44 protein-coding genes and 5 tRNA genes (2 of these 49 only partly in view) are annotated in these 57671 nt (G+C 29.1%); 33 read left to right on the top strand and 16 right to left on the bottom strand.

What is annotated here, in order from left to right:
• Window positions 1–1088, top strand: the 3' portion of a protein-coding gene (gene thrS / locus AB6T46_RS04025) for a threonine--tRNA ligase (RefSeq protein WP_370930875.1). It extends 874 nt beyond the left edge of the window; 1088 of the gene's 1962 nt are visible here — the last part of the coding sequence; its start codon lies beyond the left edge, outside the window; it ends in the stop codon at window positions 1086–1088.
• A 43-nt stretch (window positions 1089–1131) separates the two neighbouring features.
• Here thrS and AB6T46_RS04020 read toward each other — a convergent pair whose 3' ends face one another.
• Both AB6T46_RS04020 and erpA read right to left on the bottom strand, forming a co-directional pair.
• Window positions 1132–1992 (bottom strand): hypothetical protein, encoded by an 861-nt coding sequence (locus AB6T46_RS04020; RefSeq protein WP_370930874.1) that lies wholly within the window; start codon window positions 1990–1992, stop codon window positions 1132–1134.
• A 66-nt stretch (window positions 1993–2058) separates the two neighbouring features.
• Entirely contained in the window at window positions 2059–2382 is a 324-nt protein-coding gene (gene erpA / locus AB6T46_RS04015) for an iron-sulfur cluster insertion protein ErpA (RefSeq protein WP_370930873.1), read from the bottom strand.
• A 236-nt stretch (window positions 2383–2618) separates the two neighbouring features.
• Between erpA and argS the strand changes: the two genes are divergently transcribed.
• Window positions 2619–4388, top strand: coding sequence for an arginine--tRNA ligase (gene argS / locus AB6T46_RS04010; protein WP_370930872.1), 1770 nt, complete (start codon window positions 2619–2621; stop codon window positions 4386–4388).
• A 122-nt stretch (window positions 4389–4510) separates the two neighbouring features.
• Window positions 4511–6664 carry an SPOR domain-containing protein gene (locus AB6T46_RS04005; RefSeq protein ID WP_370930871.1) on the top strand — a complete coding sequence of 718 codons (2154 nt, stop codon included), beginning with the start codon at window positions 4511–4513 and terminating at the stop codon, window positions 6662–6664.
• A 99-nt stretch (window positions 6665–6763) separates the two neighbouring features.
• On the opposite strand, the gene purN is transcribed toward AB6T46_RS04005, so the two are convergent.
• Window positions 6764–7381 carry a phosphoribosylglycinamide formyltransferase gene (gene purN, locus AB6T46_RS04000; protein ID WP_370930870.1) on the bottom strand — a complete coding sequence of 206 codons (618 nt, stop codon included), beginning with the start codon at window positions 7379–7381 and terminating at the stop codon, window positions 6764–6766.
• Window positions 7382–7391: 10 nt separating this feature from the next.
• A complete protein-coding gene (gene purM, locus AB6T46_RS03995; protein ID WP_370930869.1) occupies window positions 7392–8459 on the bottom strand; it encodes a phosphoribosylformylglycinamidine cyclo-ligase in 1068 nt (355 codons plus the stop codon).
• Window positions 8460–8581: 122 nt separating this feature from the next.
• Here purM and AB6T46_RS03990 point away from each other — a divergent pair, with 122 nt between their 5' ends.
• From AB6T46_RS03990 to AB6T46_RS03955, 8 genes are all read left to right on the top strand, one after another.
• On the top strand, window positions 8582–9667 hold the full coding sequence (locus AB6T46_RS03990; protein ID WP_370930868.1) for an AI-2E family transporter: 1086 nt from the start codon (window positions 8582–8584) through the stop codon (window positions 9665–9667).
• Window positions 9668–9704: 37 nt separating this feature from the next.
• Window positions 9705–10412: a hypothetical protein gene (locus AB6T46_RS03985; RefSeq protein WP_370930867.1), complete on the top strand. Its 708-nt coding sequence runs from the start codon at window positions 9705–9707 to the stop codon at window positions 10410–10412.
• Window positions 10413–10495: 83 nt separating this feature from the next.
• Window positions 10496–10572: transfer RNA gene (locus AB6T46_RS03980), tRNA-Pro, on the top strand.
• Between the two features lie 16 nt (window positions 10573–10588).
• On the top strand, window positions 10589–10894 hold the full coding sequence (locus AB6T46_RS03975; RefSeq protein WP_370930866.1) for an ETC complex I subunit: 306 nt from the start codon (window positions 10589–10591) through the stop codon (window positions 10892–10894).
• 36 nt (window positions 10895–10930) lie between these two features.
• Window positions 10931–11007, top strand: a tRNA-Arg gene (locus tag AB6T46_RS03970).
• Between the two features lie 500 nt (window positions 11008–11507).
• Window positions 11508–11636, top strand: coding sequence for a hypothetical protein (locus tag AB6T46_RS03965; protein ID WP_370930865.1), 129 nt, complete (start codon window positions 11508–11510; stop codon window positions 11634–11636).
• A 1090-nt stretch (window positions 11637–12726) separates the two neighbouring features.
• The gene (locus AB6T46_RS03960) at window positions 12727–13455 is read left to right on the top strand and encodes a hypothetical protein (RefSeq protein ID WP_370930864.1); all 729 of its coding nucleotides are present in this window, start codon (window positions 12727–12729) and stop codon (window positions 13453–13455) included.
• 163 nt (window positions 13456–13618) lie between these two features.
• Complete coding sequence (locus tag AB6T46_RS03955) at window positions 13619–14491, top strand: hypothetical protein (protein WP_370930863.1); 873 nt, start codon at window positions 13619–13621, stop codon at window positions 14489–14491.
• Window positions 14492–14518: 27 nt separating this feature from the next.
• Here the strand turns inward: AB6T46_RS03955 and AB6T46_RS03950 are convergent, their stop codons facing one another.
• Window positions 14519–14812, bottom strand: coding sequence for a hypothetical protein (locus tag AB6T46_RS03950; RefSeq protein ID WP_370930862.1), 294 nt, complete (start codon window positions 14810–14812; stop codon window positions 14519–14521).
• 234 nt (window positions 14813–15046) lie between these two features.
• On the opposite strand from AB6T46_RS03950, the gene AB6T46_RS03945 reads away from it, so the two are divergent.
• Window positions 15047–15136, top strand: a tRNA-Ser gene (locus AB6T46_RS03945).
• A gap of 865 nt (window positions 15137–16001) precedes the next feature.
• Window positions 16002–16520, top strand: a complete 519-nt coding sequence (locus AB6T46_RS03940) for a short-chain dehydrogenase (protein WP_370930861.1) — start codon at window positions 16002–16004, stop codon at window positions 16518–16520.
• Between the two features lie 526 nt (window positions 16521–17046).
• Here the strand turns inward: AB6T46_RS03940 and AB6T46_RS03935 are convergent.
• Window positions 17047–18660 (bottom strand): ATP-binding cassette domain-containing protein, encoded by a 1614-nt coding sequence (locus tag AB6T46_RS03935; protein ID WP_370930860.1) that lies wholly within the window; start codon window positions 18658–18660, stop codon window positions 17047–17049.
• 856 nt (window positions 18661–19516) lie between these two features.
• Here AB6T46_RS03935 and AB6T46_RS03930 point away from each other — a divergent pair.
• Window positions 19517–20812 (top strand): MFS transporter, encoded by a 1296-nt coding sequence (locus tag AB6T46_RS03930; protein ID WP_370930859.1) that lies wholly within the window; start codon window positions 19517–19519, stop codon window positions 20810–20812.
• Window positions 20813–21224: 412 nt separating this feature from the next.
• Entirely contained in the window at window positions 21225–22943 is a 1719-nt protein-coding gene (locus tag AB6T46_RS03925) for an ATP-binding cassette domain-containing protein (RefSeq protein ID WP_370930858.1), read from the top strand.
• Window positions 22944–23615: 672 nt separating this feature from the next.
• Here AB6T46_RS03925 and AB6T46_RS03920 read toward each other — a convergent pair.
• Window positions 23616–23692, bottom strand: a tRNA-His gene (locus AB6T46_RS03920).
• Window positions 23693–23767: 75 nt separating this feature from the next.
• On the bottom strand, window positions 23768–24850 hold the full coding sequence (locus tag AB6T46_RS03915) for a quinone-dependent dihydroorotate dehydrogenase (RefSeq protein ID WP_370930857.1): 1083 nt from the start codon (window positions 24848–24850) through the stop codon (window positions 23768–23770).
• Between the two features lie 155 nt (window positions 24851–25005).
• Between AB6T46_RS03915 and mscL the strand changes: the two genes are divergently transcribed.
• A complete protein-coding gene (mscL, locus tag AB6T46_RS03910) occupies window positions 25006–25431 on the top strand; it encodes a large conductance mechanosensitive channel protein MscL (RefSeq protein WP_370930856.1) in 426 nt (141 codons plus the stop codon).
• A gap of 465 nt (window positions 25432–25896) precedes the next feature.
• Here mscL and AB6T46_RS03905 read toward each other — a convergent pair.
• A tRNA-Lys gene (locus AB6T46_RS03905) sits at window positions 25897–25972 on the bottom strand.
• 210 nt (window positions 25973–26182) lie between these two features.
• Between AB6T46_RS03905 and AB6T46_RS03900 the strand changes: the two genes are divergently transcribed.
• The 3 genes from AB6T46_RS03900 (at window position 26183) to glmS (ending at window position 30152) form a co-directional block, all read left to right on the top strand.
• Entirely contained in the window at window positions 26183–26929 is a 747-nt protein-coding gene (locus AB6T46_RS03900) for a cytochrome c biogenesis CcdA family protein (protein ID WP_370930855.1), read from the top strand.
• A 10-nt stretch (window positions 26930–26939) separates the two neighbouring features.
• A complete protein-coding gene (gene glmU, locus AB6T46_RS03895; RefSeq protein WP_370930854.1) occupies window positions 26940–28262 on the top strand; it encodes a bifunctional UDP-N-acetylglucosamine diphosphorylase/glucosamine-1-phosphate N-acetyltransferase GlmU in 1323 nt (440 codons plus the stop codon).
• A gap of 66 nt (window positions 28263–28328) precedes the next feature.
• A complete protein-coding gene (gene glmS, locus AB6T46_RS03890) occupies window positions 28329–30152 on the top strand; it encodes a glutamine--fructose-6-phosphate transaminase (isomerizing) (protein ID WP_370930853.1) in 1824 nt (607 codons plus the stop codon).
• Here the strand turns inward: glmS and recG are convergent, their stop codons facing one another.
• Window positions 30153–32246: an ATP-dependent DNA helicase RecG gene (gene recG, locus AB6T46_RS03885; protein WP_370930852.1), complete on the bottom strand. Its 2094-nt coding sequence runs from the start codon at window positions 32244–32246 to the stop codon at window positions 30153–30155.
• A gap of 84 nt (window positions 32247–32330) precedes the next feature.
• On the opposite strand from recG, the gene AB6T46_RS03880 reads away from it, so the two are divergent.
• Window positions 32331–32588, top strand: a complete 258-nt coding sequence (locus AB6T46_RS03880) for a succinate dehydrogenase assembly factor 2 (protein WP_370930851.1) — start codon at window positions 32331–32333, stop codon at window positions 32586–32588.
• A 1-nt stretch (window position 32589) separates the two neighbouring features.
• Complete coding sequence (gene mfd, locus AB6T46_RS03875; RefSeq protein ID WP_370930850.1) at window positions 32590–36093, top strand: transcription-repair coupling factor; 3504 nt, start codon at window positions 32590–32592, stop codon at window positions 36091–36093.
• Here mfd and AB6T46_RS03870 read toward each other — a convergent pair.
• A complete protein-coding gene (locus AB6T46_RS03870) occupies window positions 36090–37295 on the bottom strand; it encodes an FAD-dependent monooxygenase (protein WP_370930849.1) in 1206 nt (401 codons plus the stop codon). The genes mfd and AB6T46_RS03870 overlap by 4 nt on opposite strands.
• Before the next feature lie 70 nt (window positions 37296–37365).
• Here AB6T46_RS03870 and AB6T46_RS03865 point away from each other — a divergent pair, with 70 nt between their 5' ends.
• The 5 genes from AB6T46_RS03865 to AB6T46_RS03845 are packed head-to-tail and all read left to right on the top strand — an operon-like array spanning window position 37366 to window position 41417.
• Window positions 37366–38088, top strand: a complete 723-nt coding sequence (locus tag AB6T46_RS03865) for a phosphatidylcholine/phosphatidylserine synthase (protein ID WP_370930848.1) — start codon at window positions 37366–37368, stop codon at window positions 38086–38088.
• Between the two features lie 3 nt (window positions 38089–38091).
• Window positions 38092–38991: a metal ABC transporter substrate-binding protein gene (locus AB6T46_RS03860; RefSeq protein ID WP_370930847.1), complete on the top strand. Its 900-nt coding sequence runs from the start codon at window positions 38092–38094 to the stop codon at window positions 38989–38991.
• A complete protein-coding gene (locus AB6T46_RS03855) occupies window positions 38991–39743 on the top strand; it encodes a metal ABC transporter ATP-binding protein (protein ID WP_370930846.1) in 753 nt (250 codons plus the stop codon). Before AB6T46_RS03860 ends, AB6T46_RS03855 begins: the two co-directional genes overlap by 1 nt.
• Window positions 39737–40594, top strand: a complete 858-nt coding sequence (locus AB6T46_RS03850; protein ID WP_370930845.1) for a metal ABC transporter permease — start codon at window positions 39737–39739, stop codon at window positions 40592–40594. The genes AB6T46_RS03855 and AB6T46_RS03850 overlap by 7 nt, the downstream gene beginning before the upstream one ends.
• Window positions 40578–41417, top strand: a complete 840-nt coding sequence (locus AB6T46_RS03845) for a metal ABC transporter permease (protein WP_370930844.1) — start codon at window positions 40578–40580, stop codon at window positions 41415–41417. Before AB6T46_RS03850 ends, AB6T46_RS03845 begins: the two co-directional genes overlap by 17 nt.
• On the opposite strand, the gene AB6T46_RS03840 is transcribed toward AB6T46_RS03845, so the two are convergent.
• Window positions 41418–43847 (bottom strand): ribonuclease E/G, encoded by a 2430-nt coding sequence (locus AB6T46_RS03840; protein ID WP_370930843.1) that lies wholly within the window; start codon window positions 43845–43847, stop codon window positions 41418–41420.
• A 371-nt stretch (window positions 43848–44218) separates the two neighbouring features.
• Between AB6T46_RS03840 and AB6T46_RS03835 the strand changes: the two genes are divergently transcribed.
• Window positions 44219–44980: an N-acetylmuramoyl-L-alanine amidase gene (locus AB6T46_RS03835; RefSeq protein ID WP_370930842.1), complete on the top strand. Its 762-nt coding sequence runs from the start codon at window positions 44219–44221 to the stop codon at window positions 44978–44980.
• Window positions 44981–45032: 52 nt separating this feature from the next.
• Here the strand turns inward: AB6T46_RS03835 and gltS are convergent, their stop codons facing one another.
• Entirely contained in the window at window positions 45033–46289 is a 1257-nt protein-coding gene (gene gltS / locus AB6T46_RS03830; protein ID WP_370930841.1) for a sodium/glutamate symporter, read from the bottom strand.
• Between the two features lie 595 nt (window positions 46290–46884).
• On the opposite strand from gltS, the gene AB6T46_RS03825 reads away from it, so the two are divergent.
• Window positions 46885–49350, top strand: a complete 2466-nt coding sequence (locus tag AB6T46_RS03825; protein ID WP_370930840.1) for a penicillin-binding protein 1A — start codon at window positions 46885–46887, stop codon at window positions 49348–49350.
• A 16-nt stretch (window positions 49351–49366) separates the two neighbouring features.
• Window positions 49367–50468, top strand: a protein-coding gene (gene prfB, locus AB6T46_RS03820) for a peptide chain release factor 2 (RefSeq protein ID WP_370930839.1) whose coding sequence is annotated in 2 segments (ribosomal slippage) — window positions 49367–49435 and window positions 49437–50468 — 1101 coding nt in all. Because the reading frame shifts where the segments join, the coding sequence is not laid out codon by codon here.
• Between the two features lie 7 nt (window positions 50469–50475).
• On the opposite strand, the gene AB6T46_RS03815 is transcribed toward prfB, so the two are convergent.
• The 3 genes from AB6T46_RS03815 to AB6T46_RS03805 are packed head-to-tail and all read right to left on the bottom strand — an operon-like array spanning window position 50476 to window position 52915.
• Window positions 50476–50955 (bottom strand): peroxiredoxin, encoded by a 480-nt coding sequence (locus AB6T46_RS03815; RefSeq protein WP_370930838.1) that lies wholly within the window; start codon window positions 50953–50955, stop codon window positions 50476–50478.
• Window positions 50956–50968: 13 nt separating this feature from the next.
• Window positions 50969–52216: a tyrosine--tRNA ligase gene (gene tyrS / locus AB6T46_RS03810; RefSeq protein WP_370930837.1), complete on the bottom strand. Its 1248-nt coding sequence runs from the start codon at window positions 52214–52216 to the stop codon at window positions 50969–50971.
• A gap of 15 nt (window positions 52217–52231) precedes the next feature.
• A complete protein-coding gene (locus AB6T46_RS03805; RefSeq protein WP_370930836.1) occupies window positions 52232–52915 on the bottom strand; it encodes an alpha/beta hydrolase in 684 nt (227 codons plus the stop codon).
• 152 nt (window positions 52916–53067) lie between these two features.
• On the opposite strand from AB6T46_RS03805, the gene AB6T46_RS03800 reads away from it, so the two are divergent.
• The 4 genes in view from AB6T46_RS03800 to sufD are tightly spaced (at most 23 nt apart) and all read left to right on the top strand, a layout consistent with a single transcriptional unit that may run on beyond the window.
• Window positions 53068–54207: a cysteine desulfurase family protein gene (locus AB6T46_RS03800; RefSeq protein ID WP_370930835.1), complete on the top strand. Its 1140-nt coding sequence runs from the start codon at window positions 53068–53070 to the stop codon at window positions 54205–54207.
• An 8-nt stretch (window positions 54208–54215) separates the two neighbouring features.
• Window positions 54216–55721, top strand: coding sequence for a Fe-S cluster assembly protein SufB (gene sufB / locus AB6T46_RS03795; protein WP_370930834.1), 1506 nt, complete (start codon window positions 54216–54218; stop codon window positions 55719–55721).
• Between the two features lie 23 nt (window positions 55722–55744).
• Window positions 55745–56500, top strand: a complete 756-nt coding sequence (gene sufC, locus AB6T46_RS03790) for a Fe-S cluster assembly ATPase SufC (protein WP_370932046.1) — start codon at window positions 55745–55747, stop codon at window positions 56498–56500.
• A gap of 9 nt (window positions 56501–56509) precedes the next feature.
• Window positions 56510–57671 carry the 5' portion of a Fe-S cluster assembly protein SufD gene (sufD, locus tag AB6T46_RS03785; RefSeq protein WP_370930833.1) on the top strand. 104 nt of this gene lie beyond the right edge of the window, so 1162 of the gene's 1266 nt are visible here — the first part of the coding sequence; it begins with the start codon at window positions 56510–56512; its stop codon lies beyond the right edge, outside the window.

Raw genomic sequence — 57671 nt, 5'->3', positions numbered from 1 at the left:
ATCAAGAAGTAAATGCTCCGCAAATATTAGATAAATCTTTGTGGGAAGCATCTGGACATTGGGAATGGTACAGGGAAAATATGTTTAAAGTAACTTGTGCTGGAGATGATGCTGATGATATGAGGCAATATGTTTTAAAGCCCATGAATTGCCCAGGTCATGCACAAATTTTTAAGTATGGTCTTAAATCTTATCGTGATTTACCATTGCGTTTATCTGAATTTGGTAAAGTTCATAGATATGAACCATCAGGATCTTTACATGGTATAATGAGAGTGAGAGGTTTTACTCAAGATGATGCACATGTATTTTGTACAGAAGAACAGATGGCGGCTGAGTTTTTACATATAAATGACTTAATCTTAAGCTGTTATGCTGATATGGGATTCCATAATATTACAGTTAAACTTTCTACTAGACCGCTAAAAAAAGTAGGAAGTGATGAAGTATGGGATCATGCAGAGAAATTGATGGCAGATGTTTTGAAAATTATAGAGCAACAGTCAGAAAATAAAATAAAAATAGAGATTTTTCCGGGTGAGGGAGCTTTTTATGGTCCTAAATTCGAGTATACTTTAAAAGACGCTATTGGAAGAGAATGGCAATGTGGTACTACGCAGTTAGATTTTAATTTACCAGAAAGATTTGGTATTTTTTATATCGATAAAAACTCTGAAAAAAAAGTTCCTGTTATGATCCATAGAGCAATTTTTGGCTCCATGGAAAGATTCTTAGGTATTTTATTGGAGCATTATGCTGGTAATTTGCCTTTATGGTTAGCGCCGGTACAAGTTGTAGTTGCTAATATAGCCGAAACATCAGAAGATTATGCAGCGGAGGTTTTTGCTAAATTACAGGCTTTAGGTGTTGAAGTGGAGTTTGATAATCGTAACGAAAAAATAAATTATAAAATTAGAGAACATTCATTAAAAAAAGTACCTATAATTTTAATTTGTGGTAAAAAAGAAGCCGAAGAAAATAATGTTAACTTGCGTTATTTAGGTTCTCAAGAGACAAAAATAATGGCATTAGATCAATTTTTAGATCAGATTAAAATTGATATTCTTCCTCCAGATTTGAAAAATTAAATTACTATCATCAGTCTAATTAATAGGCTGATGATAAGTTATTTTATTGCACTTTATCAATAGAAGTTATTAAAGTTACATTTTTATGTTCACCAGATTTTACCATAATATTCTTTTGGTATAATTCGCCATCATATTTTGCCATCACAGTATATGTGCCTGCAATTAGCATTGGACTGATATAAGAACTGGTTTTTTCATACACTAGGTCGTTAGTTTCGGTTATGATTGACCAAGAAGTACCAGCTAGAGCTTCACCAGATTCACTATTAGCTAAACTTACGGTAATTTGTGCTGAATCTAGTTTTACATCTGCTTGAGTATATTTTCCCGCTACAATATTTAATTCATTTTTTGCGGCTATTTCTCCTCGATAATATGTTGTTATATTATAAAAGCCTTGTTTAATAATTATTGGCGTTTCCGGTAATATTTTATCTATAACCACTATTTCTGAGTCTTGTTCTTCATTAATTAATGATATACTAAAAGAAAAATCTTTAAGCTCTTGTTTTTTAATGTTTTTTTTATCTTTAAAATAAGGAGATAAAGATAATATTCCTGCATTTAAATTTATATTTTTCTTATAATTATCATTAGTTATGTTTAAGTAACTAATATCTTTAGCATATCCATATAGGGTAACTAAAATATAGTCTCCTTTAGGTATCGTTAATACTTCAGATCCTCCTTTTTTTTGAAAGATCAATTTTGGCTTATTTTCATTATTAGTGAATAAAAACCAATTTACATTATCCTTTAAAAAGTCGTTATTATCAGTTATTGAAGCATTTAAAGATAATGTAGTAACATTTTGTTGTTTTGCTTGGAGAGAAGGAGTACTTATTGTAATTATTAATATTAGATAAATAGAATATTTAAAGTAATATCTTAACTTTGACATTTAGCCGATCCTTATTAATAATTCTTATTTAATTTTCTTATATAAGCAATTGATTTTAAAGTTTTTTTATATAGAGAAGCTGACACCGCATCCGCAGGCAGAGCTGGAATTAGGGTTATTTATTTGAAAATATTTTCCCATAAGATCATTGATAAAATCTACTTCTGATCCTTGCAAAAAAGGTAAGGATATAGGATCTATTACAATAGTAGCATTATTTTTAGCAATTATTATATCATCTTCAGTTGCTTTTTCTTCTAACTGATATTTATAGGAAAATCCAGAACATCCTCCACCTTCGACTTTAATTCTTAAAGCTGATTTTGCTGGGTTTTTTGCTAAAATTAGTAATATCTGTTTGGCCGCAGCATCAGTAATAGTTATTGACATTTCTATCCTATTTATGTTAATTTCTGAATAGAATTATACATATATTTCTGTCTTTTTTAAAGATTTATTCAAATAAATGCAATATATTTTCTCTCTATGACCATAACAAACAGCTATTAATTGACTTAATACCTTAAAAATATGTTGTTTTATTAGGTTTTTCCTTGTTTTTTTAGCATAAAAAAGGTTATCTTGGTATTAGTGATCTTTAACAATATTTTAGTGGAATAAAAATTATGGATATTTTCTCTGAATGGGAGCAAAAAATAAAATTAGCTTTAGAGCAGTCAGAAATAGCTAATGCTGATTTACTAAATGCCAATCTCACATCTAAAATAGTTGTTGAAGTACCACGCGATCCTCAGCATGGAGATCTTTCTACTAATGTAGCTATGGTATTAACTAAAGTTTTACAAATTAAACCTCGTGATATCGCGCAACATTTAATTAATATTTTGAGTAAAGATCCTGAAATTGATACTATAGAAATAGCCGGGGCTGGTTTCATTAATTTTCGCTTAAAAGCAAGCTATTGGCATAAAATATTGTCGCAATTATTGATAAAAGATACCAACTACGGACGTACAAATTACGGTGATAATAAAAAAGTTAATGTAGAATATGTATCTTGTAACCCTACTGGACCTATGCATATTGGTCACTGCAGAGGGGCTGTAGTAGGGGACGTTTTATCTAATTTATTAGCAGAAAATGGCTATAGCGTAACTAGAGAATTTTATATCAATGATGCTGGTGGGCAAATTAAAGTTTTAACCGATTCTGCATTTTTACGTTATAAAGAAGCTTTAGGTGAGGATATACCAAGTTTCCCTGCAGGATTATATCCGGGTGAATATTTAATACAAGTAGGTGAAAAATTAAAGCAAGACTATGGTAACAATTTACTAAATATGTCAGCTGAAGAACGTTATAATATCATCTCTCAGGTATCTCTGGATATGATGATGCAACTTATTAAAAATGATTTAGCTAGCTTGCATATTCATCATGATATCTTTTTTTCTGAAAAATCGTTACATGCTAACCAGGCTGCAGATATAGTTTCTGCTATTAATTTGGCTACTCTTAAAGGGTATGTCTATGAGGGGCGTCTCCCTCCTCCTAAGGGGCAGGCCGATCCTGATTGGGAAGACAGGCAACAATTATTGTTTAACTCTACTAAGTTAGGCGATGATATGGATAGACCTTTACTTAAATCAGATGGATCTTTTACTTATTTTGCTGCTGATTTAGCATATTTTAAAAATAAATACGATAGGTCGTTTAATGAAATGATTTATGTATTAGGGGTTGATCATGCTGGTTATATTAGAAGATTAGAGGCAATAGCTGAGGCTGTTGCTGGTGATAAATCAAAATTGACGGTATTCTTTTGTCAAATAGTTAATTTATTGCGTGATGGTAAGAAATTAACTATGTCTAAGAGAGCAGGTAATTTTATTACTTTAAAAGAAGTTATTGAAGAGGTAGGAGTAGATGCTATCAGGTTTATGATGATCTCTCGTAAAGCAGAAGTAAGTTTAGATTTTGATTTTAATAAGGTAAAAGAGCAATCTAAAGATAATCCAGTTTTTTATGTTCAATATGCACATGCTCGCTGTTATTCCATTTTTAAACAGGCATATGAACAATTAAAAATATCAATAAACTCTATTAATTTATCAGGAGAAACTGCTAATTATTTATCTTTATTAAAAGATGATAGTGAATTATCACTAATAAAAAAATTGGCTGAATATCCGCATGTAGTTAAAATAGCTGCATTATACAGAGAACCACATAGATTAGCTTTTTATTTAGCTGATTTGGCAGCTTATTTTCATTCACATTGGAGCAAAGGTAATGAAAATAAAAATTTACGTTTTGTGCAAATAAATGATAAAGATCTAACAATAGCTAGAATATTTTTGGTTAAAGCTATAGCTGTAGTTTTGAAAAATGGGTTAAAAATAATTGGTATTAATGCGCCGGAAGAAATGAGGTAAATTTATATATTTTTTATACAAATTAGATATCATAAGTATATATAAATTTATCTTGTTTTTAATTAAAATATTTAACTATAATAGATTATATCAGACAATTTGCTAATCTACGGAACTGATCGATGAATAACATTAGAGAATTTACACCGGAGGTAAAACAAGAAGATTTAGATAATTCTTTTAGAGAAATTACGCGTAAGTTTATGGGTGATATTTCTAAATTATCAACTAATGACTCGGATGTTCTCAATTTGAATAATTTAGATGATAATTTAGCTAATTCTGAAAGTGGAAATTACTCAAGTAAAGATTTTAGGGCTGTAAAAAGTTTAAAGCAATCATCTAATCTTGATTATAATCAGCAAAAAAAGTCTGAAATCTTAGCAGAAAAGCTTCGACTATTTTCAGAAAAAAGAGAAAATATCCGTAAGCGGATGCAAGAAATTAGAGATTGTTATAATGTAAAAAAAGAAATTAAGTTAGATAATTTTGCTCCTGTTCATATTGTAAATAGTTTAACTGAAGATAAATTAGCATTTTCACCTTCTCAGGAAGATGAAAATTTGTTGCTGCCAACAAATAAACACGATGAAAATAAGCAGTTAACATACATCGATGAAAAGAAAATTGACCAAGATGTAGTAAGGTTATCTTGTAACATAAGACAAAATTTGTCCAATGTGATAAAACAAGATCAAGGTTGGATAGGTTTAAATAAATATCCATATAATAATGAATGTTTATATATAAATCCTGCAGTACAAGGAGATCAAGCCATTACTAAGATGATAGACGAGTTAGATATCAATCTTCGACAGTTATTAGAAGAGGAATCTAATATATCCAAAGACGGAAAAAAAAGAAATACGCAATCAGATAATTTTAATAATGATGATTATTTAAAGCCTGCAGTTGCTAATAGCGAGACTATGTTAAAAGAAATGTCTCCACCTATAGTTATGACTTCAAAAGTCTATGGTAAAAATATTAAGGCTGTTGAAGACATCATTATGGCTTCACCTTTAGATAACTATGATAATAATAAATCTGTAGAAAAAGAAATTTTATCTGATATTCATAATGATAACCTGAATTTAACACGAGGCAGTATAAATTCAGATTATAACTTTAGTGATACTAATTCTGTTAGATCGACAACAGGATTTACTCAAAGAGAACATTTTGATGATTTAGAAAATCCAAGTTATGCTGCGCCTAGTATAGATCAAGTCAGCTCTCCTAATAGTAAATCTTTTAGTAATTACCAACAGGATTATCATAATAAGATTAGTAATGATTTACTTGGTTGGAATAATGATAAAGATTTTGTAGCTGTACAACAAATTTTTAATAAAAAACCAATAAAGAAAATAAAAATATTTACGCGCTTAAGATTAATATTATTAGTTTCTATAGCTTTGGTAGCTAGTGGGATATATTTATTTTACAATAAAAAAAGCAATGATTTTGTAGTAATAGAATCTAAATTAGCTAATGTTAAAGTTGTACCTCAGGTAAATATGGAAACTAGTAACGAGGCTGGCTCTATAGCATATAATCAACTAGAAGGACAGGAAGTTTCGCAGAGGCAGGATAATTTACTTGCGTCGCAAGAAGATCTTAACAATATTCCAGAAGTACCAGCATATGAAAATGTTGAAGATACAGATGCAATTATTTCTTCTTTACCTGGTCATTTGGCTGAAAATACAGATGCTTCCAAACATAATTCTCCACCATCAGTATTTACAAATAATAATTCGGCAGCTAGTTCTGCTATTTTAGGTGGAAATACGACCTTAACCGATATAACTCCTGTAAATATTGCTGCTAGTCCGGCTTTTATTTTAGATAATAAAGACGAACATTCTAATATTATGCCGTTAGAGAGAAAAGTTGTAGATTTTTCATTGTCTGATGAAGATGTTCAACAAATGGATACTAATAATCAGTCTGATTCAGAATCTTATGTTGATTTAGCTGAAGATGTTCCATTGCCGATTAATTCAGTTTTACGTGGGGTAGCTAATGCTCCATTTTATGTGCAAATAGCATCTTTGACGACAGAGGCTGAAGCTGACACAGCTTTAAATCAATTAATATCGCGTTATAGAACGATATTACAAGGGCATAGGATTATAATACAAGAAAGTGAAGTAGCCGGAAAGGGGGTATATTATCGTTTGCGTGTACCTTTGAATAGTTATAATGAAGCACAAACTTTCTGTGATGGTTATCGACAAGCCGGTGGTAGCTGTTTTGTCGTATCACAATAATATCAATCACATATATGATTGATATTATACTTAATTACGTAGTTGATTCAGTAAATTTAGATATCTTAACGTGAAAGTTTAAGTTATTAGAGGAGATCTCTATAAATTTATTAATCTATCTTCATTGTTAATATTATTATTTTCAATATTATTGAGATATTGTTCTATCGCACGATAATATAACAGATGTTCTGCATTTAAAATTCTTTGTTGTAAATCACTGCTAGTGTCATGTTTAAATATCGGGACTACAGCTTGAGCTATTATTTTTCCTTCATCCATTTTTTCTGTAACTATATGTACCGTGCATCCAGTAAATTTCATACCAGATTCTATTGCTTTGTTGTAGGTATCTAGTCCTTTAAACAAAGGTAGTAAAGAAGGGTGGATATTTAAAATTTTATTTTGATAATTACCGATAAAATCAGAGGATAATAATTGCATATATCCTGCTAAACATATTAAATCTATATTATCTTTTTTTAATTCGGTTAACATTGCTTGTTCATGTTGTGCTTTATTTTGATAATTATTTCGATCAATAGCAATATTTTTTATATTATAATTAGCAGCTTTTTTTAATCCTAGAGCATTAATATTATTGCTGATAACCTTTGTTATTTCAAAAGTGGACTCATCAGTAAGACTATATTTAATCAGTGATTCCATGTTAGAACCACTACCAGAGATTAAAATCGCAATTTTATGCTTTTTCATTTTATGATCTTTATACATAAATAACTGGTTCTATATTTTCTTCTCTGTGGATTAGATTACCTAAGATTTTAGCATCTTCTCCATGTTGGTTAAAAAAGTCTAAAGTTTTTGCAGCATCTTCCTCTGGTACAATGACTAGCATACCATAACCGCAATTAAAAGTTCGTAGCATTTCCATGTCTGATAGGTTAGCTTCTTTTTTTAACCATTGAAATATAGGAGGTAAATCTAACTCATTTACATGTATTTTAGCGGATATATTATCAGGTAAAATTCTAGGTATATTATCAGTAAATCCTCCACCAGTAATGTGAATTAAACCTTTTATAGATGAGATAATATTTAAAGCTTTTAAAATAACTTTTACATAAATTTTAGTTGGAGTTAAAAATACATCTGCTAATTTTTTGTTTTTATCAAAAGGGGCGGGAGAATCCCAGGTAAGTTTAGTTTGTTGTATGATTTTACGTACTAAAGAAAAACCATTAGAATGTACACCAGATGAAGACAAGCCTATTATTACATCTCCTGCTTTAATATTTTTTTTAGGTAATAATAATTCACGCTCTACAGCTCCAACCGCGAATCCAGCAAGATCATAATCATTATCGTGATACATGCCAGGTAATTCAGCGGTTTCTCCACCAATTAACGCTGCGCCAGCTTGGATACATCCTTCAGTAATACCAGATATAATCTCATATCCTTGTTGTGGATTTAATTTAGCTGTAGCAAAATAATCAAGGAAAAATAGCGGCGTTGCACCTTGTACAATAAGATCATTAACGCACATAGCTACTAAATCAATACCGATAGTATTGTGTTTATTGGTCTCAATTGCAATTTTTAATTTTGTACCTACACCATCATTGGCAGCAACTAATATAGGATCTTTGAATGCTAGAACTTTTAAATCAAAAATTCCTCCAAAACCACCTATTGTTCCACTTGTACCAGGGCGTTGTGTTTTTTTAATTAAAGGTTTAATCTGTTCTACTAGTTGATTACCGTTATCTATATTGACTCCAGCAGAGGCATACGTCAAAGGTTTTTTTGTTTGATCATTAGAGTTAGTCATCAAATACTCGTTATTGTTCTAAATTATTTTATATTTAACATTTTTCTTTTAACAAGTCTATTGCTTCTCTAACAAACTTCTACAAATATGTTATAATAAGTCGTTATGCAAAGGATTTAAATATGCAACCATTACGTAAAAGCTTACCTAAGGAAACATTATTTTGGTCTGCAGGACTAATTGTACTTTTAATTATTATCAGTATTTTTAGTGCTATTTTATTGCCTTTTGTATTTGGGCTTATTGTGGCTTATTTTCTTAATCCACTGATTAATTATTTTTCTCAGTTTGGAATATCTAGAGCAATTTCTAGTAGTTTTATTTTGCTTACCTTTTTTATAGTATTGGCTTTATTATTATTAATATTAATACCTATATTACTTACCCAATTAGGGCAATTTATTGCTAATTTCTCATATTATGCTGAAAAATTAGACGTATTATTATCTGAAACTGACTCTATTTGGTTAGAACAAAATACTAGCTTTGGGCGGTTTTTAATTCAAGATAATATTAATAATTTGTTACAACAAAGTGGAAATTTTTTATCCTCTATATTATCTTCTCTGTGGAGCTCTAGTAAAGTTTTTATTAATATAGTTTCATTTTTTGTTATAGCTCCAGTTATTGCATTTTATCTGATGGTAGATTGGCCACGTATGGTTAAAATTATAGATAGTTGGATACCTCGCAATCATTTATATACTGTGCGTAATTTATTTTATGAAATGGATAAAACAGTCGCTGGTTTTATCCGTGGACAAAGTGTCGTGTCCTTAATAATTGCTTTATATTATATAGTTATGCTAGGTTTTTTAGGGTTAAATTTTTCTTTCCTTATAGGAATAATTATAGGAATATTAAGTTTTATTCCTTATGTTGGTACCTTGATAGGGTTAGTTCTATCTATTGGAATGTCTTTTATGCAATTTTGGCCCGATGATTGGAGTAAAATTGTAATAGCATTGATAATATTTTTTGTAGGTCAATTTATTGAAGGTTATATATTGCAACCAAAATTAGTAGGCTCTTCGGTTGGGCTGCATCCTGTATGGTTAATGTTTTCTTTGATAGCTTTTAGTTATCTATTTGGGTTTACCGGAACTTTAATAGCAGTGCCTGTAGCCGCGGTAATAGGGGTATTAATAAGATTTATTTTAAAAATTTACTTAAATTCTTCTTTTTATGATGAAAAAGAAACTAAGTAAATATTTAAACTCTGTTATAAATTTGTTATAAAAAAATATGCATAGAAAAATAGAATATTATCAGCAACAATTATCGTTTGATCTTGGTTACCAAAGTATATATGGACGTGATAATTTAATTGTTAGCCGAGCAAATTGTAGCGCGATATGTTTCTTAGAGCAATGGCCTGCTTGGCAAACACCAATTACGGTATTAATAGGCGAGCAGGGGTGTGGTAAAACCCATATTTCTAATTTATGGTTAGAAAAGTCTAAAGCTATATCAATAAATAAATTTGAATTAGATAAAGGTGTAGAATTAGCTTTAAGTGGACATTCAATATTTATTGATAATTTAGGAAAAAGTAAAATAGATGAAATTAATTTATTTCATCTATTTAATGCAATCAAAGAAACTTTTTTGATCAATAAAACTACTAGCTTATTAATTACCTCTCATTATTTTCCATCTACCTGGCAATTAACAATAAATGATCTTATCTCAAGATTACGCACAGTTAATATGATAAAAATAGATACGCCAGATGATTTGTTATTAAAAGGTTTATTAAAAAAACTCTTAGCAGATAGACAGTTAATTATAGATAATAATATGATAGATTATATCTTACTTAGAGTAGAGCGAACTGTAGATAAAATTAATAATTTAGTCAATTATATAGATCAATTAGTGATTGATGAAAAAAAGAAAGCTAATCGCAACATTATAAATAAAGCTTTTAAATTAACGGAGCAAAAAAATTAAATAATATAAAAAACAGTTGAAATATGATTTTAATAGTTGAAATTTTTTTTATAAAAGAATAATAAAAGAATAATGGTTAATAACGGAGCGTAGCGCAGCTTGGTAGCGCACCTGATTTGGGTTCAGGGGGTCGCGTGTTCGAATCACGCCGCTCCGACCATTAATAGGAGAGAATAATGATAGCTCGTATATATGTTCCAGCAAAAAATGCGATGCAATCAGGACGAAGACAAAAAAAACACTGGATATTAGAATATCCAGCTCAATTTGAAAAGGATGTAGATCCATTAATGGGATATGATGTCAGTTGTGATATGTTATCACAGATACGATTGAAATTTACCAGTTTGGAAAGTGCAGTTGATTATGCATCTCGTTATGGTATATCTTATAAAGTAGAAGTACCGCACATGAGCAAACGTTGTAATTTATCTTATTCTAATAATTTTGCCTATAATCGTTCTTTACCTTGGACACATTAGTAAGGTTAAAGGTTATTTAATAAATAAAAATATAATGGCCCCGTAGCTCAGCTGGATAGAGCAACAGCCTTCTAAGCTGTGGGTCAGAGGTTCGAATCCTCTCGGGGTCGCCATTATTTTCCTAAAAATCCAGTAAAATCAACGGTGTATAACATATTTAATATTATGCTATAGATTTTAATATATCGCTTTATATTAAAATAAATTTGTAAGAATTTTAAAATTAACCTCTATTAATTAATCTTAGTTCAGCTGAAATTGGTTTATAGGCTAAATGTTTAACTGTAGAATCTCAATGTTTAGATTGTGATAGAAACCAACAAGAGCAGATAAGCAAAAAAATAGATGGTACATCATCACCGTTGCAGCTATGCCTATCAGTGCTCTAAGTGTAATTTTTACCGAAATAGCTAGAGAAATACGGCCACAATCAAAAAATTTATCATTTTACGCTATCTCTTTACTATCTTAACCTTACTGGGTATAGGGTTAACTTGGTTTGCGGTAATTAAGTGGATGAGGAGGTAATCGGTGATATAAAGTAGAATATTATTGCCTATAGAAAAATTTATATATTATAACTTTTAAAATTAATAATATTAGAGAGGGTATAATGAAGCTAAAAGTCATTTTAGGAGCATTAATTGTCTTGTTAATATTTGGTTTTATTAATCTACCACTTCAGGAAAAAAAATACGAAATCACTAACGAATGTATAATAGATGGAGTAACAGTTTGTTGAATTAAGGCTTTAAGAGATATAGGTAATTCTGTCAAGAAAGGTGACTTTGGAGGTTATATTCAATCTGAACATAATTTATCTCATAAAGGTGATAGCTGGGTATATGGTAAAGCTATGGTTTTTGGTCATGCTGAAATTTCAGATAATGTTAGAGTTTTTGACAATGCTAAAGTTTATGGTAATATTGGTCTCTTTGATAAGTCTACAGTTTTTAGTACCCAGGTCGATTCTAAAGTTGATAGAAAATAGGAAATTTATGACGGCGTTTCGGTAAAAGATAATGATGACGTGAGTGAAAAATCTAAAAAATAATAATTGCTAACAGATATCTGAGTAGAAATTTAATGTAATTAGAGCTAATAATGAGCATATAGTATATCTTAATTTACGTAGTTAGATATCTATATTATAGCTATAACATGTTATTTGATAGCTATTTCTTTCCTAGGAGAAGCAAAGAGGGTTAGTTTTAGAATAACAATAATGCTCAAGTGATACTTACATTATTGTTATTAAATGCTTCACGTGTATAATTAAAAAAACATCTGTGTACTAGATTAGATAATTTGTGACAAAAATAAAGGGACGTGAGCTTAGGTATAATTCTAAACTCAGGAGAGTATAGAGTTATTGTTTTCCTATATTTTTTTAAATGATTTCTTTTGTATAGAATCAAACGAACAAATGTATAAAAAGTTTTATGTTTTGTATGAAGATCGATCTGATTAAGATATATTTTTATAGTAGAGCTTACAATTAGTTCTTAGATCACTAGTTCTAAGAAAGTCTGCAATTATAGATTGTACAATATTTACTATAATGGTAGAAGTATTTAATTAATAGGTGAGAAGATAGCGGAATTTTTTTATATTTATCTTTATTAATTTTTGTTGATTTGTGTATTTTAATCTAGTTAATATTCAAAATTTTATTAGAATGGGTTTTTAGTAAGATAAAATCATAGCTTCGAAGATAAGTTTTAATCTATATTTCTTCAGGAATATTATAGATATTCATCAATATATCTTACTAAAGTAACTTTATATTATAATTTAAATATTTCTAATTTAATAAAATATTATGATATGCTATGGTTAATGATATTCAACTAAAAAGATATATCGGTTATCTTATTTTTATAATAACCATAATATTATGGAATAATGATTGGTATGTAGTTATAAATTTAATTATAGTTTTTATATTATATAGGATAATAAAATATAATTTTATACGCATTAGAAATATATTAACCATACATCATAAGTTAAAATTAGAAGAAAGTAACTCTAAAAAAGTCAAAAAATATATTAATAGTAATGCTAAATTTACTAAAATTTTATGGCAAGCAGATACTGCATTTAAGTTAAAATTAAGCTATAGCTATAAAAATAACTATAGCTTTGCTAATGTATTACTCCATCAAATTAAACAAGATAATTATCAAATACGTGAGTGGTTAGCTTCTTTCCTATTGAGAAAATTAGAATTACAACAGTTAATAGCTGACCCTGATAATAAAAAACATCTTAAATTATTACAAATATATCAGAATGAATTACATACGATTAAAAAATCAATAAAGGAAATAAAAGCCGAATATAATGAACATGAAAATAATGCTTTTGAAATTTATCTTTTTATAACTAATCTAAATACTAATACAATGGAAGAAATTCACCTAGATGATATTTATGAAATATATAATGTTAATGGTAAAAAAATAGATTTTAGAGGATTAATAAGTTATTTGGGTGATAAAAATCTATACAATAATTTAAAATGTCAAGGGTTTTTTGATTATGAAAAATTTTATTAAATTATATAAATAATTATTTATTACGTTAAATTTAGTCATTCGTTTGTGAGTAAAGTTAAAAAATTTATCTTTTAAAATAAATAATGTGATATATGTTTAAAGATATATAAAGATCATTTTAATTAATAATATTTCTAGTGCCTTATTAGTAGGACGTTACTAAGTGAATAATATTGAAAAAATAATACGTGATACCTTATCATCTTATGAAAATCCTTCTGTAGATACACGTAATAAAATTTATGCTCTGGCTAGAGATATCTATATAAAATCGCTTCAGCAGAACGTTGATGTTTCTGAACATACTAAAAAAGAACTTTTTTTATCGCTAGAAAAAATTATAACTGATATTGAACAAAGCTATTTAGAACAAAATAATTATGAGTATTCGCAGTTAAATGAAAAATCTTTAGTAGAACCGCGTAATTTAACAAAGAATTTTTATTACAAAAAATATATATATTGTATAAGTATTTTATTTTTAATAATTTTTATAGCATTTCTGCTCTTTTATAAAAATATATTTTATTATAATTCAACTAAAATAGATAAATTGGAAGCAAATCAAATTGGCTATTCTAATATTGGTTTGGGTTGGATATCATTATTGAATTTTAGCAATACTGATAATTTTATAACTGAAGGACAAAGTAAATTAGAAATTACACAAGAGCAAGATAAACCAGTTTTAGATCTCACTTTTATGTCTGAAAATGATTATATTTTATTAAAAGTTAATAATGACTTAGTTAGTAATTTTACAGGTAAAACAATAATAATTGATATTATTGCTAAAAATATGGATGATAAAAAAGATGTCCATTTAGAAATTTCTTGTAATTTTGGTAATTCAGGTTGTGTAGAGGGTTATACTTTTGAACTTGAAAATATTAGGCAGGATCTTTTAATAGAAAATGATCTAAGAACAGAAGAACTTTTAGCAGATAAATTAATAAAGTTATCTGTAAAGGAAGCTGATGGCGCTACTATTAGAATATATTCTATAGCAGCAAAAGAGGTTAAGGTTAAAAGTTAATTACTCTTTAAATATAGTAATTAACTTTTATCGTCTTGGTGCTAAGAGAAATAATATTATAGAAATAATTAATAAGACTAACCAAGCAGGGGAGTGAATTATAGGAGAAATCCATTCATTCCAAACATTCTCACCTAAAGTATTTTGTGACCAATTTTGAAATGACGTATAAGACTGTGAAGAAAGTGATTGCCAAAAGCTTTGTAAAGAGGACATTATCACTTTTGAGGATGCTATCGAATTAGCAGCATCTATTAGCCCTGATATAATTGCTCCTAATAATGCTATTATAGCAAGAATTTTTAAAAGAAAAGAAATCATTACAACCTCATATTAATTAAATTAAGTACATATGAATGTTTATATGTTATTAATGGTTCCATTATTTAAGGATTATTCTTTAGAATTGCCATTAAGTCTTGCTTATAATAAGACTTAATGGATATTACTATCGTTCAATATTTAATTTATTTTATTAAAATTATTAAATTAGTTTAAGATAAGATATAAAATTACTTGCAAAAAATATCTATGCTGGTTATATATTGAGATAATGGTGAGGTGGCCGAGTGGTTGAAGGCGCACGCCTGGAACGCGTGTATACGGGAAACTGTATCGAGGGTTCGAATCCCTCTCTCACCGCCATTGACTACAACGAACTTTTATATACTCGAAATGGTATAGTCTCACAGATATTGTTGTTAGTTGCAATAATACAGTTTATTCAGTCAACAGGTACTTTTTGTCAAGAGTGGTAAAGTTACCGCTTTCCCTTACCCTGTATCTATACCTAATATATTTATCATTTTTGTTTTCTTAACTAGCCTTTTTTATTTATAAGTATAATATCTAGGTACATCCTAACTTTAGGAGTTGTTATAGAAGAGATATTTATAATTCCAATTATAACATTTATAAAAGTTTACAACCCACAGTTTAAGAGCGATAAGAAGGAAAAATTTATTGAAAATTTTAATTATATTAAGTTCGATACGTCGTCCGTCATTTACATTTGTTTTAGCTCAATATTTGTCCACTTTCTAATGGAGTGTAGTGCAACTGTCAAAGTGGTTTAATTTTCGTTAACAACCGTTACCACTAGAAGATCCTAAGTGGCATCATGATGTGAAGAATAATCCAAAAGCTGAAGTGCGTGCTTTTATTAATGACAACTCAACCGCTGATGGTGTTATTCTTACAAGCCCTATACCAAGGATCTTACCTTGATCTGTTAAAGAAGGCGCTTGACAATTTACGCTTATGATGCCAGTTTAAATAAACTGGTTTGTCTAATTGTTCATAGTGGTAGACCATTTAAATCTGTGTTACCGTGTGAGTATCTTGTTTCAGTTGTTCGAATATTGAGAGGGTATGCATTGCATTGTCAAGTTGCATTATTAAAAGCATATTTTGTATCTGAAGATAATAGGTATACGTGGCATCTGTGCAATAAAAAATTCAAAAATGCTGTAATATCTTACAGAAGAAATGTATAGATTTTTAGGTGGAAATGAGAAAAATGGTCAGTAAAAATACTAGCAATTATCGTTATTTAGTTGTTGGTGGAACGGGCATGCTGGTTCCTTTATGTGAAGCATTAGGGCTAGATAAGGTGATCATCGCGTCCCGTTTTCTATCTAATAAATCTGAAATAGAACGTCTATGTATGAAAGCTAAATGTGTTTATTTGGATTATTATTGTGAAACATCTAGGTTGCAATTTGTAAAAGATTTGGGGCAATGGACAGACTTAGAATATTTCATATTATGGGTACATTCGTCGGCTCACGCATTTTCCTGTCAATTGATTGATCAGATATCTACATGGACTAGACCTCCTCATATCATTCATATTTTTGGCTCTAAAGCAGAATCTGTAATGATTGCTGAACACGCGCGCGTTAATAATATTAGTTACACTGAAGTGAGATTGAGACGTAAAATATTAACAAGTGGATGGCGGTGGTTGACTCACCAAGAAATAAGTCAACAAGTCTTGGAGGCACTTCAAACAGCTGGTAAACACTAAGTTACGTTGTTTTTTCTTTATAACTATTAAGTAGGCGTAGATGAGATTATTAATTGTTGATCATTAATTAGATGAGTTCTAAGTTAATGCTACTACTGATCACAAAGTTAAATGATTAGCAAACATTATGTAATTCAGCCTTAAGCAGCTAGTAGATTTATACGTGTTGGTGTAGATATGTTTGCGTCAGCTGTTTAACGTGAACTGATGCAACTTAATATACAGACTCTAGAGAAGAAATATACAATTGAACCTATGTTTAGTAACAATTAGGTAAGACATATAACATCATAAAGTTTAATGCGCATAAGCATCTGTAAAAATTAAATAAAGTATTATATTTTTTGCGATATTATAATTAACAGCCATTTAATATAATTATTTCGATATAAGCATAATCATAAATATATCTTTGTTATATTTTTTCAAGATTCACCTTTTAAAATTATATCTAGGTTATTTAAACATTAATCTTTATCAATAAAGGGGTAGGGCAATATGAATTAAGACTGTTATAAATAAAACTCTAATAATCCAGTTTAATAATCTGAGATGCAATAGCTTTAATACGTTCATCATGACTCACTATAATCATACTTCTACCTTTTGAGATATCAACAATCATTTTCAAAACTGCCTTAACTGTTTTATTATCAAGACCAGTTGTTGGTTCATCCAGAATAATTACTTTAGCATTGTGATATAAGACACGCGCTAAGCCAATTCTTTGTGCTTGTCCGCCAGAAATATTTGAACCACCTTCGCCTAAAGGACGATTTTTAAGATCTGCAATTTCTTCCTGACTAAAACCTACTTGAGTCAGACAATTTTCAAATTTAAGCATGTCTAATTCACTACCTAAAAGAATATTATCAAAAACACTCATGTCAAATATATCAACTTTTTGAGAAAGATAATAAACATCTGTTGTTTTATATCTACTTGCAACTATTCCTTTATATGGGATAAGTCCTGCTAAAGCCTTTGCTACAGAAGATTTACCAATACCAGAAGCGCCTTCGATCAAAACAATTTTTTTATCTTCAATTATTAAGTCAGGGTAAGTTAAATGTTTTCTATCAGGATATTCAATAGAAAGATTATGACTACAAAATGCTAAGGCTTTTTCTTTTTTTACATGAGCATGTTTTTCAGCATTAGCTGGAGCGAGATAGAGGTGAAAAAATTGTGCAGCACTAGCTATACCACCAATGAAAAAATTATAAGAAGCAGCAAATTTAAATAAAGGAGCAGTAAATTGTAATATAAGACCGTTAATAAGCACTAGATCAGCTATAAATTGTAAATTGTCAGTAGACATGCGATAAATATATAAATTAGAAAAAAAGAATAATACAAATAATAATAAGCCAAAAGATATTTCAGATATTATTCTTAAAGGAATAGTTGCTAGAACCTTTTTCATAAACAATAAGCATGATTTATCATATATGGAAAGGAACCAATTTGTTTTATTGAATGAACGTAAAAATTCAGATGACCTTATACCTTCAAATAATATTTTGAAATTTTTTGAATAAACTTCATAATAGCTTTCTTCCGCTTTTTGAATTTTTTTTGCAATAGAACAAGTAATAATAATTAATAGCAATATTATTGCTAAGAAAAAAATAGCAAGGTTAAGATCTAATTTATAAAATATTATTATAATTATTAAAAGAGCCTCTATAATTGGCGGTATAATAAAATAAACCAGATGATAAAATGCAGAACGTAAGCCAAAAGAGCCTCTATTTAAAATATTAGCTACTTCACTATGAGTATGTTTAATACCATCATAATAATTGATCTTATAAAATTTAGCTAAAAAATCGCATAAAATATTTTTTTGCATTTTTTGCTCAAAATTATAATAAAAATTTATCATTAAAGAACTACAAACTTTAGAAAAAAAATATAAACTTGAATATATGAGGATAACTAAAATAAAACCATCAGTGCTTGTTTGAGCATTATATATAAGATAAGCAAAAACTACTGGAGCAGATACTTTTATTACTATATCTAATATAAAAAATAACATAGATAAATATAAAAAAACTTTTGTTCTAGTTGTTAAAGCAATAAAGCTGTTATATAAAACATAAAGGGCTAATTTCATGCGAAATAATATCTCCAAAATTCATCTTATCAGTATAACCCGTAATGGTTAGCAGCATTTTTGTTAGAGTTTTGCTAAGTTATCTCTATTATTTTTAAATAATAAATATTTTAAGATTTTGTTATAACAGTGATACATTTATAACAAATATTTAGTAATTATTGCTAAAATTTATTTACAATTTTTTTTTACTAAATAATTAATATTAGCTAGTATTATTCTATAATTACTAAGATTAATATATTTTAGTTATTCGACTATTTGCACCTTATTTACATAATTTTAATAATATGTTACCTGTTTTTTGCTAAAATTCAAGTAAATATTACTCATTACTTTAATTAAATATTTTTCTGCGCTATTTATAGTAATCATGAATAGAAAAAAGCTATAATTACTATTGATATTATATTAGTTGTTTAAGCTTTACTTAATTTAATAATATGTTATGTTGCAATATTTTTTATGAACATCTTTATTTATACATGAGTATAAAAAGTAAAATTATAAATATCGTTATTTTTTGAAAGAATATTGCTCTTGCCGTTTGGAAATTAGATAGATTTAGTTATTTTCATGAATTTATAGTAATCTCTAAAGAAAGGAAAGACAATGCTAAAAAAGATTAATGTATCACAATATTAGCAGTTAGCAGAGGAGTCGCATAGTGGTATAGCTATCTTTCTTAATTTAAATTGAGAAGTTGTTAATGTTATGTAAAATAAGTGCAAAGTAAGTTTATATGCAATAACTCTTGTGTTAGCATATATAAATTAATTTTAAAATGAAGATCTCTGTATAAATTTTTTAAGGTAAATTTTATTCAAAAACAATTGGACAAATTTGAGTTGTTTTAGATGAAGCAATTGATAATATGAATTCTTTAAACAAAAAAATTTTTATTAATAGAAATTTTGCCTGTTTGTGGTTAGGACAAATTTTTTCATCATTTGGAGAGTATCTTTTCTCAACTATAGTAATTATTTGGTTGATTGTTGATATTTTTAAAGATAGTTCTTTTTTAACAACTGCTGTTGCAAGCATAGTTCTTGCTACTGCTATACCACGTATGGTGTTTTCAATTGTTGCTGGAACTTGGGCTGATCGACTGCTACCAGTTTATGTAATGATCACTGCTGATATAATGCGGTCAGTTACTTTTATAATTTTTATGTTACTTTATTTAACGTACTCTCTTAGTGCATTGCAGCTCCTAGTTACTTTATTAATTTTGTTGTTCTTCAATGGTATAATGGCGCAATTTTTTAATGCTTCCCGTCAAACTGTTATGCAACTAGTGATACCATCTGAGAGACGTATAGAAGCTTCTTCTAAGTCGATGTTTGCGCTTACAGGAATTGCCGTGATTACAGGAGCAATTGGACCTAGTATATTTTTATTGCTTGGACCGCTTTGGGTGCTAGTTATTAATATATTAACTTTTTTAAGTTCGATGATCTGTATTTGCTTTATTAAAAATCTACAAACACGTCCTAAAAAAACAGTTCAACATCCGTCTTTTTGGTGCGAACTATGGGAGGGGTTACAGTTTACTTGGAATCATAAAAAAATAAGAGTTTTAGCGATAGGTGTTGCTCTTTATGGTTTTACTTTAGGTATTAATAATGTTATGCTTTCTATATATAGCTTAAAAACTCTTGGTTTTTCTGCCGTTGAATATGGTTGGATACTTACAGCTTTTCCGATAGGAGGAGCCGTTGCTACATTTTTAGTAAAATTGCTTTCAAAAGTTATACCACTTTATAAATTATTTTCAATTAGTTTAATTTTATTAGGTTGCGGTTATTTAGCGTATGCTCTTACACCTCCTTTGTTTTTAGCTTGGTGTTTACTATTTTTATGTGGGATACTTTTTTCTTTATTTGCTATTCTTCAAGGACCTATTTTACAAATTGAAGTTACAAATTCCTATATGGGTCGAGTGTCCTCAACTATAACCTCAATACTGGCTTTTAGCTCCCTTATTGGAACAGCTATGACGTCGCAGAGTGTTAATAATATAGTAGATAGCCTTATTATTTTATTAAATATTCCATTAACTGTTTATGGTGCTTATATTTTTATTGCAGGGCTTCTCCTTATAGTAGGAGGATTATATTTATTATATACTCAGCACACTAGAAAAACTAAAATAAAGGCTACTTTTTAAGCTAAAAATAAATATAATTAAAATTAATCTTACAAATTGTTCGAGATTATAGAACTATAAAAGACTTATAGTTTTTTAATATACTCGTTGTGTTAGTATATTATTCAAAAATATATAAGATTGATTTTTTAAAAAAACTATATTACCGTAATACATAAAGTTTTTATTATTTTATTAGTAATAAATAAAAGGGAAGCCATTATGAGATATTTTAAAATTCATATAACTGAACTCAGTTATATGAAAGCAGAGATCAAGAAAAATTTATTCATTTATAGGACTTCTAAAATAAGCTAAATTTTTGTAACCTAGATTAGGTAATTTAATTATATGTACTTAGGTTAGACAGATTTAATCTTTTAAGAGCAGGGAATTTAATAACTCCTAATGAAATATTACTAGAAGAATTAAAATGATAGATTTTGTTATAAAAGTAATAAAAAAGAATTTTTGGATGTTTTTAGGGGTGTTATTAGTTGTAACGCTTAGTAAAGCAATTTTAGTTTTGCCTCCAATAATATTAGGAAAAATTATAAATGCCATGACTGATGGCTTAATATTTGACATAGGTTATATTTGGCAATGGCTGTTATTATTCCTAGGAGCTATAATCACTCAAGCAGTTATAACTCCTATACAGTCAATAGGTCTTACGACTTTTATTCAACGTGCTGTTAAGGAAAATTCTTTAATTTGGACAAAACAAATTTTAAATAAAGAATTTTGTTTTTTTGACAATCTCCGCATAGGTCAAATACTTAAAACCTATGAACGAGGTATACACGCACATGAATCATTATTGCATTTTATTGTCAATAATATCTTTCCTTTATTGGTGCAATCTATTGTTTTTGCCATATTATTATATACAGCAGGTGATATCATAATATTATCTTGGACAATATTAGGTTGTGCTATTTACCTAATAATAACTCATTATATTATAAAATGGCGGCGTCAGCATATTGATAAATTAAATGAAAGTGAAGATAATCTAATAGGTGAAACGGCAACATTATTCAATAGCGCTAAAGCTATAAAATTAGAACAATCAGTAAAAACGGCTTTAAATCCATTAGTAAAAGCTTATAGTAGCTATGTTGATAGTGCTATTAAAGTTAGTTATTCAGCTTCTTTTTTATCAATTAATAAGATTTTAAGTATAAATTTCGCTATTTTTATATTATTAATATGGACAATTTTAGATCAATCATCTGAAACTCCATATATTAATGCAGGTAAATTAGTTGTATTATTTGCAGCAGTAAATTCTTTTTTTAATTCAGTCGCAGAAATAGGTGAAAATTATCGTTTTTTAAATCAATTTAGTGCAGATAGAAAATCGTTGCATGAATTATTAGAACAAAAATCTTTTGAGCGAGAAGCAAAAACTAATTTAAAGTTAGATAATAAGAAAATAGATTTAATCTTAGAAAAAATAACTATTAATAATAGTGATACAGCTTCCTTAATATTAGATCACCCAATTACCATAAAATATGGTGAGAAAGTGGCCCTGATAGGAGAAAGTGGAGGTGGTAAAACAACCTTGCTAGAATCCCTTGTTGGCTTAAATATCGAGGCGAGAAAAAAACTTTTTATTAAAATCTCTAAGCAAAATATCGTAAATATAAATGATTTAAGCAGTAAACAACATTTAGATTTAATTCATTATGTACCACAGCAACCGCAATTTTTAGAGGGTGATATTAAGCAAGCGGTGTTTTTTGGTAAAAATAATATCGAACCTATAAAAGGAATAGAGGAATTAGGGGTACAACATTTTTTTAATAATGATGCTAGAAAAATTAATGAAGGTGCAAAAAATATATCAGGGGGCGAAGCAAAAAGGCTATCCTTATTGCGTATGATAAATAACATTAGTCCAATAAATTTATTGGATGAGCCAACCAGCGCAATTGATCCTCAATTAGCTAAAAATGTTTGGGAAGCTATATTTAGTGCGGTAGGGGATAATAGTTTAATTGCAGTAACTCATGACATTGAGAATTTATATAGATTTACTAGAGTTATAATAGTAGATAAAAGTAAAATTATTGTTGATGACACACCTGAAAGAATAATAAATAATCCAGAATTTCAACACATTAAAGAAAAAATAAATGTATAAAAATGCATAAATTAATTAATTTAATTCTGGTTTTTGTTATCCTTAGATTAACTATGCTAGCAAGATTAATAGCAACATACTATAATTGTTCAACTATAAATATTCAAAACAGCGATTACATAAGTACAGCGTCAGCTAACAGTAATCGTTGATATTTTAACTATCTTTTCTTATCTATTCTATCTGATTGAAAATTCTAGTAATATCATTAATTTATGAAATATTTTATGATAAGGCTTTAATACAGATAATAGACATTATAATAAATCATTCATTGTAACGACACAAAAAAAATGTTAACAAAATTTTTATAAACCGTTCAAACTAATAATATATATGTATTTTAAAATTGATAAAAATTTCAGCTGTTAATCAAATATCTTAAAAAAAACAATATATAAATTTAAAGCTAGCATTTTACAACACAAGCTACCATCTAACTTTAGGATATAGAGAAAAACGGCCGTCAATGACGTATAACGCTGAAGATTATTAATAGTTATAAATAGTATATTGAAATAAGTAAAAGATATTTAATATAGGTAATTCTCATAAATATAAGATAATACACATAATTCTAAATAGTTTACACTTAAGAGAAAGTGTAAAAAAACGATTATTATCCTGGAATATACTGCAAATAATTGATTTTACTAGTTTTTTTCCAAAATATGGTACGGTCGGTAGGGGTCGAACCTACGACCTCAGGTGCCACAAACCTGCGCTCTAACCAACTGAGCTACGACCGCACAGTATTATCTGTTAATAAATTAATTAGCTAATTTTTTCAAGCTATTAATTTTCTTATCCACTATTTCTATTTCTTAAAATTTTCTTGATGCCCATAGGTCAGTATCTAAATCACGCAATTTTCTAATTTGGAACGCTCCTTCTTGTCGTATCATTTGCGCTAATTCTTTTAAAATTTGATTAGGTAAATTAGGACCTTTATATATCAAAGCAGTATATAATTGCAATAAATCTGCACCGGCTCTTATTTTTGTCATTGCTTTTGTTGCGCTATCTATACCACCTGAAGCTATTAAAGGTACATCTGCTCCTAAGCGTAAACGCATTTTAGCTAACATTGCTGTAGATCTTTCAAATAGCGGCGCCCCAGATAAACCACCTTGTTCTTCTTTATTATTACTTATCAAGCTATCTCTAGATAAAGTTGTATTAGATATTATTAAACCATCTAAAGAGGAATTTAAAGTAGCATGAGCTATATCATCCATGTCTTCTTCGGTTAAATCGGGTGATATTTTTAAGAATAAAGGACGATATACCCCATGACATTCCTGTTCTTCTTTTCTTATCTCTGTTGTGGCCGTTATTAATTTATTTAAATTTTTTCCTAATTGCAGATCTCTTAATCCTGGAGTATTAGGTGATGAAATATTTATCGTGAAGTAACTTGCTACTTTATAAAATTTTGATATACCTAAAGTATAATCAGCTATACGATCTTGTGAATTTTTATTAGCCCCTAGATTAACTCCAATTATTCCAGCTTTTTTATAAGATCTTAACTTGCGAAGCGCTGCATTATAACCATCATTATTAAAGCCCAGTCTATTTATTATTGCTTCATCTTCTATTAATCTAAATAAACGTGGTTTTTCGTTTCCTTTTTGTGCTTTTGGTGTTAGAGTTCCAACTTCAGTGAAACCAAATCCTAGTGCTAACAATGCGGTTGGTACGTCAGCGTTTTTATCATAGCCAGCAGCCATACCTAATGGATTAGCAAATTCTAATCCTGCTATATTTTGTTTCAATACTGGATCAGAAAATCTTTTACCTGAGCTTATGATACCATATTTTAAAGCGGCTATTGATAACATATGCGCTTTTTCTGGTTCAAACATAAAAAGCGCAGATCGTCCTATAGAAGAAAAAAAATTCATTTACTATCCTTAGAAATATTAACGCTATTTTAATGGTTATAATGGAAACTTATAAAAAACGAAACAAAAAAATATAAGATATTTAAATTAAGGAACTAACTATTGGATAATTATGTTTATTATTCTCTCATGATTCGAATAATCGGAGGCAGTTGATGTCACTATTTCAAGAATTTAAAAAATTTGCTATTAAAGGCAATATGTTAGATCTAGCTATTGGTGTTATTATCGGTAGCGCTTTTACTAGTTTAGTTAATGCTATAGTTTCAGATTTTTTTACTCCTCTTATAGGTTTATTAACAGGTGGAATAGATTTTTCAAATATGTTTTGGCAGTTATCCGGAGAACCTAAACAAACTTTAGCGGCAGCTAAAGCTACGGGGGCAACAATTGCTTATGGTAATTTGTTAACCATTTTTATCAATTTTTTAATTACAGCATGGATATTATTCTTTTTTGTAAAAGCTTTAAGTAAAATAAGACATAAAGAAGAAGCTGATGAGAAAAATTTACCAGTGAAAATTACTAAAGAAGAAGCATTATTAACAGAAATAAGAGATATATTAGCAAAAAAGAAATAATAACTATATTTACGTATTAATATATTTATGTGAAACATAATTTATATAAATATTTTATCTTTGTTAATATTTTATTTCAGATGTTTAAAGATAGAAATATACGCAAAACTAAGAATATAAACAAAATATATTCTTAGTTTTAAAACAAGACATTTATATAAAATTTTATGATTACAGTTCCATAAATGAATAATTATAAATTGCTTGGTTAAATCTAATAATCTAAATTAAATAGAATTAGTCAAAACGTAGCTAATACTGTTTTAAACACTATTAAATAAATTCTGTTAACTATTTTATATGGAAAATAAAGATATAATTATATTCATAACGAATAAGTGAAATTAAATTATAGTCGATAAATCAATATCCGAATAAGCAGAATCAACTCAACTATTTAAATAATGAAGCTTAATTAAAAACTGCTACTTACAATGAAAATAAAACATTCACCACTTTATAAAGTGGTGAGCACGCAGGGATTCGAACCCTGGACCTACTGATTAAAAGTCAGTTGCTCTACCGGCTGAGCTACGTGCTCTCAATATTCAATATTGAGATAACTTAAAGAAGCTCTAAGTTATGAAGCGAAAATAAGGATATTTTAATAAAAGGTCAATAACTTTTTATAGTTTTTCGCATTTTTTTTTGGATAATTTTTTTTGGATAATTTTTTTATAGCTTTATAGATACACAAACTTCTATATTTGCTATAAGTTATTCATGTCACTCTCTAATTATAGGTAAAATTATGTCTGTAAGTATATCATATATCTGTATAGTTTTTTTAGCTGGAGCTTTATCCTTTTTATCGCCATGTGTTTTACCTTTAGTTCCTCCTTATTTATCCTATATGGCAGGTATCTCAATTGATGATTATAAGAATCAAAAAATTACAAGTTTTTCTACAAAACGTCGCAGATTATTCTTTTCCTCTGTTTTTTTTGTATTAGGTTTTACTATCATCTTTACTCTTCTCGGTTTAGGTGCTACCACTATCAGCGCCTTTTTACGCTTTTGGCATTCAGAATTAGCTATAATAGGCGGGGTAATAATTATTTTAATGGGATTAAATTTTTTAGGACTATTTTCTATAGCGTTATTTTCGCGAGAGGCACGCTTCCAAACTAATAATATAAGCATAAATTATTTTGGTGCTTTTATTATGGGGTTAGCTTTTGCTTTTGGTTGGACACCATGTATTGGTCCTATTTTAAGCCCTATTTTAGTTTTAGCTAGTTCACAAAATCATATATTACAAGGAGGACTATTATTATTAATTTACTCTATTGGCTTAGGTATACCATTTATCTTAGCGGGGTTATTTTCAGGACAATTTATGATTTTTTTAACAAAATCTCGTATGCATATGAACAAAATAAAAAAAATAATAGGAATATTACTTATTATCGCTGGTGTGCTTTTTATTACTGGAGGTATGCAAAATATTTCTTTTTGGATATTAGAAACTTTCCCTAATATTAATAGTTTTGGATAAAAGGTGACCTATGATTAATTCTTCAGCTATAATTCTTGCCGCAGGCGAGGGCACTCGAATGTGTTCTAATACGCCTAAAATATTACATAAAATTGCCGGATTACCTATGATAAATCATGTTATTAATACGGTAAAAAAAGCTAATATAACGGATATTGCAGTAATAATTGGTAATCAATCATCAAAAGTAGAAGAAGTTCTAAAAGAAAATTTAGCTAATTTAAAATTTTTTAAGCAGGAAAATCGTCAAGGTACTGCTCACGCAGTATTAACAGCTAAAAAATTTTTAGAAAATAATGATAGTGACATAACTTATATTGTCTATGGTGATACACCTCTAATAGAATCTGAAGATCTTAAGTTAGCTCAACAAAAGATAACTAACGGAGCTGATTTAGTTATCTTTGGTTTTATACCTCCAGATCCACAAGGATATGGAAGACTAATTGAAGAAAACGGTAAATTAATAAAAATTATTGAAGAAAAAGAGGCAGATGATTCGCAAAAAAATATAAAATTTTGTAACTCTGGCTTAATGGTAGTTAAAACAAAATATTTATTACCATTATTATTAAAAATTGATAATAATAACCAAAAGCAAGAATATTATTTAACGGATTTAGTTGAACTTGCAAATAAAGAAGGGTTAACTGTAGAGGCAATAAAATTAAACTGGCAAAATTTAATAGGTATTAACACTAAAGAAGAACTATCGATAGCTGAATCTATTTGGCAAAATAAAAAGCGTAAAGCCTTAATGCAGGCAGGAGTAACTTTAATATTACCTGAAACTATTTATTTTTCCTATGATACAAAAATTGCTGCAGATGTAGAAATTTTTCCGCATGTTTTCTTTGGTGTTGGAGTATCTATAGATACAGGCTGTAAAATTTTATCATTCTCGCATATAGAACAATCTACTATAGGAAAAAATTGTAGCATCGGCCCTTATGCGCGCTTACGTCCTGGCAGTAATTTACAAGAAAATGTTAAAATAGGTAATTTTTGTGAAATTAAAAAAGCTAATATTGCTAAAAATACTAAAATTAACCATTTAAGTTATATTGGAGATAGTGATATAGGTGAGAATGTAAATATTGGCGCAGGCGTAATTACTTGTAATTATGATGGTGTGGATAAATGGAAAACAATTATAAAAAATAATGTATTCATTGGTTCACAGTCTGCTTTAATAGCTCCAGTTAAAATAAATTATGGTGCTTTTATTGCCGCTGGTAGTATAATAACGCAGGATGTTCCTGAAAAATCTTTAGCTATAGCTAGATCTTATCAAATTAATAAAATAAATAAGTTACCTAGTGGAAAAAAATAAATATGACTTAGTTATATAATAAATAATATTATACTAAATTATTTCATTAACAATAGAGAGAAAAATATGTGTGGAATCATTGGGATTATTAGTAAGGAACCTGTTTCCAAATCTATTTTAGATACATTGAAAAGATTAGAATATCGTGGATATGATTCCGCTGGTCTCGCTACATTAGAAGGAGATACTATTTCTTGTCTAAGAGCAGAGGGTAAGTTAATTAATTTAGAAAAGATACTAAATGAACATGAACTTAATGGTTGTATCGGTATCGGTCATACTCGTTGGGCAACCCATGGTGCGGCTATAGTTCGCAATGCTCATCCACATGTGAATGAAAAATTAGCTCTAGTACATAATGGAATTATTGAAAATTTTGCTGAGATAAAACAAAATTTAGCAGATAAAAAGATAACTTATAATTCAGATACAGATACAGAAGTAGTATTACATTTATTATCTTCTGAGTTAGACAATGGATTGACTCCTAGTGAAGCAGTTAAAAAAATCTTACCTCAATTAAGAGGGGCTTTTGCCTTAGTTATGATGTTTAAAGGTCATCCTAACATGTTAATAATTGCTCGTAATGGTCCATCTTTATCAATTGGCTACGGAGATAATGAAGTATATGTCGGGTCTGATGCTATTGCTCTTGCACCTTATACTAATAAAATATCTTATTTAAATGACGGTGATTGGGCGATATTAACACCAGAAAAAATTACAATTTATGATAATGATGGAAAAGAAGTAGAACGTTCAATTGAAACAATATCAGCTAATCAACTAGTCATATCTAAAGCGCCTTATCGGCATTTTATGCAGAAAGAAATGTATGAACAGGCAGAAGTTGTATCTTATACATTAGCAAGATATTTTGATTTAGTTAATCATCGCATTAAGGATAGTTTATGTAATATAGATTGGAAAAAATATAATTCTATTTGTTTTTCCTCTTGCGGTACAGGTTATATTTCTACTTTAGTAGCAAAATATTATTTTGAAAAATATGCTAATATATCAGTGGAATGTGATGTAGCCTCTGAATTTAGATATAGAGATGTACCTTTTTCTAAAAAAAATCTTTATATCTTTGTATCGCAATCTGGAGAGACTGCTGATACATTAGCTTCATTAAAAATCTGTAAAGAACATAATTTAGATTGTGTTTCAGTTGTAAATGTCGAAGGTTCAACTATAGCAAGATTATCTGATTATAATTTTCCTATTTTAGCAGGACCAGAAATTTGCGTAGCTTCTACTAAAGCATTTTTATGTCAATTGACTGTATTAGCAGCTTTAGCAATAGCAGCAGGTAAACAAAGAGGTATATTAACAGATGAGAAAGAAGTAGAATTAATTAAAGAATTAAGTGAATTACCTAGATACATCAATCAAGTGCTAAAATTAGATAAGCAAATTAAAGAAATAGCTTCGCATTTATTAGATGTAAAAAGCATGTTGTATTTTGGTCGTGGTACCTCTTATCCAATTGCGTTAGAGGGTGCATTGAAAATGAAAGAATTATCTTATATTCATGCAGAAGGATATGCCGCAGGTGAATTAAAACATGGACCTATTGCCTTAATTGATAAAGATACTCCTGTAGTAGTAATAGCACCTTATGATAAATTATTTGAAAAAACTATTTCAAATATAAGAGAAGTAGAATCTAGAGGTGCGCAATTAATAGTAGTAACCGATGAAAAAGGTGAAAAATTTGTTAAAGATATAGCTAGTCATATGATTATCTTACCGGTTGTGCCCGAAATTATTGCTCCAATAATTTATACAATACCTATGCAATTTATAGCTTATCATACAGCTATATCTTTAGGAACCGATGTTGATCAACCACGTAATTTAGCTAAATCCGTCACCGTAGAGTGATTATCCTGCTCTTAAAAGATTCAAACTTTTATCTTTTTTAAATAAATATAACGGTAAATATACGATAGAATTGAATCTTTCATCAGTAGATAAAATCTTTTTAGCTAATTTATTTGCTAGAATTAATAAATCTTTATGGAAATATGACTGAGCAAAATAAAAATTAGGCACTCCAGATTGTTTCGTGCCTAATAATTCGCCTTGACCTCTTAATTCTAAATCTTTTTCTGCTATTAAAAAACCATCATCACTATTTTTTAAAATAGATAACCTTTTAAAGGCTAAATCTGATAGGGGCGGTTGATATAATAAAATACAATTAGATTTTATATCACTTCGACCAACTCGACCTCTTAATTGATGCAATTGAGCAAGTCCAAATCTTTCAGCATTTTCTATAATCATTACTGTAGCGTTAGCGATATCTATTCCTACTTCTATCACTGTAGTAGTTACTAATATTTGGATTTTTCCGTTAGTAAAGTCCTCCATTATTTTATCTTTTTCTTTACTATTCATTTTACCATGTAATAATCCTACTTTATCTGCAAAAGTTTTTTTTAAAATTTCATATCTATCTTTGGCCGGTGTTAAAGGTAATTTATCTGTTTCTTCAATTAATGGACATACCCAATAAATTTGTTGATTTTGAGTAATAATATTTTTTAAACTACTAATCAATTGATTGATTTTATTTATAGCTATGGTAGTCGTATTTATCGGTTGACGATTAATTGGCTTTTCTGTTAATTGTGATATATCCATATCTCCTAAGGTAGCTAATAACATACTACGCGGTATAGGTGTGGCGGTTAAGAGTAAAGTATCAGGATTTTTTTTATATTCTGATAATTGCAAGCGCTGATTAACTCCAAATCTATGTTGTTCATCTATAATAGCTAACTTTAAATCTTTAAAAATAATGTCAGGATGGATAAGCGCATGCGTACCAATTAAAATGTCTATTTTTCCTGTTTTTAATTCTTCAATAATTTTATTTTTACTTATTTTACTATTTGCGCTAGTCAATATCTCCACATTAATATTTAAAGTTTCAGTTAATTTTTTTATATTAGTAAAATGTTGTTTAGCTAAAGTTTCTGTAGGGGACATTAACGCTATTTGACCATTTTGTTGGATTGTTTTAATAGCCGCAAATAAGGCTACTATAGTTTTACCAGAGCCAACATCTCCCTGTATTAACCTTAACATAGGTTTATTTTTCTCTAGATCATTAAATATTTCATTAATAACATTTTGTTGTGAGATAGTTAATTCATATGGTAATAAGTCATATAATTGCTTAATTAATTTTAATTTTTTATTTTCTGTTCTAATTATCTCTTCTGTTTGAGATAATCTGATAATAGCTAAAGCTAATTGATGAGCAAATAATTCTTCAAAAGCTAATCTTTTTCTCCACGGTGTATCAATTGCTAGATCATTCATATTAGCAGGGTTATGAATTTTTTTTATAGCATCGCTAAATTTAGGTAAATTATATTTAGCTATAATTTCACTAGGAAGCCACTCAGGTACATCTGGTAAATTATTTATAATTTGTTTTATTAAAAAAGCTATTTTTTTGGAGGATAAACTAGCCGTAGCAGGATATATAATTTCAATATTAGGTAACTTATCTTTTTGATCAATAGGCAAAATATAATCGGGGTGAGCTATAGTGAAATTATTTCGATATTTTTCAGCTTTACCTGAGACTATTACCTTATCTCCAACTTTAAATTTTTTAAGATAATTATAAATTAAGCTATTAAAATAAATAAGTTGCACATAACCAGTATCATCGATAAGATTTATTTTATATGGTGCTTTTTTATATCTTTTTCCGGGTGAAATAATATTACTAATTGTAGCTTCAATAGTTACTATATTTCCTTCTACTATATTATTTATAGAAATATATTTGCTTCTATCTATAATTTTATAAGGTAGTAAATATAATAAATCTAAAACGAGAGCTTCTTCAAAATTAGCAATATTCAATAATTTAGCTAATTTAGTAGCATTTTGCGTTCCTATAATTTTTAAATCTTTTAAAGGAGTAAAAAAGAAACTTAATTGCTGAATATGCATTTTTATACTTATATTAACTTGTGAAAATAAGGTTTATTTGTTATATCAACAGGGTAACAAATTTTATAACTATGGTATAGTAAAATGTTAAAGCATCATACAACAATCCAACAAAAACGTTTATTATACAGAGCCTCTCATAGGGGTATGAAAGAAATGGATTATATCCTAGGAAATTTTGCTAAGCAAAATTTACATAAAATGTCAGCTGCAGAGCTAAATGAGTTTGAAAAGATACTTGAACTCAGTGATAGACAAATCTACAATTGGTGCTTAGGGATGGAAACATTGAATGATGATCAAAAAACTCCTTTGTTAATGTCTATAATAAATTCTTACTAATATGTTCTCATTTTTCAATAATTTTATTCCGAAAAAAGGTGATCATATTGTTATTGATCGTGTTGTCTCGGGTGGTGAAGCAATAATCATTGCTGATCTATTAGCAAAGAAAATTAGTCATTCTAATAAAATTTTATTTATAGCTAAAGATGCAAGAAAATTTTTAGAATTAGAAACTTGTCTTAATTTTTTAGTGCCTGATGCAAAAATATTACATTTTCCTGCTTGGGATTGTTTGCCTTATGACCGTAGTTCACCAAGTCTAGCTGTGTTAGCAGAAAGATTAAACTGCCTTTTTGAATTGTCAAAAATCAAAAGAAATAACGAAAAAGTTATTATATTAACCTCGGTTAATGCTATTTTACAAAAAGTTATACCAGAAGATATTTTACAAACTTATTTTATTCCTCTACAAGTCGGACAAAAAATTGAAATGTCCAAAATTATTAGCAGTTTAGAACAATATGCTTTTGAAAGAGTGGATATAGTAAAAGACATAGGTGAATTTGCAGTAAGAGGAGGGGTAATAGATATATTTTTACCTGATAATAACAATCCTATAAGATTAGATTTTTTTGGTAATATATTAGAAAATATTCGTACCTTTAATAGTAGTACACAAAAATCATTAGAGACATTACAAAATATAATTTTAAAGCCAACAAGTGAAGTTATTTTATCACCTGAAACTATAGAAAATTTTAGAGTCAATTTTTTAAAAGAATTTGGTGCCAAAAATCTAAATCAAAATAATAATTATCAATCTATTATAGCTCAACGTAGAATATTAGGTATCGAACATTGGTTACCCTTTTTTTACAATCAATTAACTGATTTTTTTGATTATTTAGATGAAACAACTATAGTTATTGATCATTTATTTGAAAAAGCTATAGAAGAACGAAATAAACTGATAACTGATTATTATAATGCTCGTTTAGAACAGCTGACAATACAGAATGATAATGATCAATATGGTTATACGCCAATAAAACCATGTCTATTATATTTATCGCCGTCAGAGCTAAAAAATAAACTAAAAAATAATTATACTTTAGTAGAATTAACCTTTCTTGATATATCTTTTTCTGAAGGTAAATATTTATTTCATTCACATATGAATTTAACCCGTAACTTTTCAAAAGAAAAAAATCTCCAGCAAGGAGAATTATTTAATAAGGTTATTAAATATTTAGGAGAATTACGCCAAGAAAAGAAAAAAATACTTATTGCTGGCTGGGCAGAATCCTCGTTAGAGAGATTAATACAATTATTAAAAGATCTCGGACTTGAAAAATTAGAAAAAGTTAATAATTTAAATCAATTTAGAGATTTACCTAATAATTTTATTGCTTATGGGGTTTTACCTATTGAAAATGGTATTAACTTAAAAGATTTAATCATTATTGGCGAGCAAGATATTTTAGGAGATCGATTAGTTAGATCTTCTACTAAAAAACGTAAAGCATCTAAATTTATTGCTGAAACAACAGCGTTAAATAAAGATGATATAGTTGTACATATTAATCACGGCATTGGTAGATTTATATCTTTAAGAACTATCACTATAGATGGTGCAGCACATGATTGTTTAGAGATACTTTATGCTGGTCAAGATAAATTACTTTTACCAGTAGAAAATATTGAATTATTATCGCGTTATGGAGGTGAGGCTGCGAGTGTTTCACTGGATAGATTAGGCAGCGGTGCTTGGCAGTTAAAAAAAGCTAAATTAAAAAAGAAATTATTAGAAATAGCTGGACAATTAATAAAAACGGCTGCTGCACGTTTAACTAAAACAGCTCCGCAAATTTCTGTAATTGAAACTGCTTATGAGGAATTTGTAGCACGTTTTCCTTATGAAGAAACAGAAGATCAAAAAACAGCCATTCAAGATACTTTAACTGACTTGCAAAGTAAGCGCCCTATGGATCGCTTAATTTGTGGAGATGTAGGCTTTGGAAAAACAGAGGTAGCATTAAGAGCTGCTTTTGTAACAGCGATGCAAGGATATCAAGTAGCAGTAATAGTTCCTACGACTTTATTATCTCGTCAACATTATAAAAATTTCTGTCAAAGATTTGAGGGTTTTGGTCTCAATATAGCACAAGTTTCACGTATGGTTCCTGCTAAAGAAATAGTTAAAACTAAAAAATTGTTAGCAGATGGTACAATAAATATTGTAATAGGTACTCATGCTTTATTAAATAAAGATATAAAATTTAACAATTTAGCTTTATTGATAATTGATGAAGAGCAACATTTTGGCGTCACTCATAAAGAAAAATTAAAACAAAATAAGCCAGATTTACATGTATTAACTTTATCTGCAACCCCGATACCAAGAACATTACAAATGTCTTTAAATGGAGTGCAGGATTTATCTTTAATGACTATTCCTCCTATTGATAGAATGGTTACTAAAACAATGTTATCACCGTTTGACCCGCTAATTATTAGAGAAACATTATTACGGGAATATTATCGAGGGGGACAAAGTTTTTATGTATGTCCTAGAATATCTGATTTAGCTTTTATAGAAAATTTTATAAAGACCCAAGTACCAGAAATAAAAGCTATAAGCGCACATGGTAAAATGGCTTCTAGTGAATTAGATAATATTATGAATGTTTTTTATGATGGTCAATATGATATTTTGATTTCTACCTCTATTATTGAATCCGGGTTAGATATTCCTACTGCTAATAGTATAATAATTCATCGTGCAGATATGTTTGGTTTAGCGGCTCTATATCAGTTGCGTGGCAGAGTAGGTAGATCAAAACAACGTGCCTATGCTTTACTAACTATTCCAGTTAATAAAGAATTATCTAAAACAGCTCAACAAAGACTAAAAGTAATTCAATCTTTAGATACTTTAGGTGGTGGTTTTCAATTAGCTAATCATGATATGGATATCAGAGGTGCTGGAAATATTCTAGGCGAAGAACAATCCGGACATATAAAAGAAGTAGGTTTTGAATTATACCAACAAATGTTAGAGGAGGCTATAGCTCAATGCAAAGGCGAAGAAATATCTAATGAACATGAATGGTCACCGCAAATTTCTATCGGTACTTCAGTAATGATACCAGAAAGTTATATACCCGATTTACAATTACGTATCAGTTTATATAGAAAGTTAGGAAATCTTACTTTATCTGAAGAGATAGAATCATTCGCTATAGAGTTAATTGATAGATTTGGATCATTTCCAGCAGAGGTAGAACATTTACTAAAGATAGTATATATTAAAATTCTTTGCCGTAAAGCTAATATAGAAAAATTAGATGCTGGACCTAAAGGAGTAGTTATTCATTTTAGAAATTCCAGTTTTGCTAATCCAATGGCGTTAGTTAATTTTATTACTCAACAAGGAAATCTAGCAAAAATTCGCCCAGATCAATCATTATTATTTATAAGAGATTGGAAAGATAATGATAAAAAAATCAAAGGTTTAGAAGCTTTACTTAATCATTTAATAAAATTAGCTAACCTTAGTTAATTATTTTTAAAAAAAGATTTTAAATAATTTAAACCAGCTTTTGGTGTTAATAATTCATAAGAAATAAATTTACGCAAAAATGATGAGTGTTTTAGCAAATTAAAAGAAATCATTCTTAAAAATTTGATGGGAAGAATAGATGTTATTAATGAATGGTTTAAATTTTTTATTAATAAGCTACGACTTTTAATATCGAATAATCTATTATTATTGTAGAATGTCATTATCTCTTGTTTACTTGATTTATTTAATGCTTCAGGTAAGCTTAAAATATCTCTAATAGTTAAATTAAGTCCTTGTGCACCTAACGGTGGAAATATATGCGCGGATTCTCCTATTAAAATTATATTATTATTAGCTATTTTTTTGGCTAATTGTAATTTTAACTCCCAAAATTGTATGTCAGAGGTTATTTTTATATCTCCTAAGTAGCTAGATAATTTGTTATTTATTATTTTATTTAATTGTTTTTTTCCTAAATCTTTATATTTTTCCACGATATCATTTGACATTACCCATACTAAACTAGAATTATTTCCTTGTAATGGTACTTGTGTAAATGGTCCTTGTGGAGTTTGAAACTCAATTGACATGCCTTTATGAGGAAATTCATGTGAAAAAGATAATATCGCTGCCGTTTGCAATAATTGCGTTTTATCAATCTCTATGTTGGCGTAATTACGACTTATAGAGTTAGCACCATCTGCTGCAATAATAATATCAACATTTAATTTATTATTTTTTTCAAGATAAATTATATTACTATCAGCAGTTACTTCAATATTTATAACCTTATCATTTATAGCAGTAACATTTGTTTTTTTACTTATTTCTTGTTTTAAAATATCATTTAAATTTTTATTAGGAATATTATAACCAAAAGCTTCTTCATTAATTTCATTAGCTGTAAAAGTAACACTAGCATTACTAAATATTTTATGCGATTCATCAATTAATGTTATAGCTTTTAACGGCTCAGCAAAAGGTTGAAGATATTGCATAATATTTAGCTCACGTAACAAATTTATACCAGGCATCATTATAGCCGTAGTTCTTTCATCTGTTATCGCTAAATCAGTAGCTATATGTATTACCTGATAACCCGAATATGCTAAATATAATACCGCTAATTTACCGGTAAGACCACCACCAATAATAGCTATAGTATAATTTTGTTGTGTTATTTTATGTTGGTTATTCATGCTCTAACTCACTTATTGACATTAATTATTATAGCATATAGAATTACAAATTAAAATTATAGGGATTAATATGTCAAAAAAAAAACTTAGCTGCCGTGAAATAAAAGCCTTTTCAGTACATATATTAACTGCTTTAGGATCCGTAGCTGCTTTTTTTTCTATAGTGTTTGCCTGTAATGAACAATGGTACTCTATGTTTGTTTGGATGGCTATTTCCTTAATAATAGATGGAATTGACGGACCTATAGCTAGAAAGTTTCAAGTAAAAGAAATATTACCAAACTGGTCAGGCGAGTTATTAGATAATATTATTGATTATGTAACTTATGTGTTTATTCCTGCCTTTGTTTTTTATAAAAGTGGTTTGATGACACCAATATTATCTTATCTGTCTGCAATAATAATTGTCTTCTCTAGTGCTATTTATTATGCAAATACAGGCATGAAAACCAGCCATAATTTTTTTAAAGGTTTTCCAGTAGTTTGGAATTTAGTATTATTCGTTTTATTTTTAACAAAACCTAGCTCTACAACAATTTTTTTAACAATATTTTTATGTGCCTTTAGCTCATTTTTACCGATTTGGTTTTTACATCCAGTAAGAGTTAAACCGTTGAGAATAATAAATTTGCCCATATTTTTAATTTGGGCAATATTATGTATTATGGGCTTAGTTATCTATGATCTAAATCCTCCAGCATTATTTAAAATAATATTGGTTACGTTAAGTTTCTATCTATTAATGATAGGGGCTATTATGCAATTATTAAATAAAAAAACAGAGATGGAATAACCTATGAATATATTATTAAATACTTTTCGGTCTTTAGCCGTATTATTGTTACTTACTCCTACAATTACCAATGTTATGGCAGAAAAAAAAATGTATGTCGTAACTAGCTTTACCATTATTAAAGACATTGCTAAAAATGTTGCAGGTGATGCAGCAATAGTAGAATCTGTAATAAAAGAAGGTATGGAAGTACATGAATATGATCCAACGCCTAAAGATATAATTAAAGCTCATAAAGCTGATTTAATATTATGGAATGGCTTAAACTTAGAATTATGGTTTGAGCGTTTTTTTGCACAATTAAAAAATACACCTGCAGTGGTTGTAACTGAAAATATTGTACCATTACCAATATTAGAAGGCGAATATGAAGGTAAACCCAATCCTCATGCGTGGCTTTCTCCTAAAAATGCTATGATATATGTAGAAAATATAAGAAAAGCTTTCGTAAAATATGATCCAGATAATGCTGATATTTATAATAAAAACGCTTACGAATATACACAAAAAATTAAGCAATTAGATAAATATTTACGTGATGAAATAAATAAAATACCAGTAAAGCAACGTTGGTTAGTAACAAGTGAAGGTGCCTTTAGTTACTTAATTAAAGATTATAACATGAAGGAATTATACCTTTGGCCTGTTAACGGTGATGAAATAATAACACCGAAACATTTAAAACATGTAATTGATACTGTAGAAAAATATAATATTCCTGTAGTATTTAGCGAAAGCACAGTTTCTGATAGACCTATGAAACAAGTAGCAAATTCTACTAAAGCTAAATATGGCGGTGTATTATATGTTGATTCATTAACCGGCCCTAAGGGCGTAGCACCTACATATCTGGATTTATTAAATGTTACAATAAAGACTATTCTGAAAGGTTATAATAAATAATGCATTTATCTACGTCTTTAACAGTTACTAGTCTAAATGTTATTTATAATAATGGCTTACATGCATTAAAAGATATTAACTTCAATCTAAAGGGCGGTGAAATAACCGCCCTCATAGGCGTTAATGGTGGTGGTAAATCTACTTTATTCAAATCTATAATGGGATTATTAAAACCACACAGTGGAAATATCTTAATCAACAATTTATCTGTTAAAAATGCTCTTAAAAAAAGCATAATAGCTTATGTGCCACAGCTGGAAGAAATAGATTATACTTTTCCTATTTTAGTTAAAGATTTGGTAATGACGGGCAGATATGGACATATGAATTTCTTGCGTACAGCTAAAGAACATGACCGTAAAATAGTACAAACATCGTTAGAATTATTAAATTTAGAAAATTTAGGAAATAGACAAATAGGTGAATTATCTGGTGGACAAAAAAAACGTGTATTTCTAGCAAGAGCCTTAGCACAAGAAGCAGATATATTATTACTAGATGAACCTTTTACCGGGGTAGATACCACTAGTGAAAAAATTATAATTGATCAATTAAAAGCATTAGCGAAACAAGATAAAATTATCTTAATATCTACACATAACCTGCAACATATTAAAGAATTTTGTGATAATGTGATCTTTTTAAGACAAAATATTATTGCACAAGGTAAAATAGATACAATATTCACTAAAGAAAATTTAAAACAAACATTTCAATCCGAATTTATATGTAATCAGATAAATATATGTTAGAATTATTATTAGAACCATTTTTATATAATTATGTATTTTATAGTTTACTTGTAGCTACTATTATAGGTGCTGCAACAGCATTTGTATCTGTTTATTTAATAGCTAGTGGGTGGTCATTACTTGGTGATGCTTTGTCACATGCGGTGGTTCCTGGAGTTGCTCTTTCATATATTTTTGCTGCTCCTTATGTTATTGGTGCAAATATTGCCGCAATAATTGCTATAATCATTATGCAGTTATTGAAAAAATTTACTATCTTAAAAAAAGATGCAATATTAGGTCTAGTATTTACTAGTTTCTTATCTTATGGCTTAATCATTGCTTCAATATATCCTAGAGAAATTAGAATAACCACAATATTATTTGGTAATTTGCTTACTTTAAATAATCAAGAAATCATACAAACTATAGCTATAACTATAACTATAATGTTTATTATTGCTATATTACGAAAAAATTTAATGTTGTTATTTTTAGATGAAATACAAGCTAAAATTGTAGGAATAAATATAACTTTATTAAAAAATATCTTTTTTCTTCTACTTTGTATGATAATTATTTCGGCCTTGCAGTCTATTGGTGCATTACTTATAGTTTCTATGTTAATAACTCCCGGTGCAACGGCATCATTATTAAGTGATGATTTTAATAAAGTAACTATTATTGCAATAATAATTGGTATCTTTACAGGGTTTATAGGCGCCTATATAAGTTATTTTCTTAATGTTCCTACTTCTGCTATGATCGTTGTTATGCAAGGTGCGTTATTTTTTATAACTTTTATTTTTGCTCCTAAATATGGTCTATTAAAAAAATATCTTAGAATGAAAAAATATGCAAAAATATCTTGATATCTTATTAGAACTTTTTAGTTATCCTTTTATGCAGCGTGCGTTAATAATTTCTATAATTATAGGTATTTGCTGTGCTATAATTTCATGTTTTTTAATTTTAAAAGGCTGGGCAATGATAGGAGATGCAATATCTCATTCTGTATTGCCCGGGTTAGCCGTAGCACATATATTAGCTATACCAGCAGCTTTAGGAGCTTTTCTATCAGCTCTATTATGTACTGTTACTTTAGGATATGTAAAAAATAACAGTAAATTAAAAGAAGATACAATATTAGGCATTATTTTATCGGTGTTTTTTGCTTTAGGAATTGTTTTAATAAGTCTGACCAGTAAAGATCAACATATGTTACATATTTTATTTGGTAATATTTTGGGTATTACTAATATAGATTTTTTTCAGACGATAATAACAGCTGTTTTTACGTTAATGGTTTTATTGTTAAAATATAAAGACTTCATGTTATTATGTTTTGATGATGTTCAAGCTAATTCTATCGGTTTACCAGTAAAATTAATGAATAATATTTTACTGATATTGCTGGCTTTGACTATTGTTAGCGGTATGAAAACGGCCGGTGTAATATTAATTATAGCAATGGTTATTATTCCTGGCATAATAGCTTTAATGTTATGCAGAAATTTTCCATCTATGTTAATAATATCAGTTATGTCATCGGTATTTGCTTCAGTAACAGGATTAATAATAAGTTATTTCGCTGATATTCCTACCGGAGCCGTTATAGTAGGGATATTATCGATGATATTCGTTGCAGCTATTGCTATTAAATTTACAAGGAATATCATTAATAATTTTAAATAATTATTTTCTACGCCTTTGCCACCAGCCAAGTCTTTTTTTCTTGGTGCTACCGGTAGATTCTTCGTTTTTTAACAGATCTAAAGCTACATCAATATTGTGAGCTAATTCACTATTGACTTGTTCAAAGGGTTCTATAGAAACAATATTATTATCTAAGTTTTTATGCTCATTAGAAGAGATGTCATTATTTTCTTTAATAATATTTTTCTTATTTTTTTTATGTTTTAAAGAACGATTATTGGTAGCCTTATCATCAGCAGTTTGCGCTAAGTCTTTATTGTTGTTATGATTCTTCTTATTAAAATTTTTCTTTTTAATAAGTTTTTTTTCAAATCTAACTTTATTGCTAACAAATTTAAAATTTTCTGGTAATTCTACTTCTAGGTTAACAAATTCAGGGGAGGGAATTTTATATCCCCAAAGACGACGACGCATTCTTTTAGCTCTAAGTTCTGCATATGCTACTAAAGCAAATGGACCAACCGGTTCTGCATAAGGAACATAGGCGGTTCTTAGCGGTTTTTTACCGCGTTGTTTTTTACTTTGTGGAACTATCTTATTAGATACTTTAATATCTTTTTCTTCTGTTTTAGAAGTTTTTTCATCTATTTTAGATGTTTTATTAATTGTAGTTTCTTCAACTACTTTTTTTACTTCACTCTCAGTTACCGCTTTAGGTAAAGATACCTCAATAACCGGCATTTTATCCGTTGCTTCACCTTTGGTCAAAATAAAACTGCCATTCATATGAGCATCTATTTGAATATTAACTGATATAGCAAAACGTTTTTCAATATCACATAATATCAAACGTTTGTTGTTAAAGATATATAAAGCTGTTACCTCAGAGGTTGTAACATTTATGTTATAACCTAAATTATTTAAAGCAAATTCCTCGATTGATCTTAACAAATTTAAAGCAACTGAAGAATCAGATTTAATATATCCAGCTCCTTGGCAATGTGGACAAGGTTGCGTAATATTTTCTAAAATAGAAGCTCTTAATCTTTGACGACTCATTTCTAATAGACCAAAAGGACTAATATGTCCTATTTGTATACGTGCTCTATCTTCTTTCAAGCAATCTCTTAAAAGCTTTTCTACTGCACGTATATGATTTTTTTCAGTCATATCAATAAAGTCAATAACTATAAGTCCCGCTAAATCTCTTAATTTTAATTGTTTTGCAACTGCTTCAGCTGCTTCTAAATTAGTTTGTAGAGCTGTATCTTCAACAGAAGTTTCTTTAGTTGAACGACCAGAATTCACATCAATAGATACTAAGGCCTCGGTTTGATTTATTATTAAATAACCACCAGATTTTAAATTTACATGTGGTTGAAATATCTGATTAAGTTGACTTTCAACACCATAATAAGAAAAAATAGGCACTGACCCTTTATAAGGTTGTATATATTTAGACTGACTTGGCATTAACATACGCATAAAGTTTTTTGCTTCTTTATAAGCGTCATCCCCAGAAACTAAAATCTCGGTTACATCTTTAGTATATAAATCTCTTATAGAACGTTTGATCAAATTTCCTTCTTCATGAACTAGGCTAGGGGCTATAGATTTAAACACACGCTGTTTTATATCATTCCATAACCGCATTAAATATTCATAATCTTTTTTAATTTCTAATTTTGATCTTTTCGCTCCAGCAGTTCTTAAAATAATTCCCATTCCCTCAGGTATATCTAAGGTTTGTACTATTTTTTTAAGATGTTGTCGTTCAGTTATATTAGTAATTTTACGTGATATACCTCCACCCCTAGCTGTGTTTGGCATTAAAACAGAATAACGCCCCGCTAAAGATAAATAAGTAGTAAGAGCAGCGCCTTTATTTCCACGTTCTTCTTTAGTTACTTGTACTAAAATTATTTGTCTACGTTTAATAACATCTTGAATTTTATAATTTTTTATAGCAATTTTTTTCTCAGAGATCTCTAATTCTAACGGATCATCTGTTTCAAAGATAGTTATTGGTTCAGCTTCTGGAATAAAGTTACCATTAGCATCTAATTCAATAAACTCTTTATCTTCTTTTACATTTTCAGCTTTACTTTTGCGTTTTCTATTTTTTTTAACATTTCCAGCAGCAGCTAATTTTTCTTCTTCTTGTAATTGTTGTTGGCGCGCTTCTTCTTCCTGAGCCTGCAATAACTCTTTTCGATCAGCTAATGGAATTTGATAATAATCAGGATGAATTTCTGAAAAAGCTAAAAAGCCTTGTCTATTTTCTCCATATTCCACAAAAGCAGCCTGTAAAGAGGGCTCCACTCTAGTAATACGCGCTAAATATATATTACTTTTTAATTGTTTTTTATGTTCTGATTCAAAATCAAATTCTTCTAATACGTTATCCTGAAGAGAAACAACTCGAGTTTCCTCCAAATGAGAGGCATCTATTAATATTTTTTTTGACATAATTAAATTTCCTGATAGTCAATAATTTAACTTTATTGCTAAACAGTATATTCTGTTGCTTTGTTAAATTATGACCTGCTAATAAATGAATATGCGAAAGAGATAAGCAAGTTTGTTTCTTCCTGCTCATAAAATAAATTCTATATTCTATTTGTCTTTCACACATAAATAATTCCAAATGAGTAAAATATTTTTTAATTAACTAAACTTATTGATGATATATAGGACATGAAATTGAACCTAAAACCACAATTAAGAAAATATTTTAATTCTTTCTTATAACATATTTTCAGTATATATTTCACTAAAAATATTATTTATAAAATTTGTTTAGTGGAGAACTGCTACATAATTTGCAAAAAGGTTTTAATATGTTAAATTTTTTATATAAAAAAAATATTTATCTAGCTATTCTTAGTATGTTTTTTTTATTATGTTCTAATTATATTTCTGTTGCAGAAAGTAAAAATTTTATTGTGGTTATTGACCCTGGGCACGGAGGTATAGATAGCGGCGCAATAGGGAAAAACGGCACCTTAGAAAAAAATGTAACTCTTAATTTCGCTAAAAGATTACATGAAAAATTAAAAAAATATCAAGATATTAAAACATATCTTACCCGAAATAGTGATATTTTTATTAACCTTACAGACAGAATGAATATAGCTCGAGATTTAGGAGCAGATTTATTTATTTCAATACACGCTGACACAATTGATATAAAAAATATTAGAGGTATAACAATTTATACTTCCTCTAAAATTTCTTCAGACTTAATTTCACAGAAATTATCAGAGACACAAAATCAAGTGAATTTTTTATTAGGCATACCGCCTTCATATAATACCGTCGTACCATCTATATTATTAGAATTAACTAGAAGAGAAAATCAACAAAAGTCTATTAAAATAGCTCATACAATAATTAAAAATATAAAAAAGAATTTTTTACTCAATAATAATCCTCATCGACAAGCTAATTTTCAAGTTTTATCAGCTCCAGATTTTCCTTCTATATTATTAGAATTAGGATATCTTTCCAATGAAGAAGATAAAAAATTATTAAATAATGATGAGTGGCTTAATAAACTTGCGGAATCATTAGCAGATGCTATAGCATCATTTAAAAAATGAATGAGGCATTTGCCCCATTCATTAACATAAATATTTAAATTTAATAAGATTATTAATGTACTGCAGTTAATATACTGATTAACCATGATTGATATGGAATTTGTAATACTTCAACTAACACGGCTCCAGTTAATGGAACAATTAGAAATGCTTTTAAAGATACTAAATTATATCTTTCACACACACTATTCATATTAGCCATAGCAGTTGGTGTAGCACCAAAACCATGTCCTAATAGACCAGAGCACATAACAGCTGCGTCATAATTTTTTCCTAACATACGGAATACAATAAAGACGGTAAAAGAAAGTAAAAACGCAACTTGTGCAATCCAAATTACCAATAAAGGTAAAGCTACTGATTGAATTTCCCATATTTTTAAACTCATCATTGCCATAGTTAAAAAGATACCTAATGAAAAACTAGAGATTAAAGTTAATGAAGTTTCTCTAAATTCAATAAGTTTTAGTTTATCATTTAAATTACGCATAATTATAGCAGCAAGCATGGCGGTTATATAAGTAGGAAAACCTATAGAAGGTATAATATACTTCAATAATTGATTTAACCATTCTCCTACAATGATAAGAATTAAAATTACAGCAAACATTTTTAAAAAGTGAGGGAATTTTATTCCGTTAATTGGTTCTATAAAAATATTTTCTTCTTTTTTGCTGTCTTCCATCTGTTCTTCAATTTGCTTTTCAACATTTTGTCCAACTTTTTCAGTTGTGATAGGAATTCTATATCTGCTGATTAAATAAGAAGCTACTGGTCCGCCTAACAAACTTCCTACTATTAATCCAAAAGTAGCTGTCGTCAATGCAACAACCAAAGGTAAATCACTACCAGTATATTCAACAGCCATATTACCAAATGCCACGGCACCTCCATGTCCACCACTTAAAGGTACACTTCCTGCCATCACACCTAACACAGACGCTTCACCAAACAATTTTGCTAATACTATACCTATACTACTTTGTCCAATTGCCACAAACCAAGCTATTCCCACATAGAGCATTAATATCAAGCCACCAGATTTTATTAATCTAAAGCTTCCTTCTAAACCTACAGTGATAAAAAAAGCAGTCATAAAATAACTTTGTAAACTGGTGTTAAAAGAAACTGTAAATAAATCTAATGATCTTCCAGCCCATATTATTAAACTGGCAAGAAAACCACCAACAACAGGTGAAGGTATACAGAAACGTTGCAATAATTTAATTTTTTCTTTTAAAAATATTCCTAACAGCAAACAAATACTGGTTAAAAACAAAGTCATAAGTGAGTTAAGTTCTAAATTCATTGTATTTCCCAATCTTAAGTTTATCCATGTCCGAGTAAATAAAAATTCAATAACCAAACATTCTGCTAACTTGCAGTTTATTATTAATTATATTTTAGAGTCCTCTCATAGCTATAATTATCATTATTTGATATTGTATTATTAATTACTGCAGACCAAATATAAATTTAAACATCTATTTGCTAAAAATACCAAAGATATATCAAATTCTATTCACGATGAATTTCCCTTATAGTATTTAACTTAAAATATATTTGCTATGTGTATAGTAAGCTAATTACATAGCAAATATATTTTTATTTATAGATAGATGATTACCTCATCTATCTATATATCATATAATTCTAATATTTGCAAAATAGCTTCTGTGGCTTGGATTATGATGTAATTTAAAGTTAATTTCAGTAAATATTAATGAGCTTTATCTTATTAATTAATATACATTTATATTAGCTATTGTTACAATTGATTATATTATAACAATATCGGATTTTAGTATGTGTATTTATATGATAAAAATATATACTGATTGTATAAAATTGTGATATAAGAAAGACCTTAGAATTAATAATCATTTATAACGAAAAGCTTCCATATGTTAAAATTCTTCCGTTATCTATTGACCGCAGTAATTGGTTTTTTGGTCATCGCTATAATAGGAATAGCTCTTTTTATTGCTTACCTCGTTAAAGACTTACCTAATTACGAGTCTTTAGCTCATTATGAACCAGCTGTAATAACCCGAGTTCACAGTGATGATGGAAAAATCTTGACTGAATTTGCTACTAAAAAACGTCTTTATTTACCTATAGAATCTATCCCGCCTTTAGTTAGAGCCGCTTTTATATCTGCTGAAGATAAAAATTTTTATAAACATCACGGTTTAGATTTAACTGGTCTAGCTAGAGCTATATTAACTAATATCAAAAATATTTTTTCCTCTAAACGTCCGGTAGGGGCTTCTACTATCACGCAACAAGTTGCAAAGAATTTTTTACTTAGCAGTGAAGTAAAATTACAACGTAAAATTAAAGAAGCTATTTTATCTTATCGTATCGAACAAGCTTATACAAAAGATCATATTTTAGAATTATATTTAAATGAAATCTTTCTAGGCAGAGGCGCTTATGGTATAGCTAGCGCTTCTTTAACTTATTTTGATAAATCAGTTAATCAGTTAACCTTAGCTGAAATAGCTTATCTAGCAGCCTTACCTAAAGGCCCTGCTAATTATAATCCATTCACACATAAAGAAAGAGCTGTTATCCGACGTAATTGGGTATTAGATAGAATGTTTGAAAATGGATATATAACTAAAGAAGAAGCTGAAAATGCTAAAAAAGCTCCTTTAGTGACCGTTGATAAAAGAAATATTAACAAAGCTAAAGGTAGTGAATATTTCGCTGAAGAAGTAAGAAGACAAATTCTATCGAAATATGGCAGTAAAACTTTATACGAAGGAGGGCTATCAGTAAGAACCTCATTAAGACCAGAATATCAAATTTTAGCACAAAATATTCTAAGAAAAGGTTTAATAAATCATGATCGCAAATTAGGATGGCGCGGTGCGCTTGGTCATATTGACCTTGAAAATAAAGATTGGGGTATAGAAATACAGAAATTTAGGCCATTAACCGATGTACCAGAATGGAAAATAGCTGTAGTACTTGAAGTTAACGATGACGAAATTAAAATAGGGTTACAGCCGAAAATATTTCTTGATGGAACTATTGAATCAGCTAGAACAGAAGCCTTAATTAAGAATCAATCTTCTAATTGGGCATTAAGACAAATCAACGAAGAAGGTAAAACTATTTTATTATCTAGCTTTAATGAAATTCTTAATGCAGGCGATGTTATCTATGTTAAACATTTATTCAAGGATAACTATAGCTTAGAGCAAGTTCCTAGAGTTGAAGGCGCGTTAATAGCTATGGAACCGTCTACCGGACGTATATTAGCTATGGTTGGCGGTTTTTCTTATGATGTATCACAATTTAATCGCGCTACTCAAGCATCGAGACAGCCAGGATCTGTATTCAAGCCATTTATATATGCAGCTGCATTAGATAATGGTTTTAGAACTTCTGATATATTAAATGATGGACCTATAGCAGTAGAACAAGGCACAGATTTAGAATTATGGGAACCCAAAAATTTTGTATCTGGTTATTTTGCGGGTCCAAGAACTTTACGATATGCCTTAGAACATTCTCTTAATTTATTTACTATTAGACTAGCTCACACAGTAGGGATTGATGTAGTTGCTAAATATGCAGAGCGTTTTAAAATTTATGATAAAATGCCTCGACTATTATCAATGTCACTAGGAGCCGGTAATACTACATTAATGAGAATGGCAACTGCTTATGCAATTCTAGCTAATGGAGGTAAAGAAGTAATTCCAACTTTAATAGATAGAATACAGGATCGTTATGGAAAAACGATATACCGTCATGATGAACGAGAATGTATCGGCTGTAACGCACCTGAATGGAATAATTTTGATACCCCTACATTAATAGACAAAAGACCTCAAATTTTAGACCCTTTAACTAATTATCAAATAATCAATATGCTTGAAAGCGTTGTTACTTCTGGTACAGGTCGTGCATTACGTAGTTTAAACCGTCCTATTGCAGGTAAAACGGGTACTAGTAACTTAGCAAAAGATGCCTGGTTTATAGCTTTTACTCCTGATTTATTGGTGGCTGTATATTTAGGCTATGATTATCCAAAAGTTTTAGATAATAAAGGAAGCGGTAGCGGCTTAGTAGGTCCACTTATTCGTGAATTTTTAGAAAAAACTCTTAAAGATGTGAGAAAAAGTGAATTTCCTATTCCTAAAGGAATAACCTTCATACCTATTAATCAATCTACAGGTTTAAGAGCTAAACCTTTTGAACAAAATGTCACTATGGATCCATTTAAACCAGGCTCTTATCCTTCTGAAGTTTATGAAGTCTTAGGCTCTCAAACTTTTAAACGTGGCGTAGCTTTATCGCCGGCCTCGCCATCAGTTAAAAGTGCCTTATCAGAAGGACAAGAAGGATTATATTAATTCTAGGAGAATAATAATGCGATTAGAGATGGAAAATTTAATTACTGAATTAAAAAAAATTCTAATTATCTTAAGGAGGCATCTTTGACTGGGATGCAGCTAATAAAAGATTACAATATTTAAACCAGGCTGTAGAGGATCCTTCTATATGGAGTGATCAGATAAAGGCTCAAGAATTAATGAAAGAAAGACAGAAATTAGAATTTTCAGTTAATTTCATAACAGAATCAGAGCAAAAATTAGAAGATAGTATTAATTTTATTATATTAGGTGAAAATGAAAAAGATGAAGAATTAATAACAGAAGCGGAACAAGAAATTATTCAGTTGCAAAAAGATTTGCTGCAAAAACAGACTGAAATTTTATTATCTGGTGAAAATGATGCAAATGATACTTATTTAGAAATCCATGCTGGAGCTGGTGGCACTGAAAGTCAAGATTGGGCTAATATGCTACTACGGATGTACAGCAGATGGATATCTAAGCAGAATATGAAAATGCAAATCCTTGAGATACACGATGGAGAAGAAGCTGGAATAAAATCTGTTTCTATATTAGTAAAAGGACATAATGCCTATGGTTTACTAAAAACAGAAAGCGGAGTTCATAGATTAGTTCGTATTTCTCCTTTTGATTCTAATTCTCGTCGCCATACATCTTTTGCTAGCGTTTGGATATATCCGGTTATTGATGATAATATTGAGGTTAATATTTCAGAATCTGAAGTTAGAATAGATACTTATAGAGCCTCCGGAGCAGGGGGACAACACGTAAATACTACTGATTCTGCTGTAAGGATAACGCATCTAGCTACTGGTATCGTAGTTCAATGTCAGGCGGAAAGATCTCAATATAAAAATAAAGAAACTGCATGGAAAATGCTAAAAGCTAGATTATATGAAGCAGAAATTAAAAAAAGAGAGGCTGAAGCTTCTTTACAAGAAACTGCAAAAACAGAAATAGGGTGGGGGCACCAAATTAGATCTTATGTTCTACAACCATATCAATTAGTAAAAGATTTAAGAACGGGTATAGAAAGTACTAACCCAACAGAAGTTCTAGACGGAGAATTAAATGCTTTTATTCACGCAGCTCTAGCTCAAAGGATTCAAATATAAAAATCACTTAACCATGAGAAATAATATTTTTAACAGTAGCTAAAACTTCAGCAGCATGATTAGCTACTTTGACTTTATGCCAAATTTTTAAAATATTTAAATTGCTATCTATCAATATGGTGGTACGCTCTACGCCCATATATTTGCGCCCATACATAGATTTTTCTACCCACACACCATAAGATTGTAATATATCTTTAGATTCATCTGAACCTAAATCAACTGTTAGATTATATTTATTTTTAAAAGAAATATGTTTTTTTATACTATCTGGAGAAATACCTAATAAGGCTACATTTAAATCATCAAATTGTTGTTTTAATTGTGAAAATTCTAAGGCTTCTTGAGTGCAACCCTTTGTATCATCTTTAGGGTAAAAAAATAAAACTACCGCATTTTTACCATGATTAGATAAAGTAAAATCTGTTCCATTATCTAGAGCTATTGTAAAATCAATAGCCTTACTATTAACATTGATCTGATCCATAATCTTCCAACTTTTAATAATGTATTATTACATGTTTTTTACGTCCAAACGAAAGTTTAATTTTGCCTTCTATTAAATGATCTATAGTTACTATATAAGCTTCATCATTAATTACAATATCATTTAATTTTACTCCACCAGCTCTAATGTTGCGCCTTGCTTCTGAATTAGAGGATGATAAATTTGCTTTCACTAATAGTGATAAAATACCTATACCATTTTTAAGTTCTTCTTCGGTTATTATTAGGGTCGGTAAATTATCACCTATTTGCCCTAGTTCAAAAGTTTGCAATGAAGTTTTTTCAGCTTGCTCTGCTTGTTCCTTACCATGTAATAAACTAGTTACTTGTGTAGCTAAGATTTTTTTAACTTCATTTATCTCTTTGCCTTGAATTTTTTCAAGCTTTCTTATTTCGTCCATAGGCAATATAGTATATAAACGTAAAAAACGACCAACATCTGCATCTTCTGTATTACGCCAAAATTGCCAAAATTCGTAAGGTGATAACATATTAGCATCAAGCCAAATAGCCCCGGATACAGATTTACCCATTTTCTGCCCTGAAGCAGTTGTAAGTAAAGGGCTGGTTAGAGCATATAATTGCGGCATTTTTAATTTATGTGCTAATTCAATACCATTGATTATATTACCCCACTGGTCAGATCCACCCATTTGTAATCTTACACCATAATTTTTGGATAATTGTACAAAATCATATCCTTGTAAGATCATATAATTAAACTCTAGAAAAGATAAAGAAGACTCTCTATCTAATCTAGATTTTACTGAGTCAAAAGATAACATTCTATTGATTGAAAAATATTTACCGATGTCACGTAAAAACTCTAAATAATTAATATTATTAAGCCAATCAGCATTATTTACAATTACAGCGGAATTACTTTGTGTTTCAAAATCTAGATATTTATTAAAAATACCCTTGATAGAATTTATATTATTTTCCACTACTTGCTTATCTAGTAAGACTCTAGCTTCATCTTTAAAAGAAGGGTCACCAATCAGACCAGTAGCACCGCCCATAAGAATGAATGGCTTATGTCCTGTCTGTTGTAGCCAATATAGCATCATAATCTGTATCATACTACCTACATGCAAACTTGATGCAGTTGGATCAAAACCAATATAAGCGGAGACGGTTTGAGTTTTTAAAAGATTATCTAACTCATCATCTAAAGAGATTTGATGTATAAAACCACGTTCTTGTAAAATTTGCAGAAAGTCTGATTTATATTTATGCATATAAGAACTACCTATCTAATTTTCAGCTAATTCCAATAGTAGCTTTGGTTTATGATCCATATATTCTAATCTAGAATCAATATAATTACTACAAATTGACATTAATTCATCAGTATGATCGGTAAAAAAGTGATCGGCATTTTGAACGATTGAATTTTCTATTGAAATATTCTTTTGTTGACGTAATTTTTCAACTAATAGATTTACTTTATCTAGAGGTGCTGTTTTATCATTGCTACCATGTATGATTAGCCCAGATACAGGACAAGGAGCTAAAAAAGAAAAATCATAAATATTTGGCTGCAATCCAACTGATATAAATCCGGCTATTTCAGGGCGTCGCATTAATAACTGCATTGCTATCCAAGCGCCAAAAGAATATCCAACAACCCATGAATTATTATTGTTTGGGTGTTTGCTTTGTAACCAGTCTAGGGCAGCAGCAGCATCAGATAATTCTCCTGATCCATAATCAAATTCGCCTTGACTTTTACCAACACCTCTAAAATTAAATCTTAATGTATTAAATCCTTTTTTATTTAATAGATAAAATAAATCATAGGTAACTTTATTATTCATTGTACCGCCGAACAGCGGATGCGGATGTAAAATTATAGCTATTGGTGCATATTTGTCATCGGAAGCTTGATATCTTCCTTCTAAATGTCCAGAGGGACCATTAAAAATAATTTCAGGCATAATATTCCAAACTTATATTTTATTTTTTGCATAATACTATTTATTCTATACAAATTTCAAGCAATAAATTTTTAATATTTTACTAATTTTAATTAACAAAAGAAAAGCTATCGGTTATAGTCTATTTGAAAAACGAATCTTAGTAGAATTACATGTTTAAAAAACGCATATATCTTGATTATAATGCAACTATGCCGGTAAGCGATGAAGTAGCTACAGCTATAATGGAAGCACTGCAAAATTACGGCAACCCTTCGTCAGTGCATACTGAAGGTCAAAAAGCTAATAGATTGCTTGAATCAAACAGACAAAAAATTGCTAATTTATTTAATATAGATAAAGATAAAATAACTTTTACTTCTGGAGCCACAGAAGCGGCGGCTACTTTATTAACACCACATTGGAAAATGGGAAGAAGCAAGTTAGTCTTTAGTCATTTATATATAGGAGCAACAGAACATCCGTGCGTAGCTAAAGGTCATTCATTCAAAAATGATCAAGTGACCTCTATTCCTGTAAATAATGATGGTTTAATCAATATTGATTTTCTTACAGAAGCATTAACTAACCATGATAAAAATAAAGGCTTACCATTAGTATCAATACAAGCAGCTAACTCAGAAACTGGTGTTTTACAAGATATTCCTAAATTATATGCATTAGTTAAAAATTATGGTGCAATTTTTATCGTAGATGCTGTACAATATATTGGTCGTTACAAAATTAGCAATTTAAGTGAATTTGCAGATTTTATTTTTATTTCTGGTCATAAGATAGGAGCAGCTAAAGGTATTGGAGCTTTTATAAATTCTAGTAATTTATTAGCACCAGATCCATTATTAAAAGGGGGCGGGCAAGAAAAAGGACTAAGATCAGGAACACAGTCAGTACCTCTTATTGCTAGCTTTGGAACAGCGGCAGAACAAATAAATAAACAATTAGATAGTAATTTGTGGAATAATGAAAAGTTAACCTATTTAGAAAATGCTTTACAAAACATATGCCCTGATATAATAATATACGGAAAAAATGTTAAGCGGTTGCCTAATACATGTTATTTTACTATACCACATAAAAAAGCAGAGACTTTACAAATTGCTTTTGATTTATGTGGTATTGCTGTATCATCAGGAAAGGCCTGCTCTTCGAGCCGAGTATCAATTAACGAAGTCATATTAGCTATGGGTTATAATCCAGATAATGGAGCTATAAGAGTTTCTATCGGTCTAGAAACTCAATTATCGGATCTTGATCAATTTATAAGATCCTTTAAACAAATTTTAAATAACTAGGAAGTCGCATGATTGCAGAAGAAGAAACAATTCGCCAAGTAAAGAAAATAGATGTTGACCAATATAAATATGGTTTTGAAACTAATATTGAAATGGAAAAATCACCTAAAGGCTTGAATGAAGAAATTATACATTTTATTTCTAATAAAAAAGATGAACCTGAGTGGATGCTGGAATGGAGATTAAAAGCATATCAACAATGGTTAAAAATGAAAGAGCCAACTTGGGCAAAAGTGAAATATGATACTATAAACTTTCAAGATTTATATTATTATGCATCACCTAAAGGACATAAAGGTCCTTCATCTTTAGCTGATGTAGATCCAGAATTATTACGCACATATGAAAAATTAAATATTCCATTGCGTGAACAAGAAATATTAGCAGGAGTACAAAATCCTACTCATAATCAACTAGATAACATCTATTCATCTGGTAAAGTAGCTGTAGACGCTGTATTTGATTCTGTTTCTGTTGTTACCACTTTTAAAAAAGAATTAGCTCAAGTTGGGGTTATTTTTTGTGCTATCTCTGAAGCCATTAAAGAACATCCAGAATTAATAAAAAAATATTTAGGATCTGTTGTTCCAATAGCTGATAATTATTATTCAGCTTTGAATTCTGCTGTATTTACTGATGGATCATTTGTTTATATTCCTAAAGGCGTTCGTTGCCCAATGGAGCTTTCTACTTATTTCCGTATCAATGAACGTAATACCGGGCAATTTGAACGTACATTGATTATTGCTGAGGCAGGTTCATATGTTTCTTATCTTGAAGGTTGTACCGCGCCACAACGCGATGAAAATCAATTACATGCTGCAGTTGTAGAATTAATAGCATTAGAAGATGCTGAAATTAAATATTCCACCGTACAAAATTGGTATCCAGGAGATAAAAATGGTAAAGGTGGAATTTATAACTTTGTAACGAAAAGAGGCGATTGCAGAGGGGACAGATCTAAAATATCTTGGACACAGGTAGAAACAGGATCCGCTGTTACTTGGAAATATCCATCTTGTTTATTAAAAGGTAAAGATAGCCGCGGTGAATTTTATTCTATCGCTATTTCAAATGGCTATCAACAAATAGATTCCGGCACTAAAATGATACATATAGGTGAAAATACTTCTAGTAGAATTGTCTCTAAAGGTATTTCTGCTGGATTCTCCAACAACACTTATAGAGGTCAAGTTTTAGCACAGAGGAAAGCAAAAAATTCTCGTAATTTTACCCAGTGTGATAGTTTATTAATAGGAAATAATTGTGGTGCTCATACTGTACCATATATTGAAGCTAGAAACTCAACCGCTCAATTTGAGCACGAAGCGACAACTTCAAAAATTTCTGAAGATCAATTATTCTACGTCATGCAACGGGGTATCCCTGAAGAGGAGGCCATTGCTTTAATTGTCAATGGATTTGTTAAAGAAGTTATTCAAGAGTTACCGATGGAATTTGCTGTAGAAGCGCAAAAATTAATAGGCATTAGCTTAGAAGGTAGCGTCGGTTAATATATTATATGAAAGTTAATAAAATGCTGGAAATAAAAAATTTACATGCAAAAATTGCAAATACAGATATAGAAATAATAAAAGGTTTAGATTTAACCATTCAAGATGGTGAAGTTGCTGCTATTATGGGGCCAAATGGCTCTGGTAAATCAACTTTATCCTATATTATTGCGGGTAGAGATGACTATGAAGTTACTCAGGGTGATATTTTATATAATGGTGAATCTATTTTAGAAATGGATCCAGCAGAAAGATCAGTTAAAGGAATATTCTTAGCTTTTCAATATCCTATGGAAATACCCGGTGTAGCCACAATGGAATTTTTAAAGACGGCTCTCAACTGTCAATTGAAAGCTAAAGGCGAGCCAAGTTTATCTATACCAGAATTTTTAAAAAGAGTTAAACAATTAGCATCAAAACTAGAAATGAATATAGACATGCTAAAAAGACCATTAAATGTAGGCTTTTCTGGCGGTGAGAAAAAAAGAGCAGAAATATTACAAATGTCCTTATTACAACCTAATCTTTGTTTATTAGATGAAACTGACTCAGGGTTAGATATCGACGCATTAAGAATTGTATCTAATGGTGTTAATGCTTTACGTTCCGAAAATAGATCTTTTTTAGTAATAACTCACTATCAACGTTTATTAAATTATATTAAGCCAGATTCTGTACATATATTATATAAAGGCAAAATAATTAAAAGCGGCGATCATAAGTTAGCACTGGAATTAGAAGAAAATGGTTATACTAATATAATTGAAGGTTTAAATTAGGAGATAGTTATGTCACATGTTAAAGGAGATCTGCATCTTCCTAGTGAATTAGCCTTAGAAGAAAATTTTAATTTGATATTAGATAAAATTTCACCTACAGATGATTTATCTAAACAAAGAAAAAATGCCTTTCAGCAATTTAAATCTTTTGGCTTACCCTCCAAAAAGATTGAAAAATGGCATTATAGCGATCTACGTAAGCTATTGACAGAAAAAGCTATAAAATCTAATTGTTTAGAATATAAAAACAATGCTGAAAATAGTCTATTATTCCCGAATTCTTTATTAATTTCTGAAAAGGCTATTAACGATATTGATGTCGTGAATGTTAAAGAATATCTTAAGGATGGTAATTTATTTTCTTCTAGTTTCGCACCTGCAAAAGATGATATAAGCACCAATTTAAACACAGCTTTTAGTAATAATGGTTGGATTATTTCTGTTAAAGAAAATTCTCACGTAAAAACTCCTATTGAATTAGGATATAATGTTAGTGATGATACACAATTACACTGTACACATGAAATTAATATAGAGAAAAATGCTAAAGTATTTTTTGTAGAAAAATACCAAGATACAGAAAAAACAAAAGATACATTTGCTACTAGTACTACTAGATTAGATATTGGTGAAAACTCAGACGTTGTTTGGTTTATTTTCCATGATACAACAAATCAACAACAATTGTCGAGATTTGAAGCTAATTTAGGTAAAAATAGTAAATTAACTTTATTTTACTTTAACATAAAAAATAATAATTTTATTCGACAAGAAATTTTAGTTAATTTAAATGATTCAAATGCTAATTTTCAATTACGGGCAATTAATTTATTATCTGGAGATAGTCATAACGATTTGACCATGGAAGTAAAACACAAAGCAGAAAATACTATTTCTAAAGAAATTATTCATAATATCTTATCACAAAAGGCAAAAGGAATTTTCCAAGGTGTGATAAAAGTTGCTAAAGAAGCACAAAAAACTGATGCAAAAATGAATTGTAATAGCTTATTGCTTTCTGATACAGTTGAATTTAATGCTAAACCTGAGTTAGAGATTTTTGCTGAAGATGTAGCCTGTGGTCACGGCGCAACTGTTAGTGAAATTAATAAAAATCATTTATTTTATTTAATGGCACGTGGTATAGAAAAAGATATCGCTAGAAGTTTAA

This window comes from Bartonella sp. DGB1 (assembly GCF_041345015.1).
In the GTDB taxonomy this organism is placed as follows: domain Bacteria; phylum Pseudomonadota; class Alphaproteobacteria; order Rhizobiales; family Rhizobiaceae; genus DGB1.
Note: the sequence above shows the minus strand (reverse complement) of the source record. Positions and strands in the feature narration are given on the sequence as shown.

Excerpts from the sequence above, each read along its gene's own strand:
- AB6T46_RS03855 (WP_370930846.1), top strand. The coding sequence starts at position 38,991 with ATGCATTTATCTACGTCTTTAACAGTTACTAGTCTAAATGTTATTTAT.
- recG (WP_370930852.1), bottom strand. The coding sequence starts at position 32,246 with ATGCATATTCAGCAATTAAGTTTCTTTTTTACTCCTTTAAAAGATTTA.
- AB6T46_RS04005 (WP_370930871.1), top strand. The coding sequence starts at position 4,511 with ATGAATAACATTAGAGAATTTACACCGGAGGTAAAACAAGAAGATTTA.
- AB6T46_RS03965 (WP_370930865.1), top strand. The coding sequence starts at position 11,508 with ATGAAGCTAAAAGTCATTTTAGGAGCATTAATTGTCTTGTTAATATTT.
- AB6T46_RS03825 (WP_370930840.1), top strand. The coding sequence starts at position 46,885 with ATGTTAAAATTCTTCCGTTATCTATTGACCGCAGTAATTGGTTTTTTG.
- AB6T46_RS03860 (WP_370930847.1), top strand. The coding sequence starts at position 38,092 with ATGAATATATTATTAAATACTTTTCGGTCTTTAGCCGTATTATTGTTA.
- AB6T46_RS03865 (WP_370930848.1), top strand. The coding sequence starts at position 37,366 with ATGTCAAAAAAAAAACTTAGCTGCCGTGAAATAAAAGCCTTTTCAGTA.
- sufC (WP_370932046.1), top strand. The coding sequence starts at position 55,745 with ATGCTGGAAATAAAAAATTTACATGCAAAAATTGCAAATACAGATATA.
- AB6T46_RS03850 (WP_370930845.1), top strand. The coding sequence starts at position 39,737 with ATGTTAGAATTATTATTAGAACCATTTTTATATAATTATGTATTTTAT.
- sufB (WP_370930834.1), top strand. The coding sequence starts at position 54,216 with ATGATTGCAGAAGAAGAAACAATTCGCCAAGTAAAGAAAATAGATGTT.
- tyrS (WP_370930837.1), bottom strand. The coding sequence starts at position 52,216 with ATGCATAAATATAAATCAGACTTTCTGCAAATTTTACAAGAACGTGGT.
- AB6T46_RS03880 (WP_370930851.1), top strand. The coding sequence starts at position 32,331 with ATGTTAAAGCATCATACAACAATCCAACAAAAACGTTTATTATACAGA.
- AB6T46_RS03925 (WP_370930858.1), top strand. The coding sequence starts at position 21,225 with ATGATAGATTTTGTTATAAAAGTAATAAAAAAGAATTTTTGGATGTTT.
- purM (WP_370930869.1), bottom strand. The coding sequence starts at position 8,459 with ATGACTAACTCTAATGATCAAACAAAAAAACCTTTGACGTATGCCTCT.
- glmS (WP_370930853.1), top strand. The coding sequence starts at position 28,329 with ATGTGTGGAATCATTGGGATTATTAGTAAGGAACCTGTTTCCAAATCT.
- AB6T46_RS03815 (WP_370930838.1), bottom strand. The coding sequence starts at position 50,955 with ATGGATCAGATCAATGTTAATAGTAAGGCTATTGATTTTACAATAGCT.
- AB6T46_RS03845 (WP_370930844.1), top strand. The coding sequence starts at position 40,578 with ATGCAAAAATATCTTGATATCTTATTAGAACTTTTTAGTTATCCTTTT.
- AB6T46_RS03940 (WP_370930861.1), top strand. The coding sequence starts at position 16,002 with ATGAGAAAAATGGTCAGTAAAAATACTAGCAATTATCGTTATTTAGTT.
- AB6T46_RS03975 (WP_370930866.1), top strand. The coding sequence starts at position 10,589 with ATGATAGCTCGTATATATGTTCCAGCAAAAAATGCGATGCAATCAGGA.
- AB6T46_RS03985 (WP_370930867.1), top strand. The coding sequence starts at position 9,705 with ATGCATAGAAAAATAGAATATTATCAGCAACAATTATCGTTTGATCTT.
- mscL (WP_370930856.1), top strand. The coding sequence starts at position 25,006 with ATGTCACTATTTCAAGAATTTAAAAAATTTGCTATTAAAGGCAATATG.
- AB6T46_RS03870 (WP_370930849.1), bottom strand. The coding sequence starts at position 37,295 with ATGAATAACCAACATAAAATAACACAACAAAATTATACTATAGCTATT.
- gltS (WP_370930841.1), bottom strand. The coding sequence starts at position 46,289 with ATGAATTTAGAACTTAACTCACTTATGACTTTGTTTTTAACCAGTATT.
- AB6T46_RS03915 (WP_370930857.1), bottom strand. The coding sequence starts at position 24,850 with ATGAATTTTTTTTCTTCTATAGGACGATCTGCGCTTTTTATGTTTGAA.
- glmU (WP_370930854.1), top strand. The coding sequence starts at position 26,940 with ATGATTAATTCTTCAGCTATAATTCTTGCCGCAGGCGAGGGCACTCGA.
- AB6T46_RS04020 (WP_370930874.1), bottom strand. The coding sequence starts at position 1,992 with ATGTCAAAGTTAAGATATTACTTTAAATATTCTATTTATCTAATATTA.
- erpA (WP_370930873.1), bottom strand. The coding sequence starts at position 2,382 with ATGTCAATAACTATTACTGATGCTGCGGCCAAACAGATATTACTAATT.
- AB6T46_RS03930 (WP_370930859.1), top strand. The coding sequence starts at position 19,517 with ATGAATTCTTTAAACAAAAAAATTTTTATTAATAGAAATTTTGCCTGT.
- AB6T46_RS03960 (WP_370930864.1), top strand. The coding sequence starts at position 12,727 with ATGGTTAATGATATTCAACTAAAAAGATATATCGGTTATCTTATTTTT.
- AB6T46_RS03835 (WP_370930842.1), top strand. The coding sequence starts at position 44,219 with ATGTTAAATTTTTTATATAAAAAAAATATTTATCTAGCTATTCTTAGT.
- mfd (WP_370930850.1), top strand. The coding sequence starts at position 32,590 with ATGTTCTCATTTTTCAATAATTTTATTCCGAAAAAAGGTGATCATATT.
- AB6T46_RS03900 (WP_370930855.1), top strand. The coding sequence starts at position 26,183 with ATGTCTGTAAGTATATCATATATCTGTATAGTTTTTTTAGCTGGAGCT.
- AB6T46_RS03990 (WP_370930868.1), top strand. The coding sequence starts at position 8,582 with ATGCAACCATTACGTAAAAGCTTACCTAAGGAAACATTATTTTGGTCT.
- AB6T46_RS03805 (WP_370930836.1), bottom strand. The coding sequence starts at position 52,915 with ATGCCTGAAATTATTTTTAATGGTCCCTCTGGACATTTAGAAGGAAGA.
- AB6T46_RS03800 (WP_370930835.1), top strand. The coding sequence starts at position 53,068 with ATGTTTAAAAAACGCATATATCTTGATTATAATGCAACTATGCCGGTA.
- purN (WP_370930870.1), bottom strand. The coding sequence starts at position 7,381 with ATGAAAAAGCATAAAATTGCGATTTTAATCTCTGGTAGTGGTTCTAAC.
- AB6T46_RS03840 (WP_370930843.1), bottom strand. The coding sequence starts at position 43,847 with ATGTCAAAAAAAATATTAATAGATGCCTCTCATTTGGAGGAAACTCGA.
- argS (WP_370930872.1), top strand. The coding sequence starts at position 2,619 with ATGGATATTTTCTCTGAATGGGAGCAAAAAATAAAATTAGCTTTAGAG.
- AB6T46_RS03950 (WP_370930862.1), bottom strand. The coding sequence starts at position 14,812 with ATGATTTCTTTTCTTTTAAAAATTCTTGCTATAATAGCATTATTAGGA.